Origin of the sequence: Hansschlegelia plantiphila (genome assembly GCF_027922265.1) — a bacterium.
GTDB classification, from domain to species: Bacteria; Pseudomonadota; Alphaproteobacteria; order Rhizobiales; family Methylopilaceae; genus Methylopila; species Methylopila plantiphila.
Genome location: NZ_BSFI01000023.1, coordinates 171,912 through 229,582, shown reverse-complemented (window position 1 = coordinate 229,582; position 57,671 = coordinate 171,912). Strand labels below are relative to the sequence as shown.

Annotated in this window: 45 protein-coding genes and 1 tRNA gene (1 of these 46 only partly in view); 18 read left to right on the top strand and 28 right to left on the bottom strand. The window is 67.5% G+C overall.

Annotated features, from left to right (window positions below; translation table 11 throughout):
* The 4 genes in view from PKE75_RS17550 to PKE75_RS17535 are tightly spaced (each overlapping or abutting the next) and all read left to right on the top strand, a layout consistent with a single transcriptional unit that may run on beyond the window.
* Positions 1-306 carry the 3' portion of an LptF/LptG family permease gene (locus tag PKE75_RS17550; protein WP_271170045.1) on the top strand. 930 nt of this gene lie to the left of the window's left edge, so 306 of the gene's 1,236 nt are visible here — the last part of the coding sequence; its start codon lies beyond the left edge, outside the window; the stop codon is at positions 304-306.
* Positions 307-1,464: an LptF/LptG family permease gene (locus PKE75_RS17545; RefSeq protein ID WP_271170044.1), complete on the top strand. Its 1,158-nt coding sequence runs from the start codon at positions 307-309 to the stop codon at positions 1,462-1,464.
* Positions 1,461-2,588: a dATP pyrophosphohydrolase gene (locus tag PKE75_RS17540; protein ID WP_271170043.1), complete on the top strand. Its 1,128-nt coding sequence runs from the start codon at positions 1,461-1,463 to the stop codon at positions 2,586-2,588. The genes PKE75_RS17545 and PKE75_RS17540 overlap by 4 nt, the downstream gene beginning before the upstream one ends.
* Positions 2,585-3,325: an NTP transferase domain-containing protein gene (locus PKE75_RS17535; protein WP_271170042.1), complete on the top strand. Its 741-nt coding sequence runs from the start codon at positions 2,585-2,587 to the stop codon at positions 3,323-3,325. The genes PKE75_RS17540 and PKE75_RS17535 overlap by 4 nt, the downstream gene beginning before the upstream one ends.
* Here the strand turns inward: PKE75_RS17535 and PKE75_RS17530 are convergent.
* Both PKE75_RS17530 and PKE75_RS17525 read right to left on the bottom strand, forming a co-directional pair.
* Positions 3,322-4,962 carry a cisplatin damage response ATP-dependent DNA ligase gene (locus tag PKE75_RS17530; RefSeq protein ID WP_271170041.1) on the bottom strand — a complete coding sequence of 547 codons (1,641 nt, stop codon included), beginning with the start codon at positions 4,960-4,962 and terminating at the stop codon, positions 3,322-3,324. The genes PKE75_RS17535 and PKE75_RS17530 overlap by 4 nt on opposite strands.
* Entirely contained in the window at positions 4,959-5,999 is a 1,041-nt protein-coding gene (locus PKE75_RS17525) for a ligase-associated DNA damage response exonuclease (protein ID WP_271170040.1), read from the bottom strand. The genes PKE75_RS17530 and PKE75_RS17525 overlap by 4 nt, the downstream gene beginning before the upstream one ends.
* Before the next feature lie 375 nt (positions 6,000-6,374).
* Between PKE75_RS17525 and PKE75_RS17520 the strand changes: the two genes are divergently transcribed.
* Positions 6,375-9,011 carry a ligase-associated DNA damage response DEXH box helicase gene (locus PKE75_RS17520; protein WP_271170039.1) on the top strand — a complete coding sequence of 879 codons (2,637 nt, stop codon included), beginning with the start codon at positions 6,375-6,377 and terminating at the stop codon, positions 9,009-9,011.
* A 131-nt stretch (positions 9,012-9,142) separates the two neighbouring features.
* Positions 9,143-9,856, top strand: a complete 714-nt coding sequence (pdeM, locus tag PKE75_RS17515; RefSeq protein ID WP_271170038.1) for a ligase-associated DNA damage response endonuclease PdeM — start codon at positions 9,143-9,145, stop codon at positions 9,854-9,856.
* Between the two features lie 9 nt (positions 9,857-9,865).
* On the opposite strand, the gene PKE75_RS17510 is transcribed toward pdeM, so the two are convergent.
* The 5 genes from PKE75_RS17510 to PKE75_RS17490 all read right to left on the bottom strand — a co-directional run bounded on the left by PKE75_RS17510 (position 9,866) and on the right by PKE75_RS17490 (position 16,365).
* On the bottom strand, positions 9,866-10,564 hold the full coding sequence (locus tag PKE75_RS17510) for a hypothetical protein (protein WP_271170037.1): 699 nt from the start codon (positions 10,562-10,564) through the stop codon (positions 9,866-9,868).
* An 87-nt stretch (positions 10,565-10,651) separates the two neighbouring features.
* Positions 10,652-11,134, bottom strand: a complete 483-nt coding sequence (locus tag PKE75_RS17505; protein WP_271170036.1) for a DUF3429 domain-containing protein — start codon at positions 11,132-11,134, stop codon at positions 10,652-10,654.
* Between the two features lie 13 nt (positions 11,135-11,147).
* Positions 11,148-11,873, bottom strand: coding sequence for a TIGR02186 family protein (locus PKE75_RS17500; protein ID WP_271170035.1), 726 nt, complete (start codon positions 11,871-11,873; stop codon positions 11,148-11,150).
* A complete protein-coding gene (locus PKE75_RS17495; protein ID WP_271170034.1) occupies positions 11,870-12,790 on the bottom strand; it encodes a sulfite exporter TauE/SafE family protein in 921 nt (306 codons plus the stop codon). Before PKE75_RS17495 ends, PKE75_RS17500 begins: the two co-directional genes overlap by 4 nt.
* Before the next feature lie 83 nt (positions 12,791-12,873).
* Positions 12,874-16,365, bottom strand: a complete 3,492-nt coding sequence (locus PKE75_RS17490; RefSeq protein WP_271170033.1) for a hypothetical protein — start codon at positions 16,363-16,365, stop codon at positions 12,874-12,876.
* A gap of 234 nt (positions 16,366-16,599) precedes the next feature.
* On the opposite strand from PKE75_RS17490, the gene PKE75_RS17485 reads away from it, so the two are divergent.
* The 6 genes from PKE75_RS17485 to PKE75_RS17460 all read left to right on the top strand — a co-directional run bounded on the left by PKE75_RS17485 (position 16,600) and on the right by PKE75_RS17460 (position 26,622).
* On the top strand, positions 16,600-18,408 hold the full coding sequence (locus PKE75_RS17485; RefSeq protein WP_271170032.1) for a glucan ABC transporter ATP-binding protein/ permease: 1,809 nt from the start codon (positions 16,600-16,602) through the stop codon (positions 18,406-18,408).
* 105 nt (positions 18,409-18,513) lie between these two features.
* Positions 18,514-19,839, top strand: coding sequence for a D-alanyl-D-alanine carboxypeptidase family protein (locus PKE75_RS17480; protein ID WP_271170031.1), 1,326 nt, complete (start codon positions 18,514-18,516; stop codon positions 19,837-19,839).
* A 22-nt stretch (positions 19,840-19,861) separates the two neighbouring features.
* The gene (locus PKE75_RS17475; protein WP_271170030.1) at positions 19,862-20,896 is read left to right on the top strand and encodes a CobW family GTP-binding protein; all 1,035 of its coding nucleotides are present in this window, start codon (positions 19,862-19,864) and stop codon (positions 20,894-20,896) included.
* A gap of 118 nt (positions 20,897-21,014) precedes the next feature.
* The gene (locus PKE75_RS17470; protein WP_271170029.1) at positions 21,015-22,817 is read left to right on the top strand and encodes a long-chain-acyl-CoA synthetase; all 1,803 of its coding nucleotides are present in this window, start codon (positions 21,015-21,017) and stop codon (positions 22,815-22,817) included.
* A 221-nt stretch (positions 22,818-23,038) separates the two neighbouring features.
* Positions 23,039-25,672, top strand: coding sequence for a GNAT family N-acetyltransferase (locus PKE75_RS17465; protein ID WP_271170028.1), 2,634 nt, complete (start codon positions 23,039-23,041; stop codon positions 25,670-25,672).
* The gene (locus tag PKE75_RS17460) at positions 25,669-26,622 is read left to right on the top strand and encodes a cupin-like domain-containing protein (RefSeq protein ID WP_271170027.1); all 954 of its coding nucleotides are present in this window, start codon (positions 25,669-25,671) and stop codon (positions 26,620-26,622) included. The genes PKE75_RS17465 and PKE75_RS17460 overlap by 4 nt, the downstream gene beginning before the upstream one ends.
* A gap of 5 nt (positions 26,623-26,627) precedes the next feature.
* On the opposite strand, the gene PKE75_RS17455 is transcribed toward PKE75_RS17460, so the two are convergent.
* The 11 genes from PKE75_RS17455 to PKE75_RS17405 all read right to left on the bottom strand — a co-directional run bounded on the left by PKE75_RS17455 (position 26,628) and on the right by PKE75_RS17405 (position 37,915).
* Positions 26,628-28,232: an AMP-binding protein gene (locus tag PKE75_RS17455; protein WP_271170026.1), complete on the bottom strand. Its 1,605-nt coding sequence runs from the start codon at positions 28,230-28,232 to the stop codon at positions 26,628-26,630.
* A 6-nt stretch (positions 28,233-28,238) separates the two neighbouring features.
* Positions 28,239-28,751, bottom strand: coding sequence for an RNA pyrophosphohydrolase (locus PKE75_RS17450; RefSeq protein ID WP_271170025.1), 513 nt, complete (start codon positions 28,749-28,751; stop codon positions 28,239-28,241).
* Entirely contained in the window at positions 28,748-29,923 is a 1,176-nt protein-coding gene (locus PKE75_RS17445) for a divergent polysaccharide deacetylase family protein (protein WP_271170024.1), read from the bottom strand. Before PKE75_RS17445 ends, PKE75_RS17450 begins: the two co-directional genes overlap by 4 nt.
* A gap of 101 nt (positions 29,924-30,024) precedes the next feature.
* Positions 30,025-31,353 (bottom strand): S41 family peptidase, encoded by a 1,329-nt coding sequence (locus PKE75_RS17440; RefSeq protein WP_271170023.1) that lies wholly within the window; start codon positions 31,351-31,353, stop codon positions 30,025-30,027.
* Positions 31,353-32,642, bottom strand: a complete 1,290-nt coding sequence (locus tag PKE75_RS17435; protein WP_271170022.1) for a murein hydrolase activator EnvC family protein — start codon at positions 32,640-32,642, stop codon at positions 31,353-31,355. The genes PKE75_RS17440 and PKE75_RS17435 overlap by 1 nt, the downstream gene beginning before the upstream one ends.
* A gap of 74 nt (positions 32,643-32,716) precedes the next feature.
* On the bottom strand, positions 32,717-33,199 hold the full coding sequence (gene rlmH / locus PKE75_RS17430) for a 23S rRNA (pseudouridine(1915)-N(3))-methyltransferase RlmH (RefSeq protein WP_271170021.1): 483 nt from the start codon (positions 33,197-33,199) through the stop codon (positions 32,717-32,719).
* 7 nt (positions 33,200-33,206) lie between these two features.
* Complete coding sequence (rsfS, locus tag PKE75_RS17425; protein ID WP_271170020.1) at positions 33,207-33,590, bottom strand: ribosome silencing factor; 384 nt, start codon at positions 33,588-33,590, stop codon at positions 33,207-33,209.
* Positions 33,591-33,716: 126 nt separating this feature from the next.
* Entirely contained in the window at positions 33,717-34,310 is a 594-nt protein-coding gene (locus PKE75_RS17420) for a nicotinate-nucleotide adenylyltransferase (RefSeq protein WP_271170019.1), read from the bottom strand.
* 25 nt (positions 34,311-34,335) lie between these two features.
* Positions 34,336-35,622: a glutamate-5-semialdehyde dehydrogenase gene (locus PKE75_RS17415; RefSeq protein WP_271170018.1), complete on the bottom strand. Its 1,287-nt coding sequence runs from the start codon at positions 35,620-35,622 to the stop codon at positions 34,336-34,338.
* A 100-nt stretch (positions 35,623-35,722) separates the two neighbouring features.
* Complete coding sequence (gene proB, locus PKE75_RS17410; protein ID WP_428979160.1) at positions 35,723-36,877, bottom strand: glutamate 5-kinase; 1,155 nt, start codon at positions 36,875-36,877, stop codon at positions 35,723-35,725.
* Between the two features lie 96 nt (positions 36,878-36,973).
* Positions 36,974-37,915 (bottom strand): hydrogen peroxide-inducible genes activator, encoded by a 942-nt coding sequence (locus tag PKE75_RS17405; protein WP_271170017.1) that lies wholly within the window; start codon positions 37,913-37,915, stop codon positions 36,974-36,976.
* A 192-nt stretch (positions 37,916-38,107) separates the two neighbouring features.
* Between PKE75_RS17405 and PKE75_RS17400 the strand changes: the two genes are divergently transcribed.
* Both PKE75_RS17400 and ahpD read left to right on the top strand, forming a co-directional pair.
* The gene (locus PKE75_RS17400) at positions 38,108-38,662 is read left to right on the top strand and encodes a peroxiredoxin (RefSeq protein ID WP_271170016.1); all 555 of its coding nucleotides are present in this window, start codon (positions 38,108-38,110) and stop codon (positions 38,660-38,662) included.
* Between the two features lie 79 nt (positions 38,663-38,741).
* On the top strand, positions 38,742-39,287 hold the full coding sequence (gene ahpD / locus PKE75_RS17395) for an alkylhydroperoxidase, AhpD family (RefSeq protein ID WP_271170015.1): 546 nt from the start codon (positions 38,742-38,744) through the stop codon (positions 39,285-39,287).
* 49 nt (positions 39,288-39,336) lie between these two features.
* Here the strand turns inward: ahpD and obgE are convergent, their stop codons facing one another.
* The 7 genes from obgE to PKE75_RS17360 form a co-directional block, all read right to left on the bottom strand.
* Positions 39,337-40,383 carry a GTPase ObgE gene (gene obgE / locus PKE75_RS17390; protein WP_271170014.1) on the bottom strand — a complete coding sequence of 349 codons (1,047 nt, stop codon included), beginning with the start codon at positions 40,381-40,383 and terminating at the stop codon, positions 39,337-39,339.
* A 156-nt stretch (positions 40,384-40,539) separates the two neighbouring features.
* Positions 40,540-41,670: a GNAT family N-acetyltransferase gene (locus tag PKE75_RS17385; protein WP_271170013.1), complete on the bottom strand. Its 1,131-nt coding sequence runs from the start codon at positions 41,668-41,670 to the stop codon at positions 40,540-40,542.
* Positions 41,671-41,801: 131 nt separating this feature from the next.
* Positions 41,802-42,077, bottom strand: a complete 276-nt coding sequence (gene rpmA, locus PKE75_RS17380; RefSeq protein WP_271170012.1) for a 50S ribosomal protein L27 — start codon at positions 42,075-42,077, stop codon at positions 41,802-41,804.
* A gap of 25 nt (positions 42,078-42,102) precedes the next feature.
* On the bottom strand, positions 42,103-42,426 hold the full coding sequence (rplU, locus tag PKE75_RS17375; RefSeq protein WP_271170011.1) for a 50S ribosomal protein L21: 324 nt from the start codon (positions 42,424-42,426) through the stop codon (positions 42,103-42,105).
* 199 nt (positions 42,427-42,625) lie between these two features.
* Positions 42,626-45,070 (bottom strand): T6SS phospholipase effector Tle1-like catalytic domain-containing protein, encoded by a 2,445-nt coding sequence (locus PKE75_RS17370; RefSeq protein ID WP_271170010.1) that lies wholly within the window; start codon positions 45,068-45,070, stop codon positions 42,626-42,628.
* On the bottom strand, positions 45,067-45,762 hold the full coding sequence (locus PKE75_RS17365; protein WP_271170009.1) for a hypothetical protein: 696 nt from the start codon (positions 45,760-45,762) through the stop codon (positions 45,067-45,069). Before PKE75_RS17365 ends, PKE75_RS17370 begins: the two co-directional genes overlap by 4 nt.
* Positions 45,763-45,937: 175 nt before the next feature.
* Positions 45,938-46,438 carry a prolyl-tRNA synthetase associated domain-containing protein gene (locus PKE75_RS17360; protein ID WP_271170008.1) on the bottom strand — a complete coding sequence of 167 codons (501 nt, stop codon included), beginning with the start codon at positions 46,436-46,438 and terminating at the stop codon, positions 45,938-45,940.
* A gap of 147 nt (positions 46,439-46,585) precedes the next feature.
* Here PKE75_RS17360 and PKE75_RS17355 point away from each other — a divergent pair.
* Positions 46,586-46,660, top strand: a tRNA-Gly gene (locus tag PKE75_RS17355).
* Between the two features lie 309 nt (positions 46,661-46,969).
* On the opposite strand, the gene hyoA is transcribed toward PKE75_RS17355, so the two are convergent.
* Complete coding sequence (gene hyoA / locus PKE75_RS17350; RefSeq protein WP_271170007.1) at positions 46,970-51,346, bottom strand: NACHT domain-containing antiphage protein HyoA; 4,377 nt, start codon at positions 51,344-51,346, stop codon at positions 46,970-46,972.
* 288 nt (positions 51,347-51,634) lie between these two features.
* Here hyoA and PKE75_RS17345 point away from each other — a divergent pair, with 288 nt between their 5' ends.
* Both PKE75_RS17345 and PKE75_RS17340 read left to right on the top strand, forming a co-directional pair.
* Positions 51,635-51,922 carry an iron chelate uptake ABC transporter family permease subunit gene (locus PKE75_RS17345; RefSeq protein WP_271170006.1) on the top strand — a complete coding sequence of 96 codons (288 nt, stop codon included), beginning with the start codon at positions 51,635-51,637 and terminating at the stop codon, positions 51,920-51,922.
* 291 nt (positions 51,923-52,213) lie between these two features.
* Positions 52,214-54,721, top strand: coding sequence for an AAA family ATPase (locus tag PKE75_RS17340; RefSeq protein ID WP_271170005.1), 2,508 nt, complete (start codon positions 52,214-52,216; stop codon positions 54,719-54,721).
* A gap of 192 nt (positions 54,722-54,913) precedes the next feature.
* Here the strand turns inward: PKE75_RS17340 and PKE75_RS17970 are convergent, their stop codons facing one another.
* The gene (locus PKE75_RS17970) at positions 54,914-55,111 is read right to left on the bottom strand and encodes a helix-turn-helix domain-containing protein (RefSeq protein ID WP_428979159.1); all 198 of its coding nucleotides are present in this window, start codon (positions 55,109-55,111) and stop codon (positions 54,914-54,916) included.
* 450 nt (positions 55,112-55,561) lie between these two features.
* On the opposite strand from PKE75_RS17970, the gene PKE75_RS17335 reads away from it, so the two are divergent.
* On the top strand, positions 55,562-55,834 hold the full coding sequence (locus PKE75_RS17335) for a helix-turn-helix domain-containing protein (protein ID WP_271170004.1): 273 nt from the start codon (positions 55,562-55,564) through the stop codon (positions 55,832-55,834).
* 438 nt (positions 55,835-56,272) lie between these two features.
* Here PKE75_RS17335 and PKE75_RS17330 read toward each other — a convergent pair whose 3' ends face one another.
* The gene (locus PKE75_RS17330; protein ID WP_271170003.1) at positions 56,273-57,499 is read right to left on the bottom strand and encodes a tyrosine-type recombinase/integrase; all 1,227 of its coding nucleotides are present in this window, start codon (positions 57,497-57,499) and stop codon (positions 56,273-56,275) included.
* Between the last annotated feature and the right edge of the window lie 172 nt (positions 57,500-57,671).

Here is a 57,671-nt window from a genome sequence, read left to right as displayed (position 1 = left end):
CCGCTCAGCATGACCATGCGCCGCAATGCGCGGGTCGCGAACGCGGTCGCCGCGGTGCTGCTGATGCTCGCGTTCCACAATGCGCTTCAGATCGGCGAGACCTTCGCGCACAAGGGCCGGGGACCGGCGGCGCTGGACTGCTGGGCGCCGTTCGTCGTCTTCGTCGTCTTCGCGTTCTGGCTGTTCAGGACGAGCACGGACCGGCCAGGCGACACGATCGTGTCGCGGGCGATCGACCGGGTCAGCCGGGCCGTCTCCACCGCCGCCGCCGGCGTGTTCGGCCGCTTCCGGACCGCCGAGGCCTGAATGCGCTTCACCCGCTATCTCAGCACGTCGCTCGTCAGGCTGTCGCTGACCTCGGCGCTGATCCTCGCCTTCATCGCGCAGATCCTGGATCTCGTCGACAACGCCGGCGACATTCTGGACACGGGCGACGGCCTGCTCGGCATCCTGCGCTATGCCGGCCTGAAGATGCCGACGCTGCTGACCCATTCGCTGCCGCTCGGGGCGTTGATCGGCGCTCTGGCGGCATTGCTTACGCTCGCGCGCAACGGCGAGATCGCCCCGATGCGCTCCGCCGGGCGCAGCACCTGGGCGCTGTTCCTGATGATGCTTCCGGGCGCCCTCGTGCTGGTGATCGTGCAATCGACGTTGATCGACGTCATAGCCCCGCGCACCGAGGCGAAGCTTGCGATCATGCTGACCCATGCGGGCGACGAGGGCGACGCCGACGTCGAGGCCGGCGCCGCCAAAGACGGCAAGACTGATCCCAAGCCGATCTGGCTCAGGATCGGCGACTCGGTCGTGTCGTTCGACCGGGTCAGCGACAAGGGCAAAAAGCTGAAGGCGCTGCGGATCTACGACCGCGACGCCAACAAGATCGTCACCGCCCGCACCATGGCGGCCGAAGCTCACTACGAGAAGCGGCGCTGGATCCTGAAGGACGCCGAGCGGGTCGACTGGACGCGCGACAATTTCAACGTCCGGACCCCGGCCGACGGCCCCTGGAACACGACGCTCACCCCCGACGACGTGCTCTCGGCGCTGACGCCGGAGAGCCGCGTGTCGCTGGCGGCGGCGCGCGCCGTGCTGTCCGGCCAGATGACGCCGAACGCGCCGCTGGCGTTCTACGAGACGCTGGTCGAGCGGATCTACGCCGGCCCGCTGGGCGCGATCGTCATGGTGCTGCTGGCGATGCCGGCGGCGCTGGTGAACTGGCGCGACGCCCGCTCCATCCGCCACGCCGCGGCGGCGCTCGGCGGCGGACTGATGTTCATGCTGAGCGACGGGCTGCTGTCGACGCTCGCGCTGACCGGGGTCATCACCCCCGTCGTCGGCGCCTGGTCGGCCCTGCTGATCTTCGCCGCATACGGCGTCTGGCGAATCCGTCGCATCGACGGCGGCTGGCCTGAACCGAAGGTCCATGCGACCTCGGGCCCCAGGCTTGCGGAGGCGAACGGTTGACCACTTTCGAAATCCGGCCGGTGGAGTCCAAAGCGGACCTCGAGGCCTTCATCGCGCTGCCCGACCGGCTTCACGCCAGCGACCCGAACTATATCGCCCCGCTCAGGCTGGAGCGTCGGGACGCCCTGTCGCGTAAGAAGAATCCCGCGTTCAACTACATGGACGCCGCGTTCTGGATGGCTTGGCGGGACGGCCGCCCCGTCGGGCGCATCAGCGCTCAGGCCGACCGGCGCACCGGCGACATCGGCCATTTCGGCCTGATCGCGGCCGAGGACGACCCGGAAATCTTCCATGCGCTGTTCGGCGAGGTGGAGCGCTTCCACCGCGCACGCGGCAAGGCGGAGATCCAGGGACCGTTCAGCCTCAACATCAACGAGGAGTCCGGCCTCCTCGTCGATGGCTTCGACACGCCGTCGATGATGCTGATGCCGCACGACCTCCCCTATGTCGGCCCCCGCGTCGAGGCGCAGGGCTACGCCAAGACGATGGACCTCTACGCCTACCTGCACGACACCGGCACGCCTTTCCCCAAGTCGATCCAGCGCATCTTCGCGCGCCCGAAGCCGCCGGAGCTCGTCATCCGTCACATCGACTGGAAGCGCTACGACGACGAGCTGCCGTCGATCATCGGCATCTTCAACGACGCCTGGGCGGAAAACTGGGGCTTCGTGCCGTTCGGCGAGGACGAACTCCGCCATGTCGCGAAGAGCATGAAGCTGCTGCTCGACGAGCGCCTCGTCTGGATCGCCGAGGTCGCCGGCCGCCCCGCCGCCTTCGGGCTGGCGCTGCCCAACCTGAACGAGATGATCCGCGACCTCGACGGCGAGCTGCTGCCGTTCGGCTGGGCCAAGCTGCTCTGGCGGCTGAAGCGCCAGACCTACACGTCGGCCCGGATCCCGCTGATGGGCGTTCGGCGCGAATTCCACGGCACGTATCTCGGAAACGTCATGCCGTTCTACATCTTCGAGAAGTTCCGCGAGGAGGGCTGGCGGCGCAAGGTCCGGCACGTCGAGATGTCGTGGGTGCTGGAGACCAACAGGCCGATGCGCCATATCGGCGAGGCGCTCGGCGGCGGCGAGGCCTACAAGACCTATCGCATCTATTCCAAGAGGCTGACGTCGTGACCGTCACGGCGCTGGTGCTGGCCGGCGTCCGGCCGGGAGGCGATCCGCTCGCGGAGTTCGCCGGCGTCAGCCACAAGGCGCTGATCCCGATCGGCGGCGTCGCCATGCTCGACCGCGTCGTGAACGCCCTCAGGGCGAGCGGCCGCGTCGGCAGGATCGCAGTGTCGATCGACCGGCCGGAGCTGGTGACGACGCCCGACGTCGAGGTCTTCCGGTCCAAGGCGTCGCTCAGCGAGAGCGTGGCGGACGCCTTCGGGCGCCTCGGCGCGCCGCTGTTCGTCACCACCGCCGACCATGCGCTGCTCGAGCCGGAATGGGTCGGCTACTTCCTCGACCACGTCCCCGACGTCACAGTCACCGCGGCGCTCGCCCGCGACACGGTGGTGATGGCGGCGACCCCCGACACCAAGCGCACCTTCATGAAGCTCGCCGACGGCGGCTTTTCCGGCTGCAACATGTTCTTCTTCCGCGACATGGCGGCGATCAAGGCGATCGAGATGTGGCGCTCGGTCGAGGCGCTCCGGAAGCGGCCGCTGAAACTGCTGAAGAAGCTCGGGCCCCGCGCGATCCTCGACTACTCGCTCGGACGCCTCACGCTCGCCCGCGGGGTCGCGGCGATCGAGCGGCTCTCCGGCGTCAGCGCCGGCGTCGTCGAGATGCCCTTCGGCCGCGCCGCGGTCGACGTCGACAAGCCCGCCGATCTGATCCTGGTGCGCCGGCTCGTCGAAACCACTTAAGCGCTCTCCTTCGCCTCGATCAGCGCTTCGAGGCTTTCCAGCCTGTCCGCCTCGTGAGGCGGCTTGTCCCAGCGGATGCGGGCGATGCGCGGAAACCGCATCGCGACTCCCGATTTGTGGCGCGTCGAGCGCGCGATGCCCTCGAACGCGACTTCCAGCACGAGGCCGATCGCCTCGGTGTGCGTCACCTCCCGCACCGGGCCGAAGCGGTTGACGGTGTTCTTGCGCACGAAGCGGTCGAGCTCGACGAGCTCCTCGTCGGTGAACCCGAAATAGGCCTTGCCGACGGGGACCAGCCGCACCCCCTCCTCGTCCTCCGTCCAGAGCCCGAAGGTGTAGTCGGAATAGAACGACGACCGTTTCCCGTGCCCCCGCTGGGCGTACATCATCACGGCGTCGACCGTCATCGGGTCGTGCTTCCACTTGAACCACAGGCCCTTGGGACGCCCGACGACATACGGGCTGTCGCGGCGCTTCACCATCAGCCCCTCGACGGCGGCCGAGTCGTCGCCTGCGCCGGCGGAGGCCGGATCGAGCCGGGCGGCGGCCAATCCGTCCCAGTCGTCGAACGGCACCATCTGCGAGAGATCGAGCCGCGGATTGTCCTCGCGCGCCACGAACGCCTCGAGCCGCTTGCGCCTGACGTCGAACGGCAGCTCGCGCAGATCCTCGTCGCCCTCCACCAGCAGGTCGTAGGCGCGGATATGGACCGGGAATTCGGCGAGCAGCTTCGGCGTCACGCTCTTCCGGTTAAGCCGCTGCTGCAGCACGTTGAAGCTCTGCACCTTGCCGTCGCGCAGGACGAGCAGCTCGCCGTCGATCGAACCCTCGAAGGTCAGCGCTTCGATCAGGTCCGGGAACGTCCCGGAGACGTCCTCCCCCGACCGGCTCCAGAGCCGCGCGACCTGACGCCCTTCGGCGTCCTTGCCCGCCGAGGCCTGGACGCGGATGCCGTCCCACTTCCATTCCGCCACGAAGGCCGCGGGATCGAACAAGCGGTAGTCGGCGTCCTCCAGCGGGTGCGCCAGCATGGGCGGGCGGAACGGCGCGGGATCGAGCGCGAACGGCTTCTCGCCGCGGCCCTCGACCCAGGCGAACAGCTCCTCATAAGGCGGCTGCAGGCCAGGCCAGACCAGCTCGACGTCGTCCGGCTTGTGATCGCCGAGCGCCGCGACCGCGGTCTTGGCGAGCCGCGCCGAGGCGCCGATGCGCAACGACCCGGTGATGAGCTTGAGCAGCGCCCAGCGGCCGACCTCGTCGAGCGCGTCGAGCCAGTGCGCGAGCCGCTTCGGCAGATCGAGCTTCGCCGTCGAGGTCAGTCCCTCGACGATCTCCGACAGAACAGGCGCGCGGTTGGCCCGCGTCTCCCCCGGCCACATCAGCGCGACCGTCTCGGCGAGGTCGCCGACATAATCGTAGGAGAGGTCGAACAGCACGGGGTCCGTCCGCTCCATGATCAGCCCGCGGATCAGCCCGGGCTTGGCGTGCCGGAAGCTGAGCGCCCCGGTCAGCGCCGCCAGCGCCCAGCCCCTTTCGGGGTCCGGCGTTTCGCGAAAATAGTCCGCGATCAGCCGGATCTTGGCGTTGCGGCGCGGCTCGTAGGCGAGCCGGTCGAGCAGGAAGGCGAAGCGGTTCATGGCGCCTCAGCCGCCTCCGCCGGCGTCTCCTCCGCCTCGCCTTCGTCGCCATAGCCGACAAGCCGCAACGGCTTCGCCTTGAGCCCGGACGTCCCGCACCAGTGCACCAGCGCGTCCTCCTCGCCGTGGGTCACCCAGATCTCCTGCGCTCCGGTGTCGAGGATCGTCCGGCGCAGATCGTCCCAGTCGGCGTGGTCGGAGACCACGAGCGGCAGCTCGACGCCGGACTGGCGGGCGCGGGCGCGGATGCGCATCCAGCCGGAAGCGGCGGCCGTCACGGGGTCGGGGAACTTGCGCGCCCACAGCTCGCGCAGCGCCGAAGGCGGGCAAAGCACGATCGCGCCCGCGAGCTTCGGGCGCGCCGCGGGCTCGACCCGGATCGTCTCGCCGAGATCGATCCCGAGCGCCTCATAGGCCTCGGTCACCCGGACCATCGCGCCGTGCAGATGGATCGGCCTGTCCCAGCCCGCGAGCCGCAGGAGCTTCATCAGCCGCTGCGCCTTGCCCAGCGAATAGGCCCCGACGAGATGCGCCCGGTCGGGGAACAGCGCCACGCTGTCGAGCAGTTTCGAGACCTCGTCGGCCGCGTCCGGGTGGCGGAACACCGGCAGCCCGAAGGTCGCCTCGGTGACGAACAGGTCGCAGGGCACGACCTCGAAATCCGCGGCGGTCGGATCGTGCGCGCGCTTGTAGTCGCCGGAGACCACCGCCCGGAACCCCTTCCATTCCAGCAGGATCTGGGCGGCGCCCAGCACGTGGCCGGCGGGATGGAAGCTCACCGTGACGCCGTTGACCACCGTCCGCTCGCCATAAGCGGCGGGCTGTCTCGTCTTGCAGAACTCCTCGCCGTAGCGCGCGGCCATGATGGCGAGCGTCTCCGGCGTCGCCATCACCGCGTCGTTGCCGGGACGCGCATGGTCGGCGTGGCCGTGGGTGACGAACGCCCGCTCGACCGGACGCATCGGATCGATGAACGCGTCCGCCGGCGGGCAGTAGAGGCCGCGGGGCGTGGGGCACAGGAGATCTTCGGGGCGCATCTGAGTGCTCAGATAAGCGCGGAACGCCGATTGGACAGGCGCCCTTTCTCCCTTCTCCCCCTGAGGGAGAAGGTGGCCGCGAAGCGGCCGGATGAGGGGTGGCGGCTGCGTCCTTTACCGATGAGGCGCCGCCCGTCACCCCTCACCCCGGCCCTCTCCCGCAAGGGGAGAGGGGGGAACGGCGCCGCCGCGCTCTTCCTGATCCCTCCAATTTCAAAGGGGGTAACCTCGGCGCAGCCAAGGTCGAGTGGGGATCGCGCAGGATCAAGCTCGCCGGCAGATTGCGCCGTAGACCCCCCCCCCCCGACCCACGCGTAGGCGTGAGGAGGGATAAGCGCCCCTCCCCCAGCGCCCCGGCGCGCTTATCTCTCGCCTGTGTCCACAGCCCGCCGCGCCGAAGCCGTCCCCGTCCTGCCCGACCGCTTCACGCGCTGGTTCGCCTCGCGCGGCTGGAGCCCGCGGACGCATCAGCTCGAGCTGCTGGCCCATGCCAGCGCCGGCCGCGACGCGCTGCTGATCGCGCCGACCGGCGCCGGCAAGACGCTCGCAGGGTTCCTGCCGACGCTGGTGGAGCTCGCGGAGGCGCCGCGCGGCGAGAGCGCCGGGATCCACACGCTCTACGTCTCGCCGCTGAAGGCGCTCGCCGTCGACATCGCGCGAAACCTCGAACGTCCGGTCTCCGAGATGGGCCTCGACGTCCGCGTCGAAGGCCGCACCGGCGACACTCCCGCCAGCCGCCGCCAGCGGCAGAAGCGCCAGCCGCCGGACATCCTGCTGACCACCCCCGAGCAGATGGCGCTGCTGATCGGCGATCCGGGCGCAGGCCGGCTGTTCGAGACCGTGAAGCGCGTCGTGGTGGACGAGCTCCATGCGCTGAGCCCCACCAAGCGCGGCGACCAGCTCGCGCTCGCGCTCGCGCGCGTCCGGGCGATGGCGCCGTCGCTCACGACCGTCGGCCTCTCGGCCACCGTCAAGACGCCGGACGAGTTGCGCCGCTGGCTGGTCGACCCGCGCCGCGGGCAGGACCTCGCCGACCTCGTCGAGGTCCACGGCGGCGCGGCGCCGGACATCGCGATCCACGAAACCGACGAGCGGCTGCCCTGGGCCGGCCATTCCGCGGCGCATGCGGCGCCGGCCGTCTACGAGGCGATCAAGCGCCACCGCACCACGCTGGTGTTTTGCAACACCCGCGCCTTCGCCGAGATCGCCTTCCAGGAGCTGTGGCGGATCAACGAAGACAATCTGCCGATCGCTCTGCACCACGGCTCGCTCGACGTGAACCAGCGGCGCAAGGTCGAGGCGGCGATGGGCGAAGGCCGGCTGCGGGCCGTCGTCTGCACCTCGACGCTCGACCTCGGGATCGACTGGGGCGACGTCGACCTCGTCGTGCAGATGGGCTCGCCGAAGGGCTCGTCGCGCCTGCTGCAGCGAACGGGGCGCGCCAACCACCGGCTTGACGAGCCGTCCAAGGCGCTGCTGGTGCCGGCCAACCGCTTCGAGGTCATCGAGTGCGAGGCCGCGCGCGAGGCGGCGCTCGCAGGCGAGCAGGATGCGGAGGCCGCGAAGCCCGGCAGTCTCGACGTGCTGGCGCAGCACGTGCTCGGCGTCGCCTGCGGCGCGCCGTTCGACGAGGACGCGCTCTACGGTGAGGTGGTCTCGGCCGCGCCCTACGCCGAGCTCGACAGGAAAACCTTCGCCGAGGTGGTGCGCTTCGTCGCGACCGGCGGCTATGCGCTGCGCGGCTACGAGCGCTTCGCCAAGATCCGCCAGACCAAGGACGGGCTCTGGCGGGTCTCCAACCCCATGATCGCGCAGAGCTGGCGGCTCAACGTCGGCACCATCGTGGAGGCCACGATGCTGAAGGTGCGGTTCGCACGCTCCAAGGGGCCGGTGGGGCGCATGGCGGGCGGGCGCGTGGTCGGCCAGGTCGAGGAGTATTTCGTCGAGACCATGACGCCGGGCGACACCTTCATGTTCGGCGGCGAGGTGCTGCGCTACGTCGCGCTGGTCGAGAACGAGGTGTTCGTCACCCGCGCGGCGTCCGAGACGCCGAAGGTCGCGGTCTACGCCGGGGGCAAGATGCCGCTCACCACCGGGATCGCCGCCCGCGTGCGCGAGGCCATCGCCGATCCCTTGCGCTGGAGCGCTCTGCCGAGGCAGGTGCGCGAATGGCTTGGCTTCCAGCAGGAGCGTTCGGAGATCCCGCGGCCCGACCAGCTGCTGGTCGAGACCTTCCCGCGCGGCGGCCGGCATTTCCTCATCGCCTATCCCTTCGAGGGCAGGCTCGCGCACCAGACGCTCGGCATGCTGCTGACCCGGCGGCTGGAGCGGGCGCGGGCGCAGCCGCTCGGTTTCGTCGCGACCGACTATGCGCTCGCGGTCTGGGGGCTGGGCGACATGGGCGAGATGATCGCCGACGGTCGCCTGTCGCTCGACGACCTGTTCGACCAGGACATGCTGGGCGACGACCTCGAGGCCTGGATGGCGGAGAGCGCGCTGATGAAGCGCACCTTCCGCAACTGCGCGATCATCGCCGGGCTGATCGAGCGGCGCTTTCCGGGCAAGGAAAAGACCAGCCGGCAGGTCACGATGTCGACCGACCTCGTCTACGACGTGCTGCGCCGGCACGAGCCGGACCACCTGCTGCTCCGCGCCGCCCGCGCCGACGCCTCGCGCGGGCTGATCGACCTGGAGCGCGTCGCCGAGTTCCTAGCCCGCGCCAAGGCGCACATCGTGCATCGCCCGCTGGAGCGCATCTCGCCGCTGGCCGTCCCCATCCTCCTCGACGTCGGCCGCGAGCAGGTCTACGGCGAGGCGCAGGACGCGCTGCTCCGGGAAGCCGCGGAGACGCTGGTCGAGGAGGCGATGGGGCCGATTGGACAGACGCCGAGGACCGAGGCGGCGCCAGTTCCGACCCCTCTGCTTCGAACGACGGACCGGCGAAATCTGAAGCCTAAGAGCCCCCTCACCCGCTCGCTCCGCTCCCGACCTAGCCCCGGCGGGGAGAGGTGACCAGGCGGCCCGTTTCACGATACAGGAACGACCGAAGACGGCCCCGGTCGCGCCGGAGGACGACGAGCTTTGTTTCTGAAAAGGCGCTCGGGCATGGACCGCCGATTCCGGTTCCTGCTATGTTCCGAGCGATGAGTCTCTCCGCCCTTCCCGCCGAGGACCAGATCGAGCCCACGCTCCGCGTCGCCGGCGTCGCGCTGACGGTCGACGTCGCGGGCGCGCTCTACGAGCCGCGCTCGGGCGCGCTGATCGTCGCGGACCTGCATCTCGAGAAGGGCTCGTCCTTCGCCCGCCGTGGGCAGTTTCTGCCGCCTTACGACACGGCGACCACGCTCGGCCGGCTGGCGCGTCTGGTCGAGACTTACCGGCCGAAGGCCGTGATCGCGCTCGGCGACAGTTTTCACGACGGCGGCGGGCCGTCGCGGCTCGGCGAGGCCGATCGCGCGGCGCTGGCCGCCCTTCAGCGCGGCCGGGACTGGATCTGGATCGCCGGGAACCACGATCCGGAGCCGCCCGCGCGCTGCGGCGGCGCGGCGCTCAGCGAGATGACGCTCGGACCGCTCACGCTCCGCCACGAGCCGCAGGCCGGCGCGAGGCCCGGAGAACTCGCGGGCCATCTGCACCCCGTCGCGAGACTGGCGCTGCGCGGCCGCGGCGTGCGCCGCCGCTGTTTCGCGACCGACGGCGCGCGCATCGTGCTGCCGGCTTTCGGGGCCTACGCCGGCGGGCTCAACGTGCGCGACCAGGCGTTCGGCGGCCTGTTCGCCGCCGATGCGTTCATGGCGTGGATGCTGGGGGAGACCGGCGTCTACGCCATCCCCGGCTTCGGCCTCAGGCCCGACTGAGCGGGCGCCTCACCACGTGTAGCGCAGGCCGATCGTCTGGTACTGCGCGCCGCCGCTGTTCTTGTTGAACACGGCGAGCTTGCCGCCGGAGCGGTGGTGGAAGCGCAGGATGACGTCCCAGTGCGGGTTGTCGGGCAGGCCGAAGGTGATCTCCGGCGAGAGGTAATGCAGGACGTGCGAGGTGTGGCTCGCCTTGTCGCGCTCGACCTGGTCGATCCGGGTCGCGTAGTTCAACCCGGTCGAAACCGCGACGGTGGTCCTCAGATAGTCGTTCCACGGAAAGGACTTCCAGCGGAAGTACAGCGCGCCCCAGGTCTCGCCCGCCTTGAGATCGCCGAACCGCTTGCCGACGCCGAACTCGGTCTCTACGCCCCACAGATCCCTGTAGCTCGCGATCTCGCGCGACACCGCGCCGCCGATGAAACCGGAATCCTTGGTGCGCCAGTCCCAGGGGGTGAAGATCTTGCCCTTGGTGAAGATGCTCGACATCGACGTCGCGATGTAGCCGCCGCCATAGACGGTGACGTGGCAGGTGAGCTCGCAGGGTTCGGTCCAGGGCCTCCAGCGGAAGCCGTCAACGGCCTCGGGCGCGACCACCGACGTCTCGGGACCCGACATCGGTATGTCCGCGGCCCTCGCCGACGACACGCCGATCAGCAGTCCTGCTGCGGCGCACAGGGTGACAAGACGCCCGAAATTGACCTGCAAGGATCGCTTAGCCCCCGACGGCGCCGAAGCGCCGAGCCCCCGAAACACACCTATCATCTCAGCACGCGTCCTTCAAACTCCGCGGCGTCAGGCCGCATACGCAACAACGACCGCTGCCGCCGTCGTCGAGATCATGGCGAGCGTCGCAAGCAGCAGCCTGAAACGCCGATACCAGCGCGGCGCGGCGAACCGCGTCGCATAGGCCCCGTCGACGACGCCGTGAGCCGCGAGGCCCGCCGCCGCCATGCCGAGCCCCGCCGCTCCGCCGGCCAGCAGCCCCGCCCACGCCCAGAGCGGCGGCGCCATGGCGGCGAGGTAGAGCCCCGTCCGGATATCCTTGGCCGGGTGCCTCAGGGCAAGGCCCCAATGCACCCCGCCGAGGAAAGACAGGATCACCGCAGCGTAGCCGAGCAGCGCCGCAGCGGGCGAGAGCCCGGCCACGCCCGAGGCGCCGAGCGCGACGCAGAGCGACAGGACGATGAAGGGCGCGAGCCCCAGCAGCCCGAGCGCGAGCGGGAGTTCCGGTATGTCATGGTCCTCTCCCGCCGGCTCGGATGCGATCAGCGTCATGGCGTTCACGCCCTCAGTCGCGGCGGAACATAGCAGACGCGGCCCAGCCGAACAGGAGGGCGAGCGCCGCGACGGCGAGGCCGTAGCCCAACCGTAACCTTTCGGCGACATCTGCGACGCCGGCCTCGAAGCCCGCCTTCGCCACCCGGAACGAGACCGTCGAGCGGGCGACGACCGACCCGCCGGAGTACAGCCGCGCCTCGACCTCGAAGGCGCCGATCGGCACGTTGGGCGGCAGCCGCACGGTCGCGCGGAACAGCGACGGGTCGAGGAACGCGACGCCGCGGTCGTCCTGCAGCCACAGCCCGCGCCGCTCCTGGATGCGGATGAGGGCGGCGGCGGCCGCGCTCACCCCGCCCGGCACATGGCCGAGCAGGCCGCTTCTCTCGGACGGCGGCGGGGCGCCGGCGCCGCTCTCCTCTGGCGGCCGCGTCGAGAGCACGCTGAGAAAGGTCGGGGCATACGGAAAGTCGGTGGTGGACCGGGTGATCCACAGCCCCGCCACTCTCGCCTTCTCGCGCACGGCGAGCGTCTCGGCCGGCCCCGTCGTGGTGATGATCAGGTCATAGGGGCCGCCCCCCGCCGGAGCGTTCTTCACGATGCCGAAGACCGTGAGATCGCCGCCCGCGAAGTTGGAGGCGATCGTGATCTCCTGCGCGGAGAGCGCGAGCACCAGGTCCTCGGACCGGGCGGAGGACGCCGTCAGGCAGGCCGCCGCAACCAGCCCCCACGCCCTCACCGGCTCGGATCCTTCACGACCACCGAAAACGGATCGGCCGGCCGCACCGTGAGGTCGGCGAGGAACCTGACGCCGACGGCGAGCAGCAGGAGCGCGAGCAACAGCCGGAGTTGCACGCCGCGCATCTTCTGCCCGACCCGGACGCCGAACTGCGCGCCGATCGAGCCGCCGAGCATCAGCAGGGCGGCCAGCACGATGTCGACGGAGGCGTTGGTGATCGCGTGCAGCAGGGTCGCCGCCAGCATGGTGACCAGGATCTGGAACAGCGAGGTGCCGACCACGACCGCCGTCGGCACTCGGAAGACATAGACCAGCGCCGGAACGAGCAGGAAGCCGCCGCCGATCCCGAGCACCGCGCCGATGAAGCCGATGCCGGCCCCAAGCGCGATCAGCGGCAGGACGCTCACATGGATCATCGAGCGTCGGAACCGCATCTTGAGCGGCAGGCCGGCGATCATCGAGCGCCGGCCCGCCCGCCGCGGCGGGGGGCTCGCCTCGCCGCGCATCAGCGAGCGGACCGACTCGACCAGCATCAGGCCGCCGATCGCGCCGAGCACGACGACGTAGGACACCGCGATGATCGCATCGAGCTGGCCCGCCGCACGCATCACGTTGAAAAACCAGACGCCGAGCCCAGCGCCGACGACGCCGCCCCCGAGCAGCACGAGGCCGAGCCTGAAATCGATCGCCTGGCGTCTGTGGTAGGCGAGCACGCCGGTGAAGGCGGAGGCCGCGATCTGCGGCGCCTCGGAGGCGACGGCGACCGCCGTCGGGATGCCGATGAAGATCAGCAGCGGGGTCATCAGGAACCCGCCGCCGATCCCGAACATTCCCGAGACGAAGCCGACGGCGAGCGCCATGCCGAACACCAGCAGGACGTCGACAGGGATTTCGGCGATCGGAAGATAAGTCTGCATTGCGCGGGAACGCCCGTCAGGCCGGCGCGCCCGGGAGGAGCGCGCCGCGCGGGAGCATGTCTTCTACCGCGTGACGCGCGGCGTCAGCGCGTCACGGCGCCGCCCGCGCCCGATGTCGCAGCCACATGATCCCAGCCGCCCGGCGGAATCGGCGCTTCGTTCGCCGCTGAGTCAACGGATCGCGGTCGGAACGACTCGACCGCCGCCTTCGCGATCGCGAGATTGTCGCCCAGAGCCTTCGCCACCTCGTCGCGCTTCACGCCCGCGTCCTGATCGCCCTGGGCGGCTGCGAGAGCGAACCACTTGTAGGCGTCGACCAGATCGCGCTTGCCGCCGAGGCCGCGCGCGCACAGCACCGCGAGATTGTATTCGCTGTCGACCAGCCCGCGCTCGGCCGCCATCCGGAACCAGGTAGCGGCGGCGGTGAAGTCGGGCTTGCCGAGGCCGCCCTCGGCCTGGATGACGCCGAGATTGTGCATGGCGCGGACGTTGCCGGAGGCGGCCGCCCGCTCGTACCAGCGGCGCGCGGTCAGGATGTCCCGCGACACGCCTGAGCCCTTCTCGTAGAGGCTGCCGAGCCGGTGCTGAGCGGGCGCGAGGCCCTGCGCCGCGGCCTTCTCCAGCCAGACGGCGGCCGCGGCCGGGTTCGCCGGAACGTTGCGGCCGGCCAGCAGCCGGTCGGCGACCTCGAGCTGCGCGGCCGGGTCGCCCGAGATCGCGCGGAAGCGCAGGGTCGAACCGCCGATCGCATCCGGCAGGCCCTGGGAGTTCGGCGTCCCCAGAGACCCGGTGACGAGCGGCTCGGCGTTCCTCCAGTCAACTTTCGCCTGCGAATAGCCGGCGGCCTTCCCGAACGCGAAGTCGGTGAGGTCGGTCTGCCTGGCGCGCGGCGCCGTCAGTTCGGCGACCGGCCTCGAGGCGGGCTCGGCGGCGTCTGAGCGTTTGTCGGAGGCCGACGGCGGAGCAGCCGGGGTCTCCGGCTCGGCCGGCGGCGCCGCGGGCTCAGCCGGGGCTTCCGATGTGGAACCCTGCGCCGGCGCCTGGTCCGGCGTCGCGGCGGCTGCCGGGGCCTCGGAGGTCGGAGCCGCGGAGGTCGGAGCCTCGCTCGCCGGCGCGGGGGCGATTTCCTCTTCGCCGCCCGTCATGCCGCTTGCGGCATAGAGGGCCGCGAGCACGATGAGGGTGGCGGCGACGCCGATGAGCAGCGGACGCTTGCGCGCCTTGAGAGCCGTGAACAGTCCGGCGAAGCGGGAGGGCGACGATTCGCCGGAGGCGGCCGTCAGCATCCGCGCGTCGTCGAGAGCCTCCTCGGCGACGGACTGGCTCTGCGCCCGGCGGGCGGCCGCGACCAGAGCGGCGACAGTCTGGGCGGCGGATGACTGGCCGGCGGAGTCCGGCCGGACCTGGGGGGCGCTGCCGGGCTCCAGCGGGAAGTCGGGCGCGAGATCGGCGATCGGCTGGAACGCCGGAGCGTCAGGCTCGGTCCGCTCCCGCCGGGAGGCCGTCCGCGCGAGTTCGCCGGCGGCGATTTCGGCGCTCGCGCGGCGCGCGGCGGCGCGGGCCGCTTCGACGTTGTCGATCGCGGGCGCAGGCGCCGGGCCGGGCCGCTCGTCGGACGGGGCGGCCGCGAAGGGACGCTCCTCCGGCTCGAGGCGCAGCGGCGCTGCGGGCGCACCGGATTCGACCCGCTCCAGCAGCCGCTCGAGCGTCAGGCGGACCGCGTCGAGCGCATCGGCGGCGCGGCGCTCGGACTGGGCGGAGGCGTTGCGCAATTCTGCGAGCGCCTGCGCGACCTCGCTCGCCGTTCCATTCGCGGACGCGGCGGCGGACGCTTCGCGGGCGGCGCTCGCCGCCGTCTGCGCGGCGTCGATCCCGAGATTGGCGCAGCTCTGTTCGATGCGGGAGGCGAGCCCTGCGAAGGCGGCGTTGAGGTCGTCGAGCCGCCCATCATGGCGATCGAGCCCTTCGACCAGACGGTTGACCTGCGCCTCGATCTCGGCCGGCGTCCCGAACGTTGCGCCAGCGGCGCGGCCAGCGAGCAATTCCTCGGCGATCGAACGGACGGCCTCCTCGACCCGGTCGAACGACGCGCCGCGGGCGCGGGTCGCCGCGGCGATGTCGTCCATACGCTCGCCGAGGCCGTCGATCTTGCCCGCGAAAGCCTCGACGATCTCGGCCGAGGCCGGGCGCGCCTGCGAGGCGACGCCAGCGGTCAGCGTCTCGAGCTGGCGGCCAAGCGCGTCGATCTTCTCCGGCGCCAGCGAGATCGCGGCGATCTTGCCATCGATGGCATCGACCTTGCCCGCGAGCTCCTTCAGCGCTGCGGCGGGCTGCAGCGGCGGACGCGCCTTCAGGCCTTCGGTCAGGGCCTCGATCTGGCGGCTGAGGTCGGCCATCGTCATCGCGCTCGGCAGACCGTCGAGCTCGCCGCGGATCGCGTCGTTCGCACGCTGGAGTTCGTCGCCCTGGACGCGCGCCGCCGCGGCGATCGCGTCGATCTTGCCGTCGAGCACGTCGACCTTGCCGGTGAGGTTCTCCACCGCCGCGCGCGCCGGGGTCGCCGCGTGCTCGTGAGCGTCGAGCCGGGCGACGACCGACTGGATCTCGGCGGCGAGCCCGTCAACCGCCTCGATGCGCGGGAACCGGTCCAGCTCCTTGCGGATCTCGTCGATGCGGCCTGCGAGCGCCTCGACCGCCTTGGCGTTGCGGGGCCCGAGCGCGTCGAGGCGTTCGGATATCGCGTTCAATTCGTCCGAGAGCCCTACGATCGTCTGCGGGGTCGCGGCGTCGCCCCGCATGCGGTCGACCTCGCCGACGAGCGAGTCGATCGCCCGCAACGAGTCGGAGTCGATGCCGGCCGGCGCGCTTTCGCCGAGACGACGCGACAGAGCCGACATTTCATGGATGAGGCCGTCGATCTCGGCGCGGGTCGGCAGGTCGCCGATCGCTTGGCCGAGCCGATCGATCTCGGCCTTGAGGCCCTTGAGAATGGCCGGGTCGAGCATGGCGGGCGCAGCCGGCTCGATGCTCGGGCTCCGCTCCTTCGGCGCGGGCGTCCAAGCGCGGAGGACCTCGGTTTTCGCGTCCTCGGCGTCGAGCGCCTTCTGACGCGCGGCGATCTCGGCGAGAGCCGCGCGGAGCGAGGCGATCGGGGGTTTCTCCGCGGTGGTGGCCAGAGAGTCGGGGGTTCCGAGCGGCGCCGATGCAGGAGCCGGGCGCGGCTGCTCGGTCAGCGTCCTTGCGAATGCGGTAAGCCGGGCCTCGACCTCGGGCGGCGCGTCGTCGCGAGTCGCGGGGGCGACGTCCATGACCGGCGCGGCCGGCTCCTCGGCCGGCGCCTGCGGCGTCCTGGCGCTCTCCGCCCAGCGGGCGAGCCCCTGAAGCGCGCGGGCCAGCCCGTCGTCGGCGTCGCCGCCGCGTTCCGCCAGCATGCTCACCAGACGCTCGAGCTCCGCTGGCGCGGGATCGCCGGCTTTCCGCGATGCGGCGAGCCGCTCCGAAAGAGAAGCCAGGGGACGATCCTCGCCGCCGTCCTGCGGGCTGTGATAGTCCTTGCGGCCCCTGGGATCGCTCACGCTCATTGACCCATCCCGAGCGCCGACGCCTTGAGGTGGCGAGGGCTTAAAAGATCCTTGAAGGCGCTGCTTCGCCTCCAGTCACTTTTGATGTTTAGGGTAAACAAGCCGTTAACGTGCATTAACGCGGATAACGCAATCTTAGCGAAAGTTACCCCGTCGTTACCTCATCGTCGCAGCCCGAACCAACCGGGCTGACCTGTCTGAAACTCCTCCGATCATACGGCTCTCCGAATGACGCTGACGCCTGACCGCAGACGTGCGCCCGCGCGCGGACCCCTCGCAACCTACCGCCGGACCATCGGCCTCCTCGGTCCCGAAAGACCCCTCGCCGCCTGGCTCGCGATCGGAAACGTGGGACTGGCGGTCGCCGCCTTCGCCGAACCGGTGCTGTTCGGCCGCATCATCGACCGCCTGACCCACAGCCGCGACGGCGTCCTTGCGATCGCGGCCCTCTGGGCCGCGCTGGCGCTCGCGGCGATCGCGGGCCGCGTTCTCGTCGGCCTTCACGCCGACAGGATGTCGCATCGCCGCAGGCTCGCGGTGATGACGGACGCCTTCGGCCATGCGCTCTCGCTGCCGCTCAGCTTCCACCGCCGCACCCATTCGGGCCGCATCGTCAAGACCTTGACCGTCGGCTCGAACGCGCTCGCCGACGTGCTGCTCACCTTCTTCCGATCAGGCTGCGCGACGCTCGTCGGGCTCGTCGCCCTGCTTCCGGCGAGCCTCGCGCTGAACGTTCCGCTCGGTCTCATCCTGATCGGGCTGGTGGTGATTTTCGGCCTCGCGATCACCGTCCTGCTCCGGAAGACCCAGACCGAACAGGAAGACATCGAGAGCTTCCACTCCGACCTCGCCCAGCGCGCCGCAGACGCTGTCGGCCAGGTCGCCGTCGTCCAGAGCTTCGCCCGCGTCAAAGCGGAGATGGCTGGCCTCTCGGCGGTCATGCAGCGCCTGCTCGACGTCCAGATGCCGGTGCTGTCGCTCTGGGCCTACGCCGCAGCCGCGACGCCCGCCGCCGGCACGCTGACGGTGCTCGGCGTCGTGCTGGCGGGCGCGGCGCTGAACGCGCAGGGGCTCGCGAGCGTCGGCGACATCGTGACCTTCGCGGCGCTCGCGACGCTGGTCATCGGCCGGCTCGGCGAGGCCGTCTCGCTCGTCAACATGCTGCTGCTGAACGCTCCGAAGCTCGGCGACCTGCTCGACCTGCTGGACGCCTCGCCCGACGTCGCGGACCTCCCGGACGCGCGCGATCCCGGCCGTGTGCAGGGCCGCGTGACCTTCGACCACGTCTCGTTCTCCTACGAACCGGGCAGATCCACGCTGACCGACGTCGCTTTCGAGGCGCAGCCCGGCGAGACCGTCGCGCTCGTCGGCGCGACCGGCTCGGGCAAGTCGACCTGCCTCGCGCTGCTCCACCGCGCCTTCGATCCGCAGACGGGGCGGGTCCTGCTCGACGGTATGGACATCCGCGACATGACGCTCGACGGACTGCGCCGGAACGTCGGCGTCGTGTTCCAGGAGCCTATGCTGTTCGCGCGCACGATCGCCGACAACCTGCGCGTCGGAAGGCCCGACGCAAGCGAGGCCGACATGGCGGCGGCCTGCGAGCAGGCGCAGGTGATGGATGTGATCCGCCGTCTGCCGGAGGGCTTCGACACGCCGCTCGGCGAGCGGGGCGCATCGCTTTCCGGCGGCGAGCGCCAGCGGCTGGCCATCGCCCGGGCGCTGCTGAAGGACCCGCCGATCCTGGTGCTCGACGAGGCGACCAGCGCGCTCGACGCCGGCACGGAGACGCGGGTGCAGGCGGCGCTCGACGCGGCGCGCCGCGGCCGCACCACGCTCGTCATCGCGCACAGGCTCGCCACCGTCCGGAGCGCGGACCTCGTTCTTGTGTTCGAGGGCGGCCGCATCGTGGAGCGGGGAACGTTCGCCGGCCTCACGGCGGCGGGGGGCGCGTTCGCCCGTCTCGTCGCCGCGCAGGCGCTGACGACGCACGGCGGCCCGGCCCGCGGGGCCGCCGCCGTGCTCGAGAGCCGGTGATTGGCATTTGGGTCTCCAGAGAGTAAGGATCGAACACGTCCGCAGCGGCCCCAAACCGCTCCGCAACGTCGCCACGCCGCCATCAAGCACGGGTTCAGTCAGCTGATGTCGATGCCGATCCGCCGCTTTTTCGTGGCGTCGCTCCTTTCTCTCGCCCTGACCGCCGCCACCGGAGCGATGGCCAATCCCCTGATCGTGGTGGACGTGAAGACGGGAGGGGTGATCGAGGCGAACGAGGCCACGGTTCCCTGGTATCCCGCCTCGTTGACCAAGCTGATGACGACGCTCGTCGTGCTGAACGCGATCAAGAGCGGGCAAGTGACGCCGCAGACGGCGCTCACCTACAGCGCCCGCGCGCAGGCCGAGCCTCCGAGCAAGATGGGCTTCCAGGTCGGCCAGACCGTCACGATAGACGACGCGCTCAAGATGCTGATGGTTCAGTCTGCGAACGACATCGCTTTCCTGCTTGCGGAAGGCGTATCCGGCAGCGCGGAGGCCTTCGTCGTCGAGATGAACCGCACGGCGCGCCAGATCGGCATGACGAACACCAACTTCGTCAACCCGAACGGCCTTCCGGTGAAGCCCGGCCCGGATCTCCAGCGCACCACCGCCCGCGACATGGCGGTGCTCGCGGTCACGCTGCTCAGAACGTACCCGGAATATGCGCAGCTGTTCAGGATCGACGCGATCGAGATCGGCAACCGCATCTTGCGCAACCACAACGGGCTGCTCGGCCGCTATCCGGAGGCCGATGGCATGAAGACCGGCTACACCTGCTCCGCCGGCTTCAACGTGGTCGCGAGCGCGACGCGAGGCCAGCGGCAGCTCGTGACGGTCGTCCTCGGCGCCGAAACCCCCATAAGACGTTCCGAAACCGCAATCGACGCTTTCGAACGCGGCTTCCAGGCGACCTCCGCGCGGACGACGCTCGGCGCGTTGCCCAACGTCACCGCCGCGTTCACCACCGACCTTCGCGAGCAGATGTGCGGCAAGGCGGCCGTCAAGGCCCGGATCGCGCGCGCGAAGCTCTCGCCGGATCAGCACCCGTGGCGCGATCGCCTGATGGCGAAGACGGTCGTGTCTCCGCTGCAGGTCTATGCGACTGCGGCGCCGGGCGAACCAAAGGTCGCGGCCCAGCCGAGCGGAGTCGACGAGGACGCGCCCGCATTCGCGCCGACGCCGGGCACGGCGCCGGCGATCGCAGGCCAGACAGTGAGGCCCGGCTCCGCGAAGGTGCGATCGCTGAAGGCTTCCAAGAGCGCGACAGCCAAGTCGAAGGGCGCGAAGACCGCCGAAAAGACGGGAAAGACCGGCCGCGTCAAAATTGACCTGAAGCCTTCGGCCGACGCCTCGGCGGCGAACGGCGCGCAACCTGTGCCTGGCTCGATCTACCGCAGTGCGACGCCGGCTGACGGCAAGTCCGCGTTCTGACGCTCGGCGCGTCGCGCTCGCCATGACCTTGAGACAGCCCGAGCCGATTCCCTTCACCCTGCTCACCGGGTTCCTCGGCGCAGGAAAGACCACGCTGCTGAACCGGTTGCTGCGCGACCCTGCGCTCGCCGAGGCCGCGGTTGTCGTCAACGAGGCCGGCGAGATCGGCGTCGATCACCTCCTCGTCGAACACGTGGCCGAGGGCGTCGTCGCACTCGCCGGCGGCTGTCTCTGCTGTTCGCTCCGCGGCGACTTGATCACGACCCTCGAAGACCTGCTGCGCGCGCGCGATAACGGGCGTGTTCCGCCGTTCCAAAGACTGGTGCTCGAGACGAGCGGACTCGCCGATCCCGCGCCGATCCTCCAGACGCTCACCCTGCACCGCTACCTCGCGATGCGCTATCGGCTGGAGAGCGTCGTCACTGTGATCGACGCCGTTACGGGTCCTGAGACGATCGCGGCGCACCCGGAAGCGGCGCGACAGGCGGCGATGGCCGACCATATCGTGCTCTCGAAGACGGACCTCGCGACTCCTGAACAGCGTCTCCTTACGGAAACGCTCCTCCGACGCCTAGCACCTGCAGCGATCGTCCAGGATGTGCGAACGCTCGACATCGCTGCGCTTCTCGCGCCCTCGGTTGTCGCGCGTGCAGAATTTGAGCCGCTCGTCGAGGGTCATGGCGCCATACGGACGGTGATGCTCACGAGCGAGGCTCCCCTGACGCGCGCCTCATATGACCTGTTCGTCGAGCTGCTGCGCTCGGCGCACGCCCCGAAGCTGCTGAGGCTGAAGGGACTCGTGAAGATCGTCGAGGAACCCGACCGTCCGCTCGTGGTCCAGGGCGTGCGTCACGTGTTCGCAGAACCGCGCTTTCTGGATCGCTGGCCCGATGACGATCGCCGAACACGGCTCATCGCGATCGGCGAGGGGCTGCCGACCGAACTGCTGGCGGGCCTCTACGCCGCCTTCGCCGGGCGAGTCGCGCCGGACCAGCCGGACCGCGCCGCATTGCTCGAAAGCCCGCTCACGCCTCGTGGCGGCGGCCTGATGGGATAGCGGTCACGCAGGGGTAAATGGCTCTGGACATCGCGCGGTCGCGCGGGTTGTTTCAGTCGCGCGAGAACAAGGACGTACGCCCCGCGGAAGCGGCGAAGCGCACGCGGCGAGGGACGGAATGACCGAGGGGTCGAGACTGACGCGGGAGTTCGCCTTCCTGAGGGGCGCGCTGCGGGCGCTTCGGGCGACGACCCATATCGGCCGCAACCGCACCCGAGTCTTCCCGCAGGTCATCGCGGAGCTCGCGCTGCGCCACAAGGGCCGCGTCGCGCTGATTTCGGAGCGCGAGACCTTCACCTACAGCCAGCTGGACGCCCGGGCGAACGCCTACGCCCGCTGGGCCCGGAGGAACGGAGTGGGCAAGGGCGACGTCGTCGCGCTGATGATGCTCAACCGTCCGGACTATCTCGCTTTCTGGGTGGGCGTGACGAGGATCGGAGGCGTCGTCGCCTTGCTCAACACCAACCTGGCGGGTTCGGCGCTTGCGCATTGCGTGTCGATCGTCAGGCCGAAGCATGTGGTCGTCGCAGCCGAGCTCGAGGGCGCCTATCTCTCAGCCGACGGCCTCGTCGCGTCGTCTCCGCCACCCGCCGTCTGGCTCCACGGGCCGGGATCGGGGCGTTGGCCGCGGATCGACCTGGAGGTCGACGCGACGTCGGGCGCGGCGCTCGCCGGGTTGCCCGAGCTGACGATCGAGGACCGGGCGCTTTTCATCTATACGAGCGGCACCACGGGAATGCCGAAGGCCGCGAACATCAACCATTACAGGTTAATGTCGATCAGCCACGGCTTTTACGGCGCGATGGGAATCCGCGCGAGCGACCGGATGTTCGACTGTCTGCCGATGTACCACACGGCGGGCGGAGTAATCGCCGCGGGAAGCCCGCTGATCGCCGGAGCCTCGGTCGTGATCCGCGAGAAATTTCAGGCCCGACGGTTCTGGGACGACGTCGTCTCAAGCGATTGCACGCTGGCGCAGTATATCGGGGAGCTTTGCCGCTATCTCGTTCATACGCCGGAATGCGAGGCCGAGAAGCGGCATAGGCTCCGGCTCGTCTGCGGCAACGGCCTGCGGCCGGACGTCTGGCCCGAATTCGTCAAGCGCTTCCGAATTCCGACGATTCTCGAGTGGTACGCTGCGACCGAAGGGAACGTTGCGGTGTTCAACTTCGATGGGACGCCGGGGTCCGTCGGCCGTGTTCCCGGATACATGCGGAGTAGATTCCCAGTTAAGATCGTGCAATTCGACGTCGAGGCGGGCGAAGCCGTGCGGGGGCCCGACGGATTGTGCGTCGAATGCGCGCCGGGCGAGGTCGGCGAGCCCGTCGGCCTCATCCTGAACGACCCGGCGAAACCCTCCGCGCGGTTCGAGGGCTACGCCGACCCCGAGGCGACCCGCTGCAAGATCCTCGCCGACGCCTTCAAGCCCGGTGATCGCTGGTTCCGCACCGGCGACCTGATGCGGCAGGACGAACGGGGCTACTTCTACTTCGTCGACCGCATCGGGGACACCTTCCGCTGGCGCGGCGAGAACGTCGCGACGTCGGAAGTCGCCGAGGCGGTTTCGACCTTCGCCGGCGTTCGCGACATCTCGGTCTATGGCGTCACCGTGCCCGGCTACGAGGGACGCGCCGGCATGGCCGTCGTGGTGCCGGAGGTCGAAGGCCTCGACCTGGAAGGCCTATACGCCCATGTCGAGCGGCATCTGCCGCCTTACGCTCGCCCGATCTTCCTGAGGATCGCCGCGGAGATCGACGTGACCGGGACGCTGAAGCAGCGCAAGGTCGAACTTGGACAGGAGGGCTTCGATCCTGCCCGGACCGGCGACGCGCTCTACTTCGCGGATCCTCGGAGCAGAGGCTACGCGCCGCTCGACGCCGCGCTGTTCGAAGACATCAAATCGCGGCGGGTGCGGCTCTAGAAGCATAGCGACCGCCCTCCTCATCCCGGGCGCTCGTCTCGAAGCACGCGGCAGGCAGCGGACAACCGTCGGGAACCCTCGCGCCGGTTTTACAAGCCCTCGCCAAGCAGATCGCCCAGTTTTTCGGGGATTACGCTTCAGTTTCGTTTACGGTGTTCCCGAACCCATCCTTAAGCGAACTCGGATAGTCCTCTGCGCATACGATGAGGGCCAGATCTCAGATGAGCATGGACGTCAGCACGCCTTACAGCGCTGCGCATGCCAGGCGCGTCAGCGGTCTGACACGGCTGGCGCAGCGGGCGCGCAGGCTGATCGCCGACCGCTCGGACACCGCGATCGCGAAGAAGGTCGCAGGCGGTGCGTTCCTGATCCGCGTCGTCAACGCCGGCATCGCGTTCCTGTCGCAGATCCTGCTCGCGCGCTGGATGGGCGAAAGCGAATACGGCGTCTACGTCTATGTCTGGACCTGGGTTCTGCTGCTCGGCGGCCTCACAAGCTTCGGCCTGGCCTCTGCGCCCCAGCGCTTCATTCCGGAATACGCCGACAGCGAAGACAACCGCCTGCTCCGCGGCTTTCTCCTCGGCAGCCGCCTAATGGCGATGGCGACCTCCACTTTCATCGCCGGGATCGGCCTTCTTGGCGTGTGGCTGTTCTCGGATCACCTGCAGAACTGGGCCCTCGTTCCGCTTTACCTCGCCTTCTTCTGCGTGCCGCTCTACGTGCTGACCGACGTTCAGGACGGCATCGCACGCTCGCACAACTGGATCGACATCGCCCTGGGCCCGGCCTTTTTCGTGCGGCCCCTGCTCATCCTGCTGCTGCTCGGCGCGCTCAGCTACGACCGCTTCACGCCGAACGCGACCACCGCGATGGCCGCCACGATCGTGGCCACATGGGCCACAGCGATCGCCCAGCTCGTGATGCTCGAGCGGCGGCTCTCCAAGAAGGTGCCGCGCGGGCCGCGCGCCTACGCGCCGATGACCTGGATGAAGGTGTCGCTGCCGATCTTCATGGTCGAAGGCTTCTACCTGCTGCTCGCCTACACCGACGTGCTGGTGCTCTCCGCCTTCCGCCCTTCCGAGGAGGTCGGCGTCTACTACGCCGCCGTCAAGGTGATGTCGCTCGTCGCCTTCGTGTCGTTCTCGGTGTCGGCGGCAGTCGCTCACCGCTTCACCGAATACGCGGTCGCGGGCGAACATGAGCGGCTGTCGACAATGGTCCGGGACGCGGCGCGATGGACGTTCTGGCCCTCGCTCGGCGGCGCCGCGATCGTCCTCGCGCTCGGCTGGCCGATCCTTTGGCTGTTCGGGGAGGCCTTCACAAAGGGCTATCCGCTGCTCTTCGTCATCGCCGTCGGGCTGCTCGCGCGGGCGAGCGTCGGGCCGCTGGAACGGCTGCTCAACATGCTGGGACAGCAGAACCTGTGCGCCTCCGTCTATGGCGGCGCCTTCGCGCTCAACGTCGCGCTCTGCTTCGTCTTCGTGCCCCATCTCGGAATGATGGGCGCGGCCATCGCGACTTCCATCACACTCGCCATCGAATCCGTGTTGCTTTTCCTTATCAGCCGCAGGCGTCTTGGCCTCGGCGTTCTGCCGTGGAGCTTCGGTCCCGGCGGCAGCCCAGCTGCTCCCCGCGCCGCGACCACGGCGGCGCTCGACGCCCTCGTCTCCAGCGCTTCGGCGCCATTGAAGGCGCCGCCCCCCGTCGAGGCCGCGCCGCTTCGCTTCGAACTCGTTTCGATCGAGGCTCTTTCGAAGCGGCGCGCCGCCTGGGACGATCTCGCCTCCCGCGCGCTGGAGCCGAACCTGTTCTGCGAGGCCGACTTCGCCTGCGCCGCGCGCAATCTAAAGACGGCGGGCGGCGTCCGCTTCGCGGTCGTCTGGGAAGACAGCGACAGCGATACGCCCCGCATGTTGGCGGCCGTCCCCGTGGAGACCCGCGGCCTGCCCCCGGTGATACCCATGCTCGCGAGCGCAAACTGGGCGTTCTTCGGCGCGCTCGGCACGCCGATGATCGACCGAAAAGATGCGACGCTCGCCGTCGAGGGCCTGTTCGACGGGCTCGCCCGACGGGGCGATGGCGTCTTCCTGTTCCGCTTCTTGCCCGAACGCGGGCCGACGGCCGACGCGATCCGCGCGGCCGCGGCGTTCACCGGCCGCTCGATCAACCGTATCGACGGCCACGATCGCGCGATGCTGCGCACGGCGATGTCGGCCGAGGCGTACCTGACCGAATCGCTGTCTTCGAAGAAGCTGAAGGAGCTGCGCCGCCAGCTCCGCCGGCTCGGCGACGACGCGCCAGTCGTCTTCCATGAACGTCGCTCGCCTGAAGAGGTCGCTGTGGCGCTTGAACGCTTCCTCGATCTCGAAGCGCTTGGGTGGAAGGGTGAAAACGGGTCCGCCATGCGCCGCCACGGCGACCAGACGGCCTTTGTCCGCGGTCTGTTCTCGGCCCGTTCAGCGAAGGGTGAGGCCCGCGTGTTGGAGCTGTTCGTCGGGGACGACCTCGTCGCCTCCGGGCTGGTGCTGACCAGCGGCCGGCAGGCCTGGTTCTACAAGATCGCCTATGACGAGCGTCACTCGAAATGCTCGCCTGGCGTGCAGCTCACCATCGAGCTTACAAGGCGCCTGATCGAGGACCCCTCGATCGACATGGTCGATTCGACCGCGATCGCGAACCATCCGATGATCGACCACATCTGGCGCGAGCGGCTGGCGCTCGGCGACTGGATGATCGCCGTAAGGCCCCGAAACGTCGCGCTCGTCGCGATCGCCGGCCTCGCCGAGACCTCGCGGCGACGCGCCCGCGCGCTTGTCCGCGACATGTATCACCGCCTGAAGGACCGTCAGTCATGACCGCACATATCAGAGCAGACGCCGCCGAGCTCGCCGCCAACTACCCGCTCCGCCATTTCCGCATCCAGCACGACCTCGTCTCGAACCCGCTGCTGCAGCTGCCGCGGCTGATCGAGCTCACCAAGGAGCTGGAGAAGGACCGTATCGAGTACAATTCCGGGAAGGTCTCGGTGAACCAGAAGGCGGAGGAGACGCCGCTCGTCGACCTTCCGCCCGAGGAGGTCGTCGCCAAGATCGAGACCGCCGGCGCCTGGATGGTCCTTAAGCGCGTCGAGACCGTGCCGGCCTATCGCGCGATGATGGAGGAGGCCCTGCTCTCCATCGCGAAGCAGCTTGGCCACACGAGCCTCGACGGCGCGAGTTTCAAGGACATCGAGGGCTACATCTTCGTGTCCTCGGCGAACTCGACCACGCCCTTCCATTGCGACAACGAGGACAATTTCTTCGTCCAGATCCACGGACCGAAGTTCTTCCATCTGTTCGACAACGAGGACCGCTCGCTGGTCTCCGAGGAGATGCTCGAAAGCGCGCCGTCGAAGCATCGCAACCTGCCCTATCAGGAGAGCTTCGAGGCGCGCGCCAAGGTCTACGACCTGAAGCCCGGCGAAGGCGTGTTCGTGCCCTACCAGGTGCCGCACTGGGTGCGCACGGGCGACAGCTATTCGATCTCGATGGCGATCACCTGGCGTTCCGCGGATGTGGTGCGTCGGAACAAGCTGATCTTCATGAACGCATGGCTGCGCGAGAAGGGCTTCGCGCAGGCCGCGCCTGGCCAGAAGCCTGCTCTCGACGGCATGAAGGTCGCGGCCTACACCGCCGCCCGCGCGATGCTGGAGCCGCTGCGCCGCAACGAGTCGATGCGCCGCTTCCTGCGCGGCGTCGTGTTCGGCAAGAAAGCGAACTATTTCTACGAGGCCCAGAAGGCGGCCGAGCAGAAGAAGGCCGCGTGAAACGGTTACTCCCGCTCCCTGAGCGCCCGCCGGATCAGCTTGCCGGTCGTCGTCAGCGGCAGCTCGTCGACGAATGCGATCTCACGCGGGTATTCATGTGCGGAGAGCCTCACGCGCACGAAGCGGCGAAGTTCGTCCGCAAGCGCCGCATCGCCGGTGACGTCAGGCTTTAGCTGGACATAGGCCTTCACAATCTCGGTGCGCAAGGCGTCAGGCTTACCGACGGCTGCGGCGAGCGCGACCGCGGGATGGCGTGCGAGGCACTCCTCGATGTCGCCGGGGCCGATGCGGTAGCCGGACGAGGTGATGACGTCGTCGTCGCGGCCGACGAACCGAAAATAGCCGTCGCCATCCATAATCGCCTGGTCGCCGGTCGTCAGCCAGTCGCCCCGGAACTTCGCCTCCGTCGCCTCGGGCTGATTCCAGTAGCGCAGGAACATCACGGGGTCCGGCCGCCGGACGCAGATCTCGCCCGGCTCGCCAACAGCCGTAGGCTCGCCATCGGGCGAGAACAGCGAGACCTCGTGGCCGGGCGCAGGCTTGCCGGTGAAGCCCGGCCGGGAGACGCCGAGCGCGGCCGCCGACGCCAGCACGTAATTGCACTCGGTCTGTCCGTAGACCTCGTTGACCACCACGCCGAGTTCGTCACGCGCCCAGCTCCATGTCGCCTCGCCGAGCCGTTCGCCGGCCGAGACGACGCTTCTGAGACGGAGCAGGCGCTTTTCACGTGGTCGTTCGACCTGCGCCATCAGGCGAAGCGCGGTCGGGGGAATGAAGGCGTTGCGCACGCGCGCCTCATCGACCAGAGCGAAGGCGGCGTCGGGATCGAACTTCGTACGCGGACTGGCGACGACGGCGACGCCGTCATGCAGCGCTGGCATCATCAGGTTGAGCAAGCCGCCCGCCCAGGCCCAGTCCGCTGGCGTCCAGGCTCGGTCGCCGGGGCGCGGAAAGCCTTCATGGGTCATGCGAAACCCCGGCAGGTGGCCGAGCAGCACCCTTCCGCCGTGCAGCGCGCCCTTCGGCGCGCCGGTGGTGCCGGAGGTGTAGATCATCAGCGCCGGGTCGTCCGGCGTGGTGGTGGCGGTCTCGACCGCTCCGCCGGCTGCGATCAGCGTCCGGTAGCCGAGCGCATCGCCGTCCGCGCCGTCCGTCGAGACGATGACCTCAAGATCCGGGAGCGGTTCGCTGATCGCCCTCAGCGTGGCGAGCCCCGCGGCGCATGAGACGAGCGCCTTCGCGCCCGAATCCCGCAGGCGCCACGAGAGCGCGTCCGGGCCGAAGGCGAGCGCGCAGGGCACGGCGATCGCCGCCAGCCGTGACGCCGCGAGATGGCCGACGACCGCCTCGACGCCCTGCGGCAGCAGCAGCGCGACACGGTCGCCGCGTGAAACGCCGCGGTCTTCCAGCCCCGCGGCAAGCGCCAGCGAGGCGGCCCGCAGGTCGCCGTAGCTCGTGAAAACGAGCGCCTCGCCCGACCGCTTGGTCAGGACCGCCGGTCGGCCCGGCTCGGCCCGCGCCCAGCGATCGCAGATCGCTTCGGCGAGGTTGAAGCGCTCAGGGATATCCCACCGGAAGGACGCCCGGAGATCGTCATGCGCCCGGCTCATCGTGCGTTACGCGGCAAGGTGCGCGAAGGCTTTGACCACGTTCTCGTAGACCGGCCGCTTGAACGGCACGATCAGAGCCGGCAGCTCTGAAAGCCGGGTCCAGCGCCACTCCGAGAACTCCGGCTTGTGGCCGGGAGCCGAGAGGTCGATCTCGCTCTCGTCGCCGGTGAAGCGGAATGCGAACCAGAGCTGGGTCTGGCCGACGAACTTGCCGGAGCGGGTGCGTGCGAGAACATCGGGCGGGAAGTCGTAAGCGTACCACTCGGGCGCGATCGCCAACACTTCGGCCGAGCGCACGCCGGTCTCCTCGAACAGTTCGCGCCAGGCCGCTGCGAGCGGCTCCTCATTGCGGTCGACGCCGCCCTGCGGCATCTGCCACTGATACTCCAGGCGGTCCGGATCGCCGTCGCCGCGGCGGCGCTTGCCGACGAACACGAGTCCCTCCTTGTTCAGCAGCATGACGCCGACGCAGCGTCGGTAGGCCGCCGGACGCGCCTCGCCGCGCGAAGCGACGCTCACGACGGGCCCTGCGAGCCGACGGCGGCGCTCGCCGGCGCCAGAGTGACGCCTCGGTCGGCGAGGCCCGCCAGCCAGACGTCGATGCGCGTCAGGCCGAGCGGCGAAGCGTTTATCCACCCCACCGCCACCTGGCCCTGCTTCGCGGCGCGCTCGAGGTCGGCGAGAGCATCGTCGATCGCGGCGGGATCGGCCACGACGTCGATCGCCGTCGCCGGCTTGGCATGAGTGAGGCCTGCGCGCTCCGCGAGCTCCGAGAAATGGCCGTTGTCGCCCGCGGACGCCGCAGCGAACATCAGGCCGCGGCGCGCGAGTTCGATGAAGACCGGCGAGAGCGAAGCCTCGGCTTCGAGAAACTTGCCGCCGCCGAGCGGCGCGACGCCGACATAGCCTTTTGCGCGGCCAAGCGCCCAGCGAAGTCGCTCCAGATTGGCCGAGGCCGGAAGCGCGGTCAGCAAGGTCTGCGGCCCGGTGTCGTTCGAGGGATAGCCAAAGGGCTCCATCGGCGCCTGGATCAGCACTTCATGGCCCGCTCCGCGCGCCTTGGCGACGAGATCGGCGACGTCCTGCCCATAGGGCGAGAACGCGAAGGTGACGGCGCCGGGAAGGCTCCGGATCGCCGAAAGCGTCGCGTCCCGACCGACGCCGAGCCCCGCGACGATCAGCGCGACGCGGGGCGCGCCAGCGGCGCCCGGGCTTGGCCGGGCATAGACGTCGAGCGGCCGGCGCCCGTCCGGCGCGACGCGCGGCAGCGGCCCGTAGGCGCTGTCCTCGAGCATCGCGGTCTGCGCTTCCTTCGCCGGGGCGGAGGCGTCCTCGGCGGCGTCCTCCCCGCCCGGCAGGCGGATGATGACGGGGCCTGATTTCGGCAGCGGCTCTCCGGGGCGCACGACCGGGATTCCATTACGGGAGGACGCGACCGCAGGCGCGGCGGCGTAGCCGGCCGTAGTCGCAGGCGTCGCGGCGACGGACCGCACGACATGACGCTGGATGACGGCGGTCGCCACCGGCTCGCCGCCAAGCGGATCCTTCACGAGAAGCGCCCAGAACCCGATCAGGGCGAGCGACGCGCCGACGGCGAAGGCTGCGATCATCGAGGCGTCGTAACGCGGCGGCCGGCCAGGCTTGCGGCCGGAGCGCGCCGTCATCGGCTTTTCGAGGTCGTGCCCTATCATGCAAAATCCCGCCCGATCGTTCGGACCCTAGCGGATTCGCGAAGCGGCCGCCGAAGAACTTGCGTTCCCGGCGGCCGGAGAAGAGGCGGAACGTCGGAGCGTCAGTTCGCGCTCGTCTTGCCCTGAGGCGGGAAGTTGGCGTTGGACTGGATGCCGTGCATCAGGTCGAACGCATAGTTCAACTGCTTGTCGTCCTTGCGGTCCGGCGGGATGTAGGCCGAGGAGCCGCCCTGTTCTTCGTCGCCGTTCTTGAGGTGGCCCTTCAATCCGGCTTCGCCCTTGGTGTCGAAGTCCTTGTCCTTCAGGTCGGCCGGAATTTCCTCGTTCACCTCGATGTCCGGGATGATGCCCTTGGCCTGAATCGACTTGCCCGACGGCGTGTAGTAGCGCGCGGTGGTCAGGCGGATCGCGCCGTTGCTGCCGAGCGGGATGATGGTCTGCACCGAACCCTTGCCGAAGGAGCGCGTGCCGAGGATGGTCGCGCGCTTCTGGTCCTGCAGGGCGCCGGCGACGATCTCGGACGCCGAGGCGGAGCCGCCATTCGTCAGCACGATCACGGGCTTGCCCTTGGCCAGATCGCCGGGCCTCGCGTTGAAGCGCTGCGACTCGTCAGGATTCCGGCCGCGGGTCGAGACGATTTCGCCACGCTCCAGGAACGCGTCGGAGACCGCGATCGCCTGGTCGAGCAAGCCGCCCGGATTGTTGCGCAGGTCGATGACGAAGCCCTTGAGCTTGTCGGCCGGAACCTTGTCCTCGATTGCGTCGATGCCCTTGCTCAGGCCCTCGAAGGTGGTCGCATTGAACTGGCTGACGCGGATGTAGCCGATGTCGTCGCTCGCGACTTCCCACTTCACCGAGTCGAGCTTGATCTTGTCGCGGACCAGCTTGACCTCGAGGGGCTTGTCCTGGCCTTCGCGCTTGATCGTGAGCGTGATCGGCGTGTTGATCGGCCCGCGCATCTTGTCGACCGCCTGCTCGAGGGTCAGGCCTTCGACCGGCTGGCCGTCGAGCGCCGTGATGACGTCCTTCGCCATGATGCCGGCCCGAGCGGCCGGCGTGTCGTCGATCGCGCCTTCGACGCGGATCGCGTTCTCAAACATCTGAACCTTGATGCCGAGCCCGCCGAATTCGCCGTCCGTGTTGGTGCGCATCTCCTTGAACGCCTTGGCGTCCATGTAGCTGGAATGCGGATCGAGGCTCGAAAGCATGCCGTTGATGGCGTTCTCGACGAGCTTGCCGTCGTCCGGCTTCTCGACATAGTCGGAGCGGACGCGCTCGAACACGTCGCCGAACAGATTGAGCTGGCGGTAGGTGTCGGCGGCGCCGGCGGCCTCGGCCACGGAGCCGAAGAACGTCCGGGGCTGCAGCGCCATTCCGGCCGCGGAAGCGCCAAACACGGCGCCGAACAGGACCAGGGAAACCTTACGCATCAGCCGCCTGCCTTTTCGCCTGAAGTACCGGCCCACCAGGGCGACGGGTCGATCGATCCGCGATCCTTGCGGAACTCGACGTAGAGCACGGGTCGCGCTGAAGCGGAAGGGGAACCCGCGTCCCCGGACGCCGCAGCGCCGCCCTGCATCGCCGCAACCGGCTCGCCTGCAAGGACGAACTGATTCAGCGCGACGTTAATCCGCTCCATTCCCGCGAGCACGACATAATAGCCGCCGCCGGCGTTCAGGATCAAGACTTGCCGATAGGAGCGGAACGGACCGGCGTAGACCACCCAGCTGTCGCAAGGGGCGGTCACGGTCGCGCCGGGCGAGGCCGCGATCGATATCCCCTGCTCCGCGAGGCCGGCGCCGTTGGTTTGTCCGAAGTCGAGGACGCGATTGCCGGAGACCGGCATCGACAGCATGCCCCGGGCCTTTTCGAACGGTATCGCGGGCGCCAGGCGCGCGGCGTCATGCAGCGCCGCCATGTCGACCTTGCCAGATTGATCGGGAGGCGGCGCCTGCTTCGCGGCGTCGGCGGCGGCGCGCGCCTGCTGCTGTTCCATCTTCGAGATCAATGTTTCGAGATCGCCGACGTTCCGCGCGATCAATCCGGCCTTGTCGCCTTCCGAGGTCAGTTCGGCCTGCTGCTGGCCAAGCTGGCGCTGGCGTTCGTCGACCAGCGCGGTGAGCCGCTCTCGCTCGGCGCCGAGCCCCTCCATCTCATGGGCGAGCGCATCGCGCTCCCCAGTCAGCATGCCCTTGAGCCGCGCCATCTCACGCAGATCGGAGGCCAGCGCCTCGGCTTCCGCGCGCATGTCTGGCACAACGGCGCCGAGCAGGATGGCGGACCGGATGGCTTCGAGCGCGTCGTTCGGACGGACGAGCAGCGCGGGCGGCGGCTGCCGTCCCATGCGCTGGAGGGCCGCGATCACATCTGCGAGAACGCCGCGGCGCGCCACCAGCGAGGCCTTCAGCTGGCGCTCCGACTCCGCGAGATCGGCGATTCGTTTCTCGCGGTCCTGCACCGCAGGTTCTTTTTCACGAAGCGCGGCGGCGGTGTCGATCAGCGCGGTCTGCAGCTTGCCGCGTTCGCCCTTCAGCGCCTCGATCTCCGCCGCCAGCCGTTCGCGCCGCTCTTGCGTCGCCTTGAGGTTCTCCCGGGCGATCTCGAGCGCCTTCCGTTGCTCGGCGGCGGGATCTGGCGCAGGCGCGGCTTCCTCCGCCCTGGCGGCCGCGGCGCCGGCCAAAGCAAGACAGAGCAACAGCGTGCGAAGCGAAGCGCGCATCATCGCGTTATTTGAAGCGCGCGCCGTTAAGGGTTCGTCAACCACGCCGGTCAGGGAGAAGGCGCGCGGCGGCCTCAACTGCGATGGTAGGGGTGCCCCGCAAGAATGGTGGCGGCGCGATAGAGCTGTTCGGCGAGCAGGATACGCACGATCTGGTGAGGCCACGTCATCGCGCCGAAGGCGAGCCGCCCGTCCGCCGCCGCCAGGAAATCAATCGCGAGCCCGTCCGCGCCGCCGATCACGAAGGCGACGCCGGCCGCTCCGTCGTCGCGGCGGCGGCCGAGATCGCTTGCGAAAGCCTCGCTGGACATGGTGCGGCCGCCCTCGTCCAAGGCAATGACCGCGAGCTTCGTCCCGATCGCCGTTCGAAGGGCCGTCGCTTCGTCGCGCTTGCGCTCGTCGGGACGACGTCCGCGGGCCTCGTCGAGTTCGATGATCTCCGGCGCATCGACGCCGAGGCCGCGTCCGATCTGGCCGGTGCGCTCGACATAGCGCGCCACCAGTTCACGTTCCGGCCCGGCCTTGAGCCGACCGACCGCTGCGATGACCAGGCGCACGGTCAGATCAGGAAAGCGCGCCTTCGACCGGGCGACCCTCTGACCACATCTTCTCGAGATTGTAGAAGGCGCGGACTTCCGGGCGGAACAGGTGGACGATCACGTCGCCTGCGTCGATCAGCACCCAGTCGCAATGGGGCAGACCTTCGACGACGACCTTGCCGTGGCCGCCTTTCTTGATCTCTTCGACCAGCTTGTCGGCGATCGCGCCGACATGGCGGTTAGACCGGCCGGTAGAGATCACCATCTCGTCGGCCAGCGAGGATTTGCCTCGCAGGTCGATGACCACGGTCTCTTCAGCCTTGTTGTCGTCGAGCACGTCGAGGATGAGGTGAAGCAACGCCGGGTTCGCCGCTGCGGGCGCTCCGGCGCCGATGTGAGCCGCCGGCAAGGGCGTCTCCTTCAGCGCTATGGTGGACAGAGTTTTCGCCTTCCGTCTGCCGTCCTCAAGCCGGAATCCGCTCCGGCTAGTTTTCAGAATACGGCTGAAAGGGCCAAGATTTCAACCGCGGTCTGTTCAACTCGTGTTGCGACGTCTCAGGGCGGTCGAAGAAAGCCCGGATCGCGGGCCGTGCAGGAAGCACCAGGCGGGGGGCCTCGCGCGCGCCAGCATGCGCGCCTCACGCTCGGGAATCCGGAAGCGGGCGAGCGCCTTAGCGGCGCGCTGAGCGGCCGAGAAGGTCGCGCCGGGACGGTCCACCACCACGATCGGCACGAGATTGGCGATGTCGCGCCAGCGCTGCCAGCCGTGGAATCCGGCGAGGCTGTCCGCCCCCATGATCCAGACGAAATGGACGCCCGGGCAGCGTTTCGTCAGATAGGCGAGCGCGTCGTGGGTGTAGCGCACGCCGATCTCTGCCTCGACGCCCGTCACGACGACCTTCGGGTGGCGGGCTTCGCGCCGGGCGGCCGCCATACGCTTGTCGAGCGGCGGCAGAGCCGCATTGTCCTTGAGTGGATTGCCGGGAGTGACCAGCCACCAGACCCGATCGAGCCCGAGTCGGCGCAGCGCCAGCAGACTGGCGCGCCGGTGCCCTTCATGCGGCGGGTTGAAGCTGCCGCCGAACAGCCCGATCGTCATGCCAGGCGCATGCGGCGGCAGGCGGATCATCCGCAGGCCGTGCTCCGGCCGGGCGTCACGGGCGCGTCTGGCCCTTGCCCCGCACGCGATAGTTGAACGAGGTGAGTTGCTCGACGCCGACGGGCCCGCGGGCGTGCAGCCGCCCCGTCGCGATGCCGATCTCGGCGCCGAAGCCGAACTCGCCGCCGTCGGCGAACTGGGTGGAGGCGTTGTGCAGCACGATCGCGCTGTCGACCTCCCGCAAAAAACGTTCGGCGAGCGCCTGATCGGCGGTGACGATCGCGTCGGTGTGGTGCGAGCCGTAGGCCTCGATATGGGCGAGCGCGCCGTCGAGTCCGTCCACCACGCGGACTGCGATGATCGCGTCCAGGAACTCCGTGCGCCAGTCGTCCTCTGTCGCGGGCTTCACGCGGGGGTCGAGGCGGCGGGTCTCGGCGTCGCCGCGGATCTCGCAGCCGGCTTCGATCAACGCGAACACGAGCGGCGCAAGGTGGGTGGCCGCTACAGCGCGGTCGACCAGCAGCGTCTCGGCTGCGCCGCAGACGCCGGTCCGCCGCATCTTGGCGTTGAGCAGGATGTCGCGCGCCATGTCGAGGTCGGCGCCTTCAGCGACGAAAACATGGTTGTTGCCGTCGAGATGCGCGAACACCGGCACCCGCGCCTCCGCCTGGACGCGCGCGACAAGGCCTTTGCCGCCGCGCGGCACGATGACGTCGATATTGCCGTCGAGGCCGGCCAGCATCTCACCGACCGCCGCGCGATCGCGCGTCGGCACGAGTTGCACGCCGTCCTCGGGCAGTCCGGCCTCGGCGAGGCCTTCGCGGAGCGCGGCGACGATCGCGGCCGAGGATCGGAAACTGTCCGTGCCGCCGCGGAGGATCGCGGCGTTGCCGGCTTTCAGCGCAAGGGCGCCGGCGTCGGCGGTGACGTTCGGGCGGCTTTCGTAGATCACCCCGATGACGCCGAGCGGGGTGCGCACGCGCTCGATCGAAAGGCCGTTCGGCCGAACCCATGACGCGATGGTCTCGCCCACCGGGTCGGGCAGGCCGGCGACCACCTCGATACCGTCGGCGACGCTCGCGAGCCGTGAGGGCGTCAGGGTCAGCCGGTCGATGAATGAGTCCGCCACGCCCGATGCCCTGGCCGCGGCGACATCGGCTGTGTTGGCGGCAAGAATGGAGGGCTCGTTTTCGCGCAGGCGGCGCGCCGCGGCGAGGAGCGCCACCTTCTTCGCGGCGGCTGGCGCGAGCGCGAGCGTGCGGGAGGCGGCGCGCGCCTTCTCGCCGACCGCGCGCATCGTCGTCGTCACATCGTCGGCCAGGAATTCGGCGACCGCCGTCATCGGAGACTCCTCGCAAGCGTCAGGCGTCGTAACGCCTTTCGCATGACGCGTCATCATCTGGGGAGAGGACGCAAAAACCGCCAGCGGCCGGCGTCCGCCGTCACGCTCCCGTCAACACCAGGTCGTCGCGGTGGATGATCGCGGGGCGGCCCTTGAATCCGAGGATCCCTTCGATCGCAGCCGACGGCTTGCCGAGCAGCCGCGTGGCGTCGGCGGAGTCGTAGGAGACGAGCCCCCGCGCGACCTCCACCCCGTCCGGCGCGCGGACCACCACCGCGTCGCCACGCGAAAAATGACCCTCGACCCTGACGATCCCGGCCGGCAGCAGGCTGCGGCCGCGGTTCAGCGCCGAGGCGGCCCCCGCGTCGACGAAGATCGCGCCGCGCGGCGACAGAACGCCGGCGATCCAGCGCTTGCGGGCCTGGCCCGGACTCTCGTGCGGCAGGAACCAGGTGCAGCGGCCGCCGCTTTCGACGACCGAAAGCGGGCTCATCACCTTGCCGGAGGCGATCAGCATATGCGCGCCCGCGCCGGTCGCGATCCGGGCCGCCTCGACCTTCGTGCGCATGCCGCCACGGGACAGCTCGGACGCCGGCCCTCCAGCGATCGACTCGACCGACGCCGTCACGCGCTCGACGACCGGGATATGCGTCGCCTCCGGATCCCGATCCGGCGGCGCGCTATAGAGACCGTCGACGTCGGACAGCAGCACGAGGCAGTCGGCGCTCGCCATCGAGGCCACGCGCGCCGCGAGCCGGTCGTTGTCGCCGTAGCGGATCTCGGAAGTCGCGACCGTGTCGTTCTCGTTGACGACCGGGATCGCCTTCAGCGCCAGCAGGCGCGCGAGCGTCGCGCGGGCGTTGAGGTAGCGACGGCGCTCCTCGGTGTCGCCAAGCGTCAGCAGGATCTGGCCGGCGGTGATCCCGTGATCGCCCAGCACTTCGCTCCAGGCCCGGGCGAGCGCGATCTGGCCGACGGCGGCGGACGCCTGGCTGTCCTCGAGCCGAAGGGCGCCGGGCGCAAGCCCGAGCACCGTGCGGCCGAGCGCGATCGCGCCCGACGACACCACGATCACCTCGGCGCCGCGCGCGGCGTGCCGCGCGAGATCGGCCGCGAGGCTTTCGAGCCAGGCGCGCTTCAAGGCGCCGGCCTCACGATCGACGAGCAGCGCCGAGCCGATCTTGACGACGATGCGGTTGAACGATGCGAGCGAAGGGGTGGTCACAAGAAGCGAACCGATGTGTGCGAAACGCAAGGCGGGCGCGTGAGACGATCCTCACGCCGAGCGGATCGATAGGTCACAAGCGCTCCTGACTTCAAGAGCAAGCAAGCCATACGTTCTGCGCTCGGCTCACGAGGCGCGTCTGCGCCGCCTCTCCTGCGGCTTTGCGAAATGCGCCTCGCACAGCTCCTGCAGATGGCGCGCGAGCAGCAGGTATTCATGGCGACGACTCGCGCGTTCGCGCCAGATCAGCACGAGATCACGCGAGGAGCGTTCGCCGCGGCACGGGATAAGCCTGAGGTCGGCGCCGTCCGTGACGCCGGCCGCGATCGCGATCTCCGGCAGGAAGGTCACCCCGAGATCGTTGTCGGCCATCTGCACCAGGGTGAGCAGACTCATCGCCTTCACCTCTCCGCCCTCCTGCGAGCCCGCGGCGCCGGTCAGCGAAAGCACCTGGTCGCGCAGGCAGTTGCCCTGCTCGAGCAGCAGCAGCGTCTCGTCGGCGAGATCCTCCGCGGCGACTTCCGCGCGGTTTGCGAACCGATGGGTCGCGGCGACGCCAAGGAAGAAATGGTCTTTCCAGAACGGCGCGCTCTCGAAGCCGCCGCCGGCGAACGGCAACGCAATGATCGCGGCGTCCAGTTCGCCGGTGCGGATGCTCGCAATCAACTGCCGGCTCAGCGCCTCGCGCACCGAAAGGCGGAGTTCCGGAAAGGCGCTTTTGAGGCTCGGAAGCGCCCGCGGCAACAGAAAGGGCGCGACCGAAGGAATGACGCCGAGCCTGAGACGCGAGGTCAGCGGGCGTCCGGCCCTCGTCAGCAGCGCCGGCAGATCCTGGACGTCCGCCAATATCTCCGCCGCCCGACCCGCGAGCAACGCGCCGGCGGCCGTCAGTTCGAACTTCCGGCCGCTGCGCTCGGCGAGTCGCGCCCCGAGCTCGGCCTCCATTTCCTGAATCGCGCCGCTCAGGGTCGACTGCGTGACGCCGACACGACGGGCCGCGGCGGAAAAAGAGGCGGTCTCGACGAGCGCTACAAAATAGCGCAGCTGGCGTAGCGAAACGTTGAGCATCTGCCGATTTCCCTGAAATTCAAGCGGCTAGGCCACTTTCAGTCGGACCTATCGGAAAAATCAATGCCGCCCTTCTGTTTTATCGGTTGGATCGCTCTTCGTGCGCGTGCGATCGCCTAGGCCAGCGGGCTATCGGCGGACGTTCCCAAGCGTTTTCCGATACTTGGAATTATTACAGCCATGGAGCGGACAATGCTGGGCATCGGCGACAAGCTTCCCGAATTCACTGTTACCGGCGTGAAGCCGGGCTTCAACGAGCACGAGGAAAAGGGCGTCTCGGCGTTCGAGCCGATCACGGAAGCGAGCTTCCCCGGCAAGTGGAAAGTGATCTTCTTCTACCCGAAGGACTTCACCTTCGTGTGCCCGACCGAGATCGCGGAATTCGCGCGCCTCGCCTCCGAGTTCGAGGACCGCGACGCCGTCGTGCTCGGCGGCTCGGCCGACAACGAGTTCGTCAAGCTCGCCTGGCGGCGCAACCACGCCGACCTCGACAAGCTGCCGATCTGGTCCTTCGCGGACACCAAGGGCGATTTGATCGACGGCCTCGGCGTGCGTTCGGCCGACGGCGTGCCGTATCGCTATACCTTCGTGGTTGATCCGGACAATGTGATCCAGCACGTCTACGCGACCAACCTCAACGTCGGCCGCGCGCCGAAGGACACGCTGCGGGTGCTCGACGCGCTGCAGACCGACGAGCTCTGCCCCTGCAACCGCCAGGTCGGCGGCGAGACCCTCAAGGCCGCCTGATCGGCTTTCCCGGAGCGGACGCCGTCGGCGTCCGCTCCGTCCATCAGGTCTTAGCCGCAACTTTCAGGAAGGAACCGTCATGTCGATCGACGCGCTGAAGCAGGCAATCCCCGACTTCGCGAAGGACGTGCGCCTCAATCTGTCGTCCATGGCGAGCGACGAGACGCTGACCGAGCAGCAGAAATACGGTCTGTTCGCGGCTTGCGGCATCGCATCGCGCAATGCGCAGGTGCGCGACGCGCTGCTCGAAGAGGCCTCGTCGAAGCTGTCGCCGGCGGCGCTCGCAGCCGCGAAGTCCGCGGCTGCGATCATGGGCATGAACAACGTTTACTACCGCTTCGTGCATCTCGCGGCGAACAAGGATTACCAGTCCATGCCGGCGAAGCTGCGCATGAACGTGATCGGCAACCCCGGCGTCGACAAGATCGACTTCGAGCTGTGGTCGATCGCGATCTCCGCGATGAACGGCTGCGGCATGTGCATCGACGCGCATGAGGAGACCCTGCGCAAGGGCGGCGTGACGACGGACAAGATTCAGACCGCCGTGCGCTTCGCCGCGATCATCGCCTCCGCGGCGATCGCGCTGGAAGCGGCCGAGACCGACGCGGACGCTCTCGCGGCGTGAGGTCTCTTGATCGCTTCACTTTAAAGGAAGCGATCAAGACCGGTGGGCTTTAAGGCCGCCATGCCTCGGCTGCGACCTTCGGCATGGCTTCGGCCGCCTCCTGCGCCCGCGTTTCGTCGATCACGGCGAGAAGCTGGCGCAGCGTGACGTCGATCGCTTCGCGCGACAGCGCGGACAGAGCGATCGGCGTGCGCTTGGCCGCGCGCTTCAGGCGGGCCATCTGCTCCTTGCGGAGCTCGGGCGACAGCGAATCCGACTTCGAAAGCGCGACGATCTCGGGCTTTTCGGCCAAGCCGCCGCCATAGGCCTCGAGCTCGCCGCGGACGATCTTGTAGGCCTCGCCTGCATGGTCGGTGGTGCCGTCGACGAGATGGAGCAGCACGCCGCAGCGTTCGACATGGCCGAGGAAGCGGTCTCCCAGACCGACGCCCTCATGGGCGCCCTCGATCAGACCGGGGATGTCGGCCATCACGAACTCGCGCTCGTCGACGGCCACGACGCCGAGATTGGGGTGCAGCGTGGTGAAGGGATAGTCGGCGATCTTCGGCTTCGCCGCCGAAACCGCGGCGAGGAAGGTCGACTTGCCGGCGTTCGGGAGGCCGACGAGGCCTGCTTCCGCGATCAGCTTCAGCCGCAGCCAGATCCACATCTCCTTGCCTTCAAGGCCGGGATTGGCGCGGCGCGGCGCCTGGTTGGACGACGTCTTGAAATAGGCGTTGCCGAAGCCGCCATTGCCGCCCTTGGCGAGCACGATGCGCTGGCCTTCTTCGGTGAAGTCGGCGAGCAGGGTCTCCTCGTCGTCGTCGAGCACCTGCGTCCCGACGGGCACCTTCAGAACCATGTCCGCGCCGTTCGCGCCGGTGCGGTTCTTGCCCATGCCGTGGACGCCGGTCTTCGCCTTGAAGTGCTGGCGGAAGCGATAATCGATCAGCGTGTTGAGGCCGCCGACGCATTCGATGATGACGTCGCCGCCGCGACCGCCATCGCCGCCGTCCGGCCCGCCGAATTCGATGAACTTCTCGCGCCGGAACGAGACGCAACCTGCGCCTCCGTCGCCGGAGCGGACATAGATCTTGGCCTGGTCGAGGAATTTCATCGTCTTGCAGCCTTCCGCGCGGCGATTTGGACCGCGCGGAAGAGGCTTTACGTCAAAACGGCCAAAAACGACAGGGCGACCGTCGCCCGGCGGCCATGCGTCGCGATCCTGCATCCGGCTGGCAAGGCGCGGTCGGAACCCGCGCCCGAGCCATCTTCACGCCGCGCCGTTGCGGATCGCCGCGGCGCCCCACGCTCGGAGCGAGAAGAACACGTCGCGTCCCAGCGTGAACCGGTCGACCGGAACCGGGCCGCCGACGGCCTGCGCGCGCAGGAACCCTGCCCCGGCCCACTGAAAGCCGCAGCGCTCGAGAACGCCGCGCGACGCGGAATTGGTGGCGCGGCAGCAGGCCTTGGCGGCCGCGGCCCCGGTCGCGTCGAATGCGGCCTCGAGCGCGGCCCGCGCGGCCTCGGTCGCGAGGCCAACGCCGCGATGGTCGGCGCCCAGCCAGTAGCCGAGCTCGATCTCGTCAGGGCCGACCGTTTTCCAGCCGATCCCGCCGACAAGCGCGCCGGTCTCCTTCAACCTCATGCAGAAGCTGGCGTCGGCCGGGCGGCGCTTCCTGATCGCAGACATCACGAATGCGCGGGCGTCGTCCAGCCGACGGACATAGGGGGTCGAGGCGGTGGTGAGCGGCAGACCATCGTCGGCTGCGAGCCGGGCGATCTCCTCGGCGTCGGCGAGCACAGGCGGACGCATCTCGAGGCGCGGCGTGTCGATCGACAGCCGGCCTGCGGCCCATGTCGCGCGGTCGAGCGTCATGGCGACGAGGCGCACCGGGTCCGCCCGCGCCCGAGAGCGCGTCTCGACCATGCCGGAGGGCCGGAAACCGAGCCGCCTCAGCACCGAGGCCGACGCCGCGTTGTCGACGAAATGGCCGGAGGCCAGCTTGTCGATCGAGGTCGCCGAAAACACCAGGTCGACCATCGCGCGCGTCGCGGCCGACATGATCCCGCGGCCCCAGTGGGGCTTCGCCAGCCAGTAGCCGAGCTCCGGCGAAGGCCCGCTTGCGTCGATCGCCACACAGCCTGCGAAGGCGCCGTCGACGGTGAGCCCCGCGCACAGCATGTGCGGCGCGGCGGCCGGACCTCTGAGAAAGATCTGGGCGTCGTCCGGGCTGTAGGGGTGCGGCACCGCGATAAGGTTCTTTGCGACGTCGAGGTCGCTGAGGCCCGCGGCCATCGGCGCGGCGTCTGCGGCCTCCAGAGCGCGCAGGCGCACGGCGACATCGGTCGTCAGGCAGTCTTCAGCGAGGAGACTGGCGTCGAACGCGAAGGACCCGGACATCGGCTTTCAGACCTTCCGAAACGGCGACGGGGGAGAACGGCTCGCCGTCTCCCCCGTCGTTCGGACCTTTCGGTCTGATTGATGCCGCCGGAGGGTCAGGCGCCCGGCGGCTGCGTCGCGTCAGCCGACCGTCATTCCGCAGCTTCGGCCATGGCGGCCGGCGTCACGTTCACGTAAGTGCGGCCGTTCGCCTTGGATACGAACAGGACCTTGCCCTCGACAGTGGCGAACAGGGTGTGGTCCTTGCCCATGCCGACATTGGAGCCGGGATGCCACTTGGTGCCGCGCTGGCGCACGAGGATGTTGCCGGGGATGACGGCTTCGCCGCCGAACTTCTTGACGCCGAGGCGGCGGCCTTCGGAATCGCGGCCGTTGCGCGAGGAGCCGCCTGCTTTTTTATGAGCCATAGTCTGTCTCCTGAGCCCTAGCCGTTCAGTTCTTCGAAGCGCCGGTCAGGCCGACGATCTTGACGATCGTGTAGTCCTGACGGTGGCCGCGCTTGCGCTTTGAGTTCTGCCGGCGGCGCTTCTTGAAGGCGATGACCTTGGGGCCGCGCGCGTGCTCGACGATTTCCGCGGCGACGGAGGCGCCGCTCACGAAGGGGGCGCCGATCGTGAAGTCTTCGCCGGCGCCGATCGCGAGAATCTCACCGAAGGTGATCTTGGAGCCGACGTCGCCGTCGAGCTTGCCGACGGTCAGCACGTCGTCGGCCGAAACCCGGTGCTGCTTGCCGCCGGTCTTGATGACTGCGAACATCTGTTCAGTTCCCGCTGTTCTCCGGGCTCGCGGATCTCAAGATCCTGCGGCGCGGCTTTTTACCGGTCTGGGATTGTTCCCAAACGGAAAGGCGCGGACGAGAGAACTCGCCGCGCCGATGCCGGGTGTGTACCCGCGAACGCCGTCGAAAGTCAACGGGCGGACGGATCCGTTTCGCGGTTCCGCGCGCGTGACGGCGCTAGTCCGCCGGCCGCGGCTCCACGCGCTCGACCGAAACCCGCGCGCCTCCGTGATTGTTGGCGTAGAAGCCCGACCATCCCACGGCGTCGTTGACGTAGAGGAAGAGTTCTCCGCTCTGGCGCGCCGTGATCGTCGCGGCGAACGCCGGCCCCTGAGCCGCCTCCTCCTCGCTCTGGGCGTCCGTGCGGTGCGGAACCGAGGGATCGGGGCGGAGCGCGTAGGCGTCGTTGCCAAGCGAGCCGATCCGGGCGATCGGCTGAAACCAGCCCTCCAGGAGGTGCCGCCTGAGCGGCAGCGCGGGGGCGCGCTTCAGCGTCGCCCAGGTCTCGGGATCGAGGCCGTAGGGGCCGGCCGGCAGACTTGCGTCGCGCCAGGCCAGTCCGGGCGGGATGGCGAAGGACAGCCGGTAGGTCGCACCCTCCTCCAGTCGGAACCCGATCGGCTTGCAACGCTCCGATGTGCTGAAGTCGACCCTGGCCGGCGCTCCCGCAGCGATCGCGGGCAGTCTGGTCCAGTCATCGCTCCCGACGCAGATCGCGCCGAACGAGCTGCGGATCTCGTGCGCGGTCTTCACCGACAGCATCACGGCCAGCGCGCCCGCCGCCAGCAGAGCGAGCCCGGGAAGGATCCAGCGGGTCAGAATCTTGAATGCGGACCGGTAGCCGCGGCTCAACCGCAGATCCTGGATGGCTCGCGTCACGGCCCCGGCTTCCGGCGGCGGCGGGAATTGAGCGGTTCCGGCAGGCCGGAGTTGCGGAACGCACGCCCACACCAGCCGCATCCCATCCGCGATCGAACCTTCCAGCGAACTCCCTGCCGCCATTCCGAGCGCGAGCGCCCCGATAAGAATGGTGAACGGCCATGGATTGGAGGAAAACGAGTCGAGCCATGGCGCAGCGAGCGCGGGAGCCACGGCTTTGATCGGCGTCATCAGCGGCGCCGCGAAGCACAGGCTCGACAGGCAGACGCCGTCGGGCTTGGCGGGCCAGATCGCCGGCATCGCGGCGAGCAGCATGGTCGCCGCGAACGTCCAGAAATAGGCGACCCGCCGCAACCACACGAGATTATAGACGCGCTCGCGCGCCTCGCCGAACGCCTGCTGGTCGAACGATGACGAACCGTTCGGCGTCTGGAGATACCGCTCCGCAGGGATGATCTGGTTGTTAATTGTCACGACGTCGAAATCCGGCGGCGGCGCGATGGTGGCGTAGCCGTCCTGACCGACCTGGATCCGGCGCAGCGCGCTCTCGTGGATCTTCACCCGTTCGATAGCGACCTTGCGAAGCTCGCCGGTTGTCCGCTGAGGCCTCGCGAGGCGTTCGATCCGGCGCGGCGTGTAGCGGTAATAGCTCGCGACGCCGGTGCGCGAATGATGCACGACGCCGTTCTCGTCGGAGAGAACCGCATAGTCGGCGCGGATCCTGCGGGTGAAGCGCAGGCCTGCGAGGCATGCGCCCTCCATGATCCATTGCAGCGGGACGTAGCTGACCGCATCGTCCGGATAGCCGCCGCCGACGTCCGCATGAACGCCCGCGAACCAGACCTGGGACAGCCGCTCCTGATCGATCCGGTCTCCGCCGCGGCCCTCGTTGGGCGGAGCCTTATCCGGCTCCTTTGGCGGGCGCCCTTCATTCCAGAGTTCGGGGTGGAAGGTCTGCCGCTCGTCGTCCAGGGACAGCGCGTGCATCGCCCGTCCCACGCGCTGGCCAAGATCCGCGTCCGGCATCGACAACGGCCAGACGAGCCTGTCGACGGCCCTCGTGAGTTCCTGAACCGGCAGGCCGTAGGCTGCGACCGTGTCCCAAACGCCGATGAACGCGACCGACGGCTCGTGGCGGCCGGCAAGCTTCATCTTCTGTTTCACCGTTGCGTAGGAGTCGTAGCCCCGCGCTCGGTTGCGAAGATCGATGACGAAGTCGCGGACGGCGCGGGCCACAAACTCGATGTGGATGACCGTCTCGAACCGCTCTTTCCGATAGGCGCGGTAGGCGGCCGCCACGTCGCGCGCGAGCTTGCTCTCGTCGCCTTCATAGACCACGAGGCCCTGGCGCAGGATGAGGCCGACGACGATGCGGACGGTGAAGGCGCCGCGGCTGAAGCCGAAGGCGTAGATGCGATCACCGGGTTCGTAGGTCCGGCAGACGAAGGCGTAGAGCTCACGCACGTTGCGCGAGAGGCCCCAGCCGAAGGCGCCGCCGAGCGCCCGGATCGGCCACAGCATCGAGGCCCCGACGCCGTCGTCGTAGAGCGCGAACTGTCGGGGCGTCTCCGGGTCCTTCGTATCCCGCAGGTCGAGCGCCTTGTAGAGCCGCCAGACATTGGTGCGGAACAGCGCCGCCGAGCTGTTCCCAGTGCCGTCGGACAGCACGACGATGTTTCGCGCGCGGCGCGGCGAGACCGGCGCCGGGTCGCCGCCGCTCGGAGACCTCCCCGCCGCCGTCACAGCCGGCCTCCCGTGGCCTGCCTGAGAGCGGCGGACATCACGTTTCGGCAGAACGGCGTGGTGAGGACGGGGTTCTCCCCTCGGACGTCCAGCCGGGTCGGGTCGTGGCCGCTGACGCAGGCCACGATAAGCGTCGAGAGCGCCGCCTTGCGGGAGTCGATCGCGGCGGCCGCCACCGCAGTCACCTTCTTGCCCTTGTCATCGACGGCGTCGGCCTTGCCGCCGCCGACGAGCGCGACGAGCAGATAGCCATACTGGCTGAGGATCATGGCGTAGGCGTCGTGGCCGATGACGCCGTTGGCATAGCTCTGGCAGGCCGCGTAGAGCCCGTCGCGGAGCGCCAGCACCGCGGCCGCGCGGCCCTCGCCTTCATCGAGTTTCTCCTTCGCGTCGACGACGACTGCGCCCTCGCCCGAGGCGGGGGCCGTCGCGGGCGGCGTGATCGTCCCGATCAGCTTGAGGTTGACGTCGGTCTTCCGGTCGAACGCGACCGCATAATCCGGCATCGGCTCCGTGCAGACGACCGGTTGGTAGCCGCGGCGCTGGCGTTCCGTGACGATGCGCAGCGCGCCGGTCGTGGCCAGCGCTCGGACGTCCCCGAAATCGGCCCTGGCCACCTTCTCGTTGGCCGACCCGCACGCGGCGAGGCTGGACGCCGCAAGCGCCGCCCCCACCATCTTCCTGATTTTCATGCCCCAGACGCCCCGGCGACCGCTCGCCCGCCTCAAGCGGACCCGCCCCACGACCCGGACGCAGATCGTGATCCACACCCGATTGCATTCGGCCGCTAACGCAACTCCAGGAAATATGCATGACGTGCATTATCGCGCAAATACAATCTTAGGTAGAATAGAGGCGGACGGCGTGTTAGCTTTCCGAGACGGCCACCGTCAGCGCCTCGTGGCCCGTGGCCGACAGAAAGCGCAGGAGATCTTCGCTTGCGATCGCGGTCGTCGCGGTGTTCGTCAGCGGATGGAAGTTCACCACCCCGTGGGCGATCAGTTTCGCATCCAGCACGACCGTGACCCTGCCCTCGCGATCGTTGATCGCGCCGAATGGCGTCGCCGAGTCCGGCTCGACGCCCCAGATCTCCAGCAATTGCCCCGCGGAGGCGAAGGAGAGGCGCCCCTGCGCGCCGAGCTTCTCGTGCAGGCGCTTGAGGTCAAGCACCGCCTCGTCCTCGGCGCTCAGAAGGAACAGTCGACCCTTCTTGTCCTTCAGGAACAGGTTTTTTGACTTGCCGCCCACGATGCTGGCCCGCAGGGACTGCGACTCCGCGACCGTGAAGACCGCGGGATGCTCGATCGTCGAGGTCCTGATTCCAAGGGCGTCAAGATAGGCCATAAGCTCTTCGCGGGTCGCGGGCATGTCGCCTCCTTCCGTTCGACGGCCGCTTTACCGGCGCCCTTCCGCCGGCGCGAGCCACGAGGGCGAATCCGTCTTGCAATCGGTCCGCCGTTGCGGCATAGAGCGCCGTCCGCGGAGGTCACCCACCTCCGCGGGATTTGCTTTCGGGCGGGCGTAGCTCAGGGGTAGAGCACAACCTTGCCAAGGTTGGGGTCGTGGGTTCGAATCCCATCGCCCGCTCCAGTAATTCAAATGCCAAAAAGCCGCGGTTCGCCGCGGCTTTTGTCGTTTTCGGAGCCATGCTTGGAAAGTGCGGAGAGAGCGCTTCGAGGATCGTGGTTACAGCGCGGTTACAAGCCCGCCTTACACAGGCGATTTGAAGTCGCCCTGTTGGAGGAGTTCGACGGTGTCCAATGTGTCTCGCCCGAATCTGACCCTAACTGACGTCCAGGAGGTCCGCTTCCAAGCATGCTGCGACGGGCTTCGAGGCAGCTTTAACTGCATTTCGGAAGAACATTTTGATTTTCCGGATTGCCGTTTTTTGCACTTCCGCTACTCGGTTTTTGCAGCGCGACGCGCCCTGCCGAGCTGCGCCTGAACGAGAGGTGGATCGTTCAAATCGAGGCCGACCACGGCCAGCCGGTAATCACCGTTGCTACCAGCCTCTAGCGCGGCGGCCTTGTCCGACAGATACAAGATGACCTGCTCGAAGCTTATTGGCTCCGATGTAACCGGGTGTTCCCATGAGCCCTTTCGCCCATGATACGTCAGCAAAAAGCATCCCGCCTTGCACCGTTCATGGCGCAGGTACTGCCCGACCAGCTGGTGTTCGAGCGCCCACTCAAGCTCCGCCACGCTGTACCTGTTGTCGGCGATCTTCACCTCTATAGCCGCCATCTGATCGCCACGAACGGCGAGCAGCTGAATATCGTTCCGCTTGGCGTCTGCGGCTTCGTTCTCGCGGACAACCCGGTAAGCGCCTTTGGCCTGCGCATCGAGGCGACCTGCTAACGTCCGCTGCATCTCCGTTTCGTCTTTTATTGAGCGCAGCGTCTTCCGGGTCGTGAATTCATGATGGGCGATGTATTCCGCCTCATCGTCGAGCCGGTCGAGCATGAGCTGAAACAGGCCGTCCCGGTCGTGTGGCGGAGCTTCAAACTGCGTATCGAGCGCGACGATATCGTCGGCGGAGAACGCAGGAAATTCGGCATCGCGCGCGGCGCTCTGACGGGCGAGTAGCTTCAGCCGATCCGGGAAATGCGCAAAGTCAGGCTCATCCGAGAGCGCCACTATCTCATCATGCGCGAGCTGTCCCGGCGTCGCGAGTAGCGCTTGCAAGAGGTAGCCGCGCGCCCGCTCGGCCTCGTCGCGGCGGTTCGGAGTATAAGAACCCTCGTGCACATTGTCGTCCGCCATTCGAACATTCGCATACGCTGCGCGCACCAGCTGACCTAACGCCGCAGCGCGCGGCAGGGGTTTTTCAATTCCAAAACTGTTCGCGTCCCGTTGTCCGAACAGGGCCGCGAACATCTCGACCGCCTGTCCGCGAACACCAGGCTCACGCGCCAGCGCTTCCACCAGCAGACGGGTCGCCTGAGCGGGATCGAAGCGAAACAATCCCGCCAGCCATGAGATAGCCATCGGCCCGGCGGGATCCTGCTCGAAACGCGTCGCACAGATCGACGCGACGTGCGTTCGACTTTCAGCGTCATTGCTGGCCTCAAGCACTTTGAGCGCCTGCTCGAGATGATGCTTCCATGCGGCCGCCGCTTCACGGGCGGCAGGGTCCGGCCATGTTTCAAGCTGGCGCAGGAGGCGCGGTACAAACAGGCGCTGCAACTCAGGCGCCGCGTAGCTCAGATCTTCAAGTATCGTCAGATGACCGTGATCCGCGCCTTGCCCGAGTTGGGCAGCGAGCTCCTCGCCGAGTACCTGTTCGACGGCATCGGGATGGACACGCGCAAGCTCGACGATGAAAGGCGCGAGCCCGTTCAGCTCAATCGGGGCATAGGCGGCCGCGCGCCGGGCCTCGTCCGCAGAGAGCCCCTCCGCCCAGCCTGGGACTTCGCGTTCCCCCGCAATCCCTGAAAGTCCATAGATCCAACGATAGGGCGTCGTATTTCGCTCGTCCGGCGGCCGTGCGCTCCACATTGCCGGAATTTCTGTCCGCCAAACAGCTCGAAATCCCTGCGCCGCGCGCTCGGCCACCTCCGGAGAGAAGGCCTCCGCAACCGTTTTGCGATCCCATACGTCGAAGCGATGCCCGGAACCACGCTGCGCTTCGAGCCATAAATAGAGGTAGTGCAGCGTCGTCTCAGACTTTGCAGCGCTGAAGGCGTCGTCAAGCTTATCGATGAGCTCGCGCCGCCATTTTTTCCAGCTCTCGACGCGCTGAACTTCGCGTCCTTTACGGACAAGCTCGCGCCGCTGGGTCCTGCGCTCGAGTGTGGCATCCGCCGGCCCTGCCGGCAGCGGCATTGTCTGATGGTCGATGACAGCAGGAACATCAGGATCGTCCCGAACCGACTCACGAAGTTCGGAGACCTCGTCCAAACGTCCGCCGCGCATGCCCCACAGACGAAGAAGCGCCTGAAGCGCAACTGGACGGCGATCTGGCTGGGTGAGATCGGCAAGCGCGGTCTCCAGCCAGTGCCGGTCAGCTTGCTCGACGTTGCCGATCAGGCTGTCGTACTCGGCCTGGAAGAAGCGCTGACGCGCGTCTGTCGTCGGCGCAGTTTCGTCCATAACATTGAGCTCACGCCAAAAGGCTTGGTCCCGCAACGCGGGCACGTCGCGGAAGGCTGCGCGGAGCTTCTTACCGGGCTCGTTGTCGACGGTGTTACGGTCTTCAAATCGCGACGCCACGACCGCCGCTGCGATCAGATCGGCATCCGCAATGCCCTGATCGAGTTGCCGTTCGCACAACGAAGCCAAGGCCTGGGCAAGGTACGAGAATTTGCTCGTGAGATCGTAGTGATCTCTTCCTGGGACACGACCTTCCCAAATTAACTCGGCCAGCTTGTCGCGTAGCGCGGTTGCGTCTGGCGAACGCGGTTCCAGTGCTCGAACAAGGCGCGGCAGCTCCCAGCCGAAGCCCGATGCCACCGACTTGCTTTCGGGCGTGCGTTCAATGAGCGCAATCAGCTCATCCACTGAGAGATGCTTAGGGAACAGATCTCCTGAAACTGCTGGGATCACCGACGCAGGCCAGCGCTCCGGCTCCGTCATTATGGATCGCACGACACGGACGAGAGCTCCGTGGTCCCCGCACGCAGCCAGCGCGCGGATTGCTGCCACGCGGTGATAGGAGACCCAGCTCGGATCGAGCGCCGCGCGCTCGGCCAGGTCGGAGCAGTTGGCGACTGGCCCCTGCCAGATCGCTTCGATCAGCAATTCCCTCACATCAGGATTGCTCGACGCTTCGTCCCACAGCTCTCGAATGACGGCGGCAAGCTCGGGACCAGCCAGCCGTCGTACTTCACGGATCGGAATGTTGAGGCCGCGCCAGCCGCCCTTGCCGTAGCTGCTCGCAAAGGCGCGCAAGAGATTTGCGCGTACACTATGGTCGAGTGATTGCGGATCGCCTAGAGAAAGTAGTGTTTCAGGCTCTCGCGCGAGGAGCTCACGCCGCACCGTGTCGTCCCAAAGCGCCAGCCAGGCCGCGATGGGACGCATCGACGGCAATACAACGTGCTCGCCATATTGTTGAGCAAATAGCAGTCGGTGCAGCGCCCTGTCCGACATGCCATTAGCGCGGAGTTTCTGCAGCCGGCGAGCTGCGAGATATTCCTGAACCGAGCGATGGTGAAAGCGCACCCGTCCGTAGGTGGCAGGATCGAACAGGGCGCGGCGAAGCAAGGCTTGTCGGTCCTTCTCCGACCAATCCTTCAACACGTCGGCGGGATCGAGAACAACTTCCGAGTTTAGTCCGCCGGAAGACTGAGCGGGTGAACGAAGCGTCCGCGTCCGCGTAAGTTCCAGCGCGAGCGCCAGCCGTTCGGCCCGATCGCGCGCTTTTTGATCCGTGAGGGCACCGTAGTCCAGACGCCCGGCAGCATCTTTGAGCCGTGCCGAAATGCTGGCTTCATGCTGATCGAGGCGTGTTCCCAGACGGCGCCTGCTCTTCCAGAGATCGATCAACTCGATCAGATCGAGCGGGCGTCGCGCGAAGGTCCATGCTTGCTGACGGCCGATCTCCTCGAGAAAGGCCTCCGCGTCGGCTATACGCCGCTCCGCGAATTTCTGAATCTGCTCATTTCCGAGCGGCAAGAGCGCCACGATGCGTAGCGCCGGAGTGGCTGGCTCCTTCGGCGCGGCATTGTCGTCGGTTGTCCTGCTTGTTTCGCGGCGGCGCAGGGCTTCCAAGAAGGTCTGCTCGGCGTCTTTGAGTTCTTCGTGTTTCGCCTTTTCACGCACCGCAAGTCGCTCGCCGACAGCGACTGCGTCGATGCTGTGCCACCAGTCGTTCGGGCGGCAGGAGATCACAACGTGTGTTCGATCCAGGCTGCCGCCCACATCCTTCGCGAAACGCATAAGGGCTTGGTCTAGCTTACCAGCTGTCAGCTTGAGCTCATCGACAGCGTCGAGAAAGAAATATCCGGGCGCAGTCGCGTCCGCCATCCATGCATCAAGTCTTGCCTCCTCGTCAGCGTCGAGACAGTCGCGTAGCCTTTCGCGGCCAAGCCTTTCGAGCGGCACGAAGAAGGCGGCTTTTCCTTCCCCCACCATGCGCTTTGCTTGCTGGCGCATTTCTTCGGTTTTGCCGGAACCCGCTTCCGCCAGCACAACCACGCGTTTTGAAGCAAGAACCTCCGGCCAACCCGTTTTCGCCCACGGCACGTACTCGGTCAGCGCGAGAGCCTCGGGATCCGCAAGCTCCTTCTCGGTGAGATCGTGGAAGCGGCGATAGAGCGGAATAAAGTCGGACATCGAGCGATTGATATGCAGCTATTAAGGGTAGAACGATAGCCTCAGATTGTATAAACATACGAGGAACAACTCAATGCGCGATCAGCTACGCGCGTCGACAAGAGAGGGCGGCTAGGCCGCGATCTCGGTCACGATCGCAGCCGGCAGGCTTGGGCACGATCCTCTAAGTCGCGCGCTGGCTCGACATGCTGCCAGTCAGTCGAACACCGGCCGCAGCCTTCGGCGTCTCGCTGGTCCAGTCCCACTTTACCGTGCTGCGATAAAGGTCGTGCTGACGGCGCCGCCTCCGTGATCGTCGGGCCGCTCAGCTTCATCCGGCTTATGGGCCCACACCTCGCTCGGATTATGGGCATGAACACGCTCGCGCGCATCTTGCGGGTTCTGCTCGGCGGCTGTGTCATGCTGTTCGCTGACGTTCTCGGGCGAACGGTAATTTTCCCGTTCCAAGTTCCCGCAGGTCTGCTCGCCGCGGTTCTTGGCAGCCCCTATCTGCTCAGGCTTTTAAAGTCGCGTTTGCATTGTTTCCGCCACGTCGGCTTCTGGCACTCGCGGCTGCGCGTCTCTGAGCGCGGATGACCCAAAGCGGCCTTCCCGGCACGACGTTGAGAACGGTCGCTTCGCGCCTTCATCTCGGACGTTAATCGCTCCGATCGCCTCTCGCTGAATTCGCCGCTTGTACCCTGACTATTACGACCCGATCGCGGGCCCGGCCGCAACGAGGCTTGTTCACGCTTTAAGGGCAGGCCTGCTTCTGACGTGCGACCAGCGGGCTAACTCAGGCTTTTACCGGTTCTTCTTTGTTCCTACTATTGTCAGGCTGTCCCTGCTTGCTACTACATGACGAGTATCACTTGGGGGAGGATTCTTGTGAAGCTCAAGACAGCCTATGCGCGGTTCTACAAATCCTTCAACTTCGACCATGCGCGCAAACTTGATACCCGCGTTCAGCCGCAGCCCTGGGAAATATTCAGGGACCGCTTTTACCCCTATGTGACGGTTGAATTGGATCCGCGCATCACGACTGTCGTTGGCGCGAACGAGTCCGGCAAGAGCCATCTGCTGGGTGTCATAAAGAATGCAATCACTGGCAAAGAAATCGAACAGCGCGACCTGTGCCGCTATTCTCCCTTTTTTGGCGTAGCCAAAGGGCAGCGATGCTGGCCGCATGTCGGGGTCGGATGGGACGGGCTCTCCGAGGAAGAGGCAAAGGAGATTGCCAAAGTCCTCGAGATCACCGACACCGGATTTCGTCGTTTTCTGATGTTCAGGGAGGAGCCAGCCACATTGACGGTCTGGCTTCCGCACGGAGACAGCTTCGACAAATATGAGCTATCCGAGGGGCAAACCCGACAGATTGAGCAATTGGTGCCCCGTCCATTCGAGATCGATTCGGGAGTGGCCCTTCCGAACTCGGTGCCTTTCTCCTTTCTCGAGAAAGGTGGCGATGCGCCGGTGGCGACCTACTCCAGGTCGTTGATAGAAAGCTTGATCGGCGCGATCAGCGGTCTCCGTCCGCTGATCAAGGGGGGCGCGGCTGCTGTTCAGCAGAACGCAGGACAGGTCGTGAGCGCGTTAGCGGACCTTTCCGAACCCATTGCCGCACATGTCGACAAGAGCACCCTGAAGTCGCTGGAACTTGGGCGCAGCCTACTTCTAACCCTTGGCGAAATCGATCCGAACAGCCTTGCTGAACTTGCGAATGGAATCGACCATCAGCATGACGGCTATGTCGGCGGGCTGCTCGAATCCGCCAACCAGCAACTCGATCGTAAGCTCAACTTTCGCCGATACTGGGTGCAGGATAGAGATTTCAGCCTGAAGGTTTCGACCCGCGACCGTGAACTGGTCTTCGTCATAAGCGATCGCACCGGCACGGTTTATACCTTCTCCGAGCGTAGCAGCGGGCTGCGCTACTTCCTGTCCTATCTGATCCAGACACAGATACATCGCCCGTCATCTGAGCGGGAGTCGATCTTGCTGATGGATGAACCCGATACCTATCTCTCCGCCGAGGCGCAGCAGGACCTGATGCGGGTGTTCCGCGATCTCGCCGAGCCTGAACCCGGCGTCGAGCCGATCCAGGTCGTATATGTGACCCATTCACCGTTTCTGCTCGACAAGAACCATTCGGAACGCATCCGTGTCCTGGAAAAAGGGAGCGGTTTCGACGGCACCCGCGTGGTGCCGAGCGTCAGTCGCAATCATTACGAGCCCTTGCGTTCGGCATTCGGTGCCTTCGTCGGCGAAAGTGCGTTTGTCGGGTCGGTAAACTTACTGGTGGAGGGCGCCGCGGACCAGATCATCCTGGCAGGCACCGCTAATCTAACGCGTTTGAGTTCGCCGGGCATTCAGGACGACACCCTCGACCTGAACCGGATGGTCATCGTGCCCAGCGGATCGGCGCAGGAGATCGGCTATACCGTGTTTCGGATCCGCGGGCAGGGCGCGGACAAGCCGCCCGTCGTCGCTTTGCTCGACGGTGATGAGGAAGGCGTGACGGCCAAGGCCGACTTCGCGAAGGATCAGCGCTTGAGAAAGCTGATCAAGGCCGAGAATATCCTTGATCTCAAACAACTAGGCGAAGGTGTTGATGGTTGGCCGGCCGCTCCTGTGATCGAAGATCTTGTGCCCGCACCACTCGCTCATCGGGCGATGGAACTCGTCATCGAGGAGGTGACGAAATTTCGAGAGGGAACGCCGCCGACTATCCCTCTCTCGACGATCGAAGAGGAAATTGCGAAGGGTGGCCCCATGCTGGAGGCCATCAATCGTGAGGTAAAGCGCCACAAGGGCAGGATCGACAAGATCGCGTTCGCGAAAGCCTTAATAGAAATCTGCAATAAACCCGACGCCAATTTGGGGCCGCATGTCGATCAGTTCCTGAGCCGCATGCGTATCATCTTCCGCGCGGTCAATGAGGCGGTTCGGCGCGCGAGCGATGACGCTGCAAACAAAAAGCTCGAAACCCTGGTCGCCGAGCGGATAGCTCTGTTCAAGGTTGATCATCCCGCTCATGCGACGCGTGAACAGGTGACTATCGCGCTTCGGCAGATTGAGGCGCAGCTTGACGACTCTGCTGAGGCGGAAGCGATCCGCAACACGATGGTTCCGATCAGGCGTGACCACAATCTGCACGAAGATCCTGCCGCTCGGATCAATGACTACGCGTCTCTCCTTGAGCAACTCGACGGCCTGAAGCACGCATGGCGGGCGCAATTGACCGCATCAAAGCAGTCGGTAGCACTGACAGAGCCGCAGCCGCGGACCAACCGGACCAATGGCAAGGCGGACCCGTCTACCAAGGCGAGGGACAGGCCCAGAAGCAAGAAGGCGCCGCCCGCGAAGCCCGTTAGCCCGTCCCCTTCCGGCGCTTAACCAGTGCGTTGCAAGGATAAAAAGATCTGGCGCCGGAGACCGGGATAGCCGCAAGCTGCCCGTTCGCATCCCGGCGCGCGAAGGGCAGGTAGCCTCAGGATCGTCGCCGGAACCTGCTAGTCTGCTTACGGCCCCATACCTGACGTTCAGACACGCACTTAGCAAGGTCTGCTTCTGGGCGCCTAGCGGTCTTCAACTCTCCACCTTCCGCATTAGCGCGTAAGGATCCGCTCCGATCGCGCGGCCTAGATTGATGAACTCCGCCACGTCGAGGCGACGCTCACCGAGCTCCACTTTTGAGATGAAGGTCTGCCGCCGCCCCACGCGGCGACCAAGCTCGGCCTGAGTGACGCCTGCGGCTTTCCTAACATCGACCAGTTGGCCGAGCATCCGCCGGTACGTGTCCGATCGAATGGATGTCACTGCGACGCGCCGGTAATTGCACCGACGCCGAGACCGAAATCTAGTAAAGTCTAATTCCGATACCTTTTAGTACCCGATATCGCTCTGAGTTCTCGAAGAACCTCAGTTCGCCATTCTTCCTCTTCTAGGTCTCGGGCGTCCCGGTTCTGCCGCTCAACGGCTTCGCGCTGAGCCTTTTTGTCCAGTCTGAGGTTTTGCGGCCCCAAAACCAACGGACCAGCGACGGCGAAAAAGCAGGTGGTCAGAAACAGCGAAACCACCAATGCTATCAGTGATATCTGCGCGGCGATCTCGGCCAACTCGATTAAGCCGGGAAAAGTCCAGGGCAATGGGAAGGCCATCAATCGATCCAGTTCAATCCGTTAACGTGCATTATAGTGCGTAGCACAACAATGCACAATTTTGGCGCATGTCCGTATGGATGTGCGACGCGTCATCGGCGCGAATGTCAGACGTCACCGGCTCGCCGCTGACCTATCTCAGGAGGCGGTCGCCAATCGGATGGGCGTCGACCGAGCCTATGTAAGCGGCCTTGAGATCGGCACGCGCAATCCGACCGCCGTCACGCTTTGGCACATATCACTTGCGCTCCAAGTCCCTATCGCGGAGCTGCTCGTCGAGCACGGCGAGCCGATCGACGCCCCTCTTCCACGCAAGCGCGCGAGCAAGAAGTCCAGCCACGAGGCGTAGACGTCAGGCTAGAGCCTCCCCGGATATGTTCGACGGCCTTTCGGGTCCCCTCCGGATTTGCAGCAGCCGCAACTGGGGGGAGTTGCGCGCATTGCGCGCCGCGGAGGCGCCCTGCGCCAGGGCCGGCGCGGGGACCGCTGGGGACGGGCGGCGCGGGTGCAGCGGCCTGTGCCCACCCTGCCCGCCAGCTGCCGTTCGCGTACGCCAGGAGGTCCGGCGTCGGCCTATGCCGGCCGGTGGCGCCAGCCGCAGCCACAAAGCGTCTCGTGCTGGACGATCGCGTAGCCATCAGTCTCACACCCGCCGAACGCGTTGAGCGCGGCGACCAGCTCATCGAGTGGCACCCCGGAACGCAGCGAGGTCCCCTCAATCGTACACAGCTCGAGCACTCCGGTCACGAGGCACCTAACCTCAAGGACGAGTTCACCCCCCTCCGGGTTACACATAGGCTCGCTCGAGGGCGGTGATCGCCGCAGCTCCTCCCCTGACCGCCTGAGTATAATGGCCAAGCGTCACAGTCGGGTTGGCATGGCCGGCGATTTGGGCGACCAGCCCGACCTCGATGCCCTGAGCCTGTAGCGTCGAGATGAACGAATGCCGCGCCGAGTGCGGCGTAACATAAGGAAGCTCAAGCCGCTCGAACGCCGGCTCCCAATATCGCTTCCGGTAGTTCTGGTAGAGCAGCGGCCCTCCGCCGCCGATCCGGGGCTTCGGCCAAGGCTGGAGCCGGCCAGGGCCAGGGAATACGCGGTGAAGCTCCTTGCCCTTTCGCGGGCACCGGACGCGCCAAGCGAGCAGCATCTCGCGAAGCGTCGGCATCATCGGGATCTCGCGGGTGCCAGCCTCGGTCTTGGTCATCTCGGTCAGGGAGCCGTCACGCTCCTGGATGCGCCGGATGCGGATCACGTTCTTGTCGAAGTCGACATCGTCCCACAGCAGCCCGAGCTGCTCGCTCGGTCGCGTGCCTGCGAGGAAGGGGAAGGCGCAATAGACGCCGTACTCGTCATCCCGTGCGGCTTTAATGACGGCCCGGATCGCCTCGCTGGTGAGGATGGCCTTCTTCGGCTTGTGCCGCGCTCGCGAAAGCCCCGTCGGCATCGAGGGCGCGCGGACTTTGAAATCCTCCTCTGCGAGCGCCAGTATCGACTTCAGATGGGCTTTGGCGCGGTTCGCCGTATAAGTCCCGGTCTGCTCGACGACAGTCCGGTGCCACGCCCGGATCGCGGCCGTGGTCAGGTCGTTCAGCTTCACGTCGCCGAGCAGCTTGACGAAGGTCGCGCCCTTCGGCTTCGCGCCCGTCGCGGTGTATTCCGCGCGCTCCCGGCGCGTGCCCACCAACAGCGGCCCGCGGATAACGTTGCAGACGACCTTGTAGCCCTTGAGCGTCGTCGCCTTGACGTTGCCCTCGCGATCGGCGAGCCAATGATTGACCGCCTCGCCGACAGTCGGAACCGTCCGCTCATCAACGTAGGCTCCCTCGGCGACCTGCGACTGCAAAGCCCGCTGCCGGGCTTCCGCGTCGCGCTTCCGGTCGAAGAACTCCTGCCGGCGGCGACCGCCGTTCGGGTCGAGATAGTTTAAGACGAAACGATCGTGAAGCACGACCGCGCCGCTGGTGAGCTTCCGCTTGCGCGTCCGCTTCGTGAGACTAACCGAGAAGTTCATGATGATGATCCTGCCGAACTAAGACTGGATGAAAACGAAAACACGCCGCAGTAACCCACACAAGTAATCGCGAGATACACTTGGAACAGCGCGAAATGAGTTGAATTGTAACCCGCGCCGTAACCGCGACAATGAAACAACGGCTAAGCCGAAAGAGCGTTTAAGCTCGCGA

Coding starts and splice junctions, on each gene's coding strand:
- PKE75_RS17970 (WP_428979159.1), bottom strand. CDS start 55,111: ATGCTCGGCCAACTGGTCGATGTTAGGAAAGCCGCAGGCGTCACTCAG.
- PKE75_RS17530 (WP_271170041.1), bottom strand. CDS start 4,962: ATGAACCGCTTCGCCTTCCTGCTCGACCGGCTCGCCTACGAGCCGCGC.
- PKE75_RS17365 (WP_271170009.1), bottom strand. CDS start 45,762: ATGAAAATCAGGAAGATGGTGGGGGCGGCGCTTGCGGCGTCCAGCCTC.
- ahpD (WP_271170015.1), top strand. CDS start 38,742: ATGTCGATCGACGCGCTGAAGCAGGCAATCCCCGACTTCGCGAAGGAC.
- PKE75_RS17505 (WP_271170036.1), bottom strand. CDS start 11,134: ATGACGCTGATCGCATCCGAGCCGGCGGGAGAGGACCATGACATACCG.
- rpmA (WP_271170012.1), bottom strand. CDS start 42,077: ATGGCTCATAAAAAAGCAGGCGGCTCCTCGCGCAACGGCCGCGATTCC.
- PKE75_RS17485 (WP_271170032.1), top strand. CDS start 16,600: ATGACGCTGACGCCTGACCGCAGACGTGCGCCCGCGCGCGGACCCCTC.
- PKE75_RS17445 (WP_271170024.1), bottom strand. CDS start 29,923: ATGATAGGGCACGACCTCGAAAAGCCGATGACGGCGCGCTCCGGCCGC.
- PKE75_RS17475 (WP_271170030.1), top strand. CDS start 19,862: ATGACCTTGAGACAGCCCGAGCCGATTCCCTTCACCCTGCTCACCGGG.
- PKE75_RS17330 (WP_271170003.1), bottom strand. CDS start 57,499: ATGAACTTCTCGGTTAGTCTCACGAAGCGGACGCGCAAGCGGAAGCTC.
- PKE75_RS17405 (WP_271170017.1), bottom strand. CDS start 37,915: ATGCTCAACGTTTCGCTACGCCAGCTGCGCTATTTTGTAGCGCTCGTC.
- PKE75_RS17495 (WP_271170034.1), bottom strand. CDS start 12,790: ATGCAGACTTATCTTCCGATCGCCGAAATCCCTGTCGACGTCCTGCTG.
- PKE75_RS17470 (WP_271170029.1), top strand. CDS start 21,015: ATGACCGAGGGGTCGAGACTGACGCGGGAGTTCGCCTTCCTGAGGGGC.
- obgE (WP_271170014.1), bottom strand. CDS start 40,383: ATGAAATTCCTCGACCAGGCCAAGATCTATGTCCGCTCCGGCGACGGA.
- PKE75_RS17385 (WP_271170013.1), bottom strand. CDS start 41,670: ATGTCCGGGTCCTTCGCGTTCGACGCCAGTCTCCTCGCTGAAGACTGC.
- PKE75_RS17415 (WP_271170018.1), bottom strand. CDS start 35,622: ATGACGGCGGTCGCCGAATTCCTGGCCGACGATGTGACGACGACGATG.
- PKE75_RS17460 (WP_271170027.1), top strand. CDS start 25,669: ATGACCGCACATATCAGAGCAGACGCCGCCGAGCTCGCCGCCAACTAC.
- PKE75_RS17400 (WP_271170016.1), top strand. CDS start 38,108: ATGCTGGGCATCGGCGACAAGCTTCCCGAATTCACTGTTACCGGCGTG.
- PKE75_RS17440 (WP_271170023.1), bottom strand. CDS start 31,353: ATGCGTAAGGTTTCCCTGGTCCTGTTCGGCGCCGTGTTTGGCGCTTCC.
- PKE75_RS17525 (WP_271170040.1), bottom strand. CDS start 5,999: ATGCGCCCCGAAGATCTCCTGTGCCCCACGCCCCGCGGCCTCTACTGC.
- PKE75_RS17335 (WP_271170004.1), top strand. CDS start 55,562: ATGGATGTGCGACGCGTCATCGGCGCGAATGTCAGACGTCACCGGCTC.
- PKE75_RS17420 (WP_271170019.1), bottom strand. CDS start 34,310: ATGATCCGCCTGCCGCCGCATGCGCCTGGCATGACGATCGGGCTGTTC.
- PKE75_RS17435 (WP_271170022.1), bottom strand. CDS start 32,642: ATGCGCGCTTCGCTTCGCACGCTGTTGCTCTGTCTTGCTTTGGCCGGC.
- rplU (WP_271170011.1), bottom strand. CDS start 42,426: ATGTTCGCAGTCATCAAGACCGGCGGCAAGCAGCACCGGGTTTCGGCC.
- PKE75_RS17455 (WP_271170026.1), bottom strand. CDS start 28,232: ATGAGCCGGGCGCATGACGATCTCCGGGCGTCCTTCCGGTGGGATATC.
- PKE75_RS17465 (WP_271170028.1), top strand. CDS start 23,039: ATGAGCATGGACGTCAGCACGCCTTACAGCGCTGCGCATGCCAGGCGC.
- hyoA (WP_271170007.1), bottom strand. CDS start 51,346: ATGTCCGACTTTATTCCGCTCTATCGCCGCTTCCACGATCTCACCGAG.
- PKE75_RS17360 (WP_271170008.1), bottom strand. CDS start 46,438: ATGCCCGCGACCCGCGAAGAGCTTATGGCCTATCTTGACGCCCTTGGA.
- PKE75_RS17480 (WP_271170031.1), top strand. CDS start 18,514: ATGTCGATGCCGATCCGCCGCTTTTTCGTGGCGTCGCTCCTTTCTCTC.
- PKE75_RS17545 (WP_271170044.1), top strand. CDS start 307: ATGCGCTTCACCCGCTATCTCAGCACGTCGCTCGTCAGGCTGTCGCTG.
- pdeM (WP_271170038.1), top strand. CDS start 9,143: ATGAGTCTCTCCGCCCTTCCCGCCGAGGACCAGATCGAGCCCACGCTC.